Raw genomic sequence first — 57,476 nt, 5'->3', positions numbered from 1 at the left:
TTTTGAGATTTTTGGCCAGTTCGTTAGCCAGAGCCTGCAACTGTTTTTCGTCCATAAATTAACCTGCTTTTGATGTTGGATTGAACATATCAAAATCAGGCAATTACACAAATTTATGTACAGACTCGATCGAAATAAAGCACGATAACGTAATATGCTACGCAGATCAGCGCGATACTCACCCACCTGATCCAGAACTTCTTATTCATCATCGTAAGTGCTTCCCAATGAACCGCCTACTGTACCGCCTGAGTATGGGGATGTTGAGCCAGCAACGGCAGCGGAATCGGCAGCAGCTTGTTGAATTTTTGCACTCCCTCCCATTGGTTGAGGGCTTTTGTTCTCGGTGTTAGGGTACTGCTGTTTGAATGTATTAGTCATTTCGAAAACGAGCATTGAGGAGATGTCTGCACTCTTTGATTCAAGATAACTTTGCAGTGATACCGGAATAGTGAAATCTTCTTCTATGTCGATTGGTAGCTGTGTTGTCGTGGATGTGTAACCGTGATCGAATAACTTTGAACCAGCAAACTTGATCCCCTCAACTGAGTGAGTGGTACAGTTGCTACCAGTCACATCATACTTATCAATCGTGCGGCCTCTTCGCTTTGTACCGTCTTGCATGTTTGGCGTTTGAATTGGTGCTACACCGCCATTCCAAAGGTTTTCGAAGAATTTACGGGTGATTTTAGGATCTGCATCATCAATGCGGAAAGCGCGAGCACCCATTTCATAAAGTTCGTATCGGTAATACTTACGCGCATCTTCGTCTTGGAAAAAGTCTAAAATCCCATCCCCAGTGAAGGTGCTTTTATCAGTGCGTCCATAGCATCCATAGGTGTAGAGATAGATGTTGTTATTCTCATGCACCGAAACGAAAGCATGACCTGCACTTGTCGTTTCAGTCCAGAGGTAAACGCCGTTCAATAGCTGGTTATCTTCTGGTTTGCAGGTATTAGCAAAGGTGTTTTGCTTCTTCGCTGCCTGTGCATGTTGCACTGGCTCTTCAGGCGCTGTCGCCCAGGAAGGGGTATTCACCTCAACGGTGCCAGGCGCGATAAGAAAATTAGTACCCTGTGGACAACCGCAGAGGATTTCCGCACCATCCACGGCGACCGCGGCGCTATTTGAGCAGCGAGGATCACCGCTCACAATTACCCCCACTTTCCCGCATTTTGGGCAAGGAGTGGTCTTATCGCCGATATAGAGTTTCCACAAGCCCATAACAGACATACCGGGGCGGGCAGCAATACATTGTGCGCCTGTAGAGGTTTTATCTCCGTGTATACCAACGTTCTTACCGTGAACCGTGCAGCCCCTGTTAACCGATGCCATAGTGACCGCCTTATTTCAGAAAGTTTTCTGGCAACGATTCCCCTGCTCGGACTACTCTTCTTCCGGCATTTTGTGGGCAGCTAATAATTACATCGCCGTTATCAAGCGAGCTACCAACCAGGGCGAGAGATTCGCCTGGTATGTTTCCCGCACCATTGGCGATCTCCGCGGTCGTTCCATCTGGGTAACGCACTTCATCGCCAACACGAGACACGTTTAGCATTGTGCCGTCATCAAGTTTGATCTGTTGTCCGTTATATTTACTGAAAACTTTCCCACCATTACGTGTCAAGCTGCCCTCTGTCGCAATCAGATAAGCTGCTGTAACTGGATGAGCGAGATTGTAGGCATTCTGTTTTTCGATGAGAGAACGGGCGTCATCGTTCATTCCGGCGAGTTGTTTGGCTGTAAATGGTGATTTGTCAAAAGCTGCCAGCATTTCTGCGGTAAGTTCATTGGTGTATTGCTGCATAAGTCCCTCTACTTGTTATGGAAAAAATCATCGAGGTCATTTTACAAACAATAACCACATGCGCAACAAGCATTAGACTTAAGCGAAATTATGTTTCGTTACAACCAGTAAAGGGAGTTAGTCCTCCTCGAATGTCCTGGTGTATTTGCACTGCTCGGACGGTCTGATCGTCACTGTCTCTGTTCTGGTGGCATTTTCATATATGCACACCCTCGCGTTGTCTGTCTCCTGTTCGTCACTGAGAATCAGGGTTATCTGTCCGGCATTCGCCAGGGCTGGTAATAATGCCAACGCCAGCACAAGCAAGTGTTTCATGTGTCCCCCTTATAAGTCCATCTCATTGATCACACGGCTAACGGCTTGCTTGTCTAAATCCAGATAGCGCCTGGTGTCAGTGATGTTGCTGTGATTAAGCACGGTCATAGCTAAAGCGATGTTGTTTGCTGAACGCTTATAGATGGCATTCCCGCCAGCTTTGCGGAAGCTGTGAGCCGATACAGTGCCATGAATGCCGATAGCTTTTGCGGCTTCTGCGATTTGCTTGCTCACTTCTTCGCGTCGTACTGGTGCTTGCTTGTTCATCGAGCGGTTACGCTGGCTTCTGAACACATGCACATCATGCGGATACTCAGCACGGCGACGAGCTATCATCTGCACCACTGGAGCCGGAAGGGTGAGGGCTTTACGCTTCCCTGTCTTCTGTTCTTCTATGTCTATCTCACCGTTGATCACTTCGTCAAAGCGTAACGCGACGGCATCCCCCACACGCAGTACGGCGGCTTGCATCATTAACGTAACGTCAGCTATTAGGCTCTTGTTATGAGCGTTTAGCCACTCCCTAATCGCTTTGGCTTGCTGTTCGTCTAACACGACTGCTCTGTTCAATTTACCCTCCTGCAAGGTCACATATCTAAACTTATTAAATAAACAATATGATCAATTTCAGTAAGTTGCATTATAAATGATCAAAAATCGAACTTCGTTATGTGTGGTAAATGGCGCGATTGTGTCCAGTGCTGAATGCGAAGATCAGGCACACCCAGATCGAAATCTGCATGATTTTTAAATATTTCCAACAAAATCATAATGTTGGCATTTATAAACATGTGTTTGAACATTGCCAAATCCTCAACTCTGCACGAAGAACGGCGGCAACAGCGGAACATCACACTACAAGGCTAAAGTGTCTTTAACGGCGGGGACGTCATCTCAGGACAGTCATTACCACAGTACCGACACGCAGGGCACCACCATTAATGCCGGCGAGAATGTCTCTGTTCGTGCCGGAAATGACATTGCCGGTATGGGGGTACAGATCGCGGGTAAACACGTGGCGCTGGATGCGGGGCGGGATATTCTGCTGTCTGCCTCCCAGAACACAACCCGCTCTGAGAGTAAAAACAGCGGCAGCCAGTTCAGCGTCGGTGTCGGTGTGAGCCTGATTGGTGCGCAAAACGGCATCTCGGTGGAGCTGGGAGCGTCACAGCATAAGGGTAAGGAAAACAGCCAGTCGCAGCGCAATACGAACAGCGTTGTCCATGCTGATGAACAGCTTACGGTGAACAGCGGACGCGACACCATCCTGAAAGGTGCGGAGCTGGAAGGTAACCGTGTAGTGGTCAACACCGGACGCGATCTCACCATCAGCAGCGTGCAGGATACGGCCAGTTATGACAGCAAGCAGTCTTCGTCAGGCGCGTCCCTTAGTCTGTGCATACCGCCACTGTGTTATGGTGCCTCTTCCGGTAGCGTCAGTGCATCGGGTGAGAATATCACCCAAAATGGTAAGAGCGTTGCTGAACAGAGCGGGATATTCGCAGGCAAGGGCGGCTTTGCCGTCACCACCGGAAATCATACCCAGCTTGACGGCGCGGTGATTGCATCCACGGCGTCTGCAGATAAAAATAGCCTCGACACGGGTACGCTGGGTTTCAGTAATCTCCACAACGAGAGCCAGACCAGCGGCAACGGCTACACGGTGGCGCTTTCCGGCAGCGCGGGCGGCAGCGGAAACGGTGAAAACCGCAACCTGGCACCAGCCATCGGTACGGGCCAGGCAGAAGAGAGCCACACAGGCACGACCTCATCAGCGGTGAGTGGCGGTAGCATTGTCATTCGCAACCCGGCGGGACAGAAACAGGATATTGCTGACCTGAGCCGTGATACGGCTGACGCCCACCACGGCGTGGACGTGAGCGGTGATGTGCAAAAGGTCAGGGATAACCTGGCGGTCCAGAGCGAAGGCTCGGCGCTGGCCACCTCTGCGCTGGATGCTTACGGCAAGTATGCGGAGCAGAAAGCGCGGGAATCCAATGCGGCGCTGGGCGCGAAGCTGGCGTCAGAAGGAAAACTGCAGGGCGATACCCCGCAGGAGCAGGAAGCGTTCCTGAAGACGCAGCCCGGATATCAGAATACCGAGTACGGTCCGGGGAGTGCCTTCTGGACGAAGGGTAGCGCAGCGGCGGGATTACTGGCAGGTGCGCTTGGCGGTAACCTTAAGGCAGGCGCGGCAGCGGGTGCAGCCCCCCTTCTGGCGACCCTGGTCAAGGAGCAGAAAGACCCGACAGCCCGTGCCGCGCTGCACGGTATTGTGGCGGCGGCGCTGACGCAGCTGAGTGGCGGGAGCAGTGCTGATGGCCTGAAGGCCGGCGCCATAGGAGCCATTACGGCCTCGGCGATGACCGACCATCTGGTCAGTGCGCTGTATGGAGATAAAAAATCCAGTGACCTGACGCCAGAGGAAAAACGGCTGGTCAGTAGCCTCGTGAGTATCGCGGGTGGTCTGGCGGGCGCTGCGGTGACAGATGGCAGCGTCTCCATGGCGGCGACGGCGTCAGAAACGGCGAAGGTGGAGGTTGAGAATAACTCGCTGGGTGTCGTTATACAGGGCGGTAAACTGGCTGCACAGGGATGTCTGAAAATTTCTGCTTGCCGTGATCGCCTGGTTGCCAGTGGTCTGGGTGCTTTACTTGGGATTGGTGCATCCACATCAGCAATGGATACATTGTCACAAGATGAGCAGTTGCATCTGATCTATGTGGCCTCGCTCAATGATCCTTCCCAGCTCAGTCAGTTAAATGATGCTCAGAAAGCGGCCTATGAGTCCCTGACAGGTAAGACAATCACCAGTACTGGTGGTACGCAGGTCATCAACCCGGGACCATCAAATACTGGTGGAGACCAGACTGTAACCGGAAATACGCCCTCCAACACAGGGAATAATAGTGTAGCAACCGGAGGGATAAATCATACTGGTAATACCAACGGTGATGGAGCGTCAAACAATAATGGCTGGACGACAACTACGCCTGTTCCGGATTCTCCTTCACTGGATGATCTTTTCTATCAGAACGAGAAGATCCCCGGCCTTGAAAATGTTCGCCCTGAAAATCCCGGTTATCCAGCCAATCAGAGTGTTATTGAAAAAATGAACGAACCTAAGTTTATTGCCTGGATAGGCAATACAGATTGTACGGATTGCTCAGATATCGCACCTAAGCTTCTCGATGCAGCTGGCGGGCACGGAAAAATTATTGAAGCAAGGCCGACGACTCCGTACAACTTAAATGTGTATGAAAATGGAAAAATTGTACATGAACAAGCTTTCCATCAGGTTTATACCGATGGTCAGTATGTTTACGATCCAAGAGTGTCCTTAAAACCGATTCCTAAGGGAGATTGGGAAAAACATATCAAATCTATAAATCAGGGAAGTGTTACGATCTCTGATAAATTACAGGGGTTAAAATAATGTTTCCGATAGGTAAGAAAGAAACAATCTTGTTGGACTTCATTGGTTCTCTTGGAAAACTGGAGTGGTTACATTATCAGAGCCGTATTGAAGATGAATGGATAAATGACCATTTTGAAAAAATTGATCGCTCTAAGTACCCTCCTTATACCAGTTTTCGTTTTGAAAAAGAGGTTCCAGAAGTTATCACCTTACTGGAAGATGCGATTCAATCGTATAAAGGTAAAGTTGAGTGGTGTATGACCCATCATCCGAAAGAGTATGGTACTGGTGTTAATCATCGTATTTTGCCTACATTTGTTAAAAATCTCAGAGCGAGTGAAGGTATGGAAGATGTTAACGAGTATATTGAAAACCATTATCCTGATTTTGGCCCAATCGCCTATGAAGATCTTGTTGGACTGACGGAGCATGTTCAATTAGTTTTCAAAAATGCTGGATATGGCGCATAAATTTTCTTTATATGCTCTGTAATAACATTTTGATATGGAGTCTTAAACCGTTATAAGTACGGACGGAAAAAAGTGTCAGGTGGCTATTTTAGTCCGAATGCCTTAACAATAATGGCTAGCGCCATCTATCCTGGCATCTGCGCATTTCTTTGTTTTGTAGACCCGGTAAGCGAATCGCTACCGGGCCATGGCAGATTAATTATTGACTCATCACCCTTTCGGGAACACCCAAACATGCTTCTCCGGCAGCGAAAGATGGCAGTGCTGCGGATCCCGAACCTCATGCCCATACGCACGAATGACAAAATCATCCCCCACCGTGCGGAACAGGTATTCCCAGCGGTCGCCGAGATACATGCTGGTAAGCAGCGGCAGCTCAAGCTGATTTTCCCCTGGCCCCTCGACTACCGCCACGCGCTCGACGCGGATCACCGCCGTGGCTTCATCACCGCTCTGCACCCCTTCACCGGCCTGACCCCACAGCACCCAGCCTTTTCCTTCGATACGCGCTCTGCCGTCGCGCACTTCGGTGACTTTGCCGTGCAGGCGGTTGTTGCTGCCCATAAACTCGGCGGTAAACAGCGTTTTCGGCGAGCCGTACATCTCCTGCGGCGTGCCCTGTTGCTCAATTTTGCCGTTGTTGAGCAGCAGGATGCGGTCGGATATGGACATCGCTTCGTTCTGGTCGTGCGTCACCATCAGCGCGGATAGCCCGAGCTTGATAATCAGCTCGCGCAGGAACACGCGGGCCTCTTCGCGCAGCTTGGCGTCGAGGTTGGAAAGCGGTTCGTCCAGCAAAATCACCGGCGGGTTGTACACCAGCGCACGGCCGATCGCCACGCGCTGCTGCTGCCCACCGGAGAGCTGGTGCGGGTGCCGTTTGCCAAGATGGCCCAGACCAAGCTGGTCCAGCACGTCCTGCACGCGCTGCTGGATCTCTTTGGCCGGGACTTTGCGCAGCTTGAGCGGATAGGCCACGTTCTCAAACACGGTTTTGTGCGGCCACAGGGCATAGGACTGGAATACCAGCCCCAGGTTACGCTCTTCCGCCGGGACCTCGCTGCGCGGCGTGCCGTCGTAAACTTTATTGTTGCCAATCACAATCGACCCCTGGGTCGGTTTTTCCAGACCCGCGACGGCGCGGAGCAGGGTGGTTTTGCCGCTGCCGGAGGGGCCTAACAGGGAGACCACTTCGCCGCGCTTCAGGTTCATGGAGACACCTTTTAAAACAGGATTGTCGCCGTAGGTTAAGTGCAGATCGTCAACCGCTAATTCAATCATGTATTTTTACTCCGAAACGAAGGGCAATGCCCAGACCTACCACGACCAGCAGGATGTTAATGAAAGAGAGCGCCGCCACGATATCAATGGCACCCGCGGCCCAGAGGGAAACCAGCATCGAGCCAATGGTCTCCGTGCCGGGTGAAAGCAGGTACACACCCGTTGAGTATTCGCGCTCAAAGATCAGGAACATCAGCAGCCACGAACCGATAAGACCGTAGCGGGAGAGCGGGATGGTGACGTGGCGGGTGATCTGCCCGCGCGTCGCCCCGGTACTGCGCGCCGCCTCTTCAAGCTCCGGCCCTACCTGCAGCAGCGTGGAAGAGATAAGCCTCAGCCCGTAAGCCATCCACACCACGGTATAGGCCAGCCAGACGCTGAAAATGGTGCTGCGCAGCGAACGCAGCCAGACGATGACGTTTTCACGCATCCAGTCGGTCCAGGCAAACCCGGAAAGCCAGCCGGATTTCAGCGAGTTATCCAGCCACATCGGCAGGAACAGGAACACCCACAGGAACGCCAGACCCGCCAGCAGGCCAGGCACGGCGCGCGGCACCAGCACGCTGTAGTCCAGGAAACGCGTGGTGTTGTCCGGCTTACGGTGCATGGCAATGCCGACAAACAGGTAGCACACCACGGCCAGCGCGCCGCCAATGACGCCAATCGCCATGGAGTTAACGATGGCGCGCAGCAGGTTGGGCTGCGCCCAGATGGTGCGGAAGGTGTTCAGAGAAAGCTCGTCCCACAGCGAAACGCCCACGCCCCAGTTGGAGATAAACGCGCGCAATACCACGCCGAGCAGCGGAACGCCGATGGTGACGGTGAGCCAGAAGGCAATCACTCCGCCAGCCACCCAGCGCCATTTACCCAGCGGCAGCGCGCGGGCCTGCGAAGCCTTACCCTTCATGGTGACGAAGCGGTTGGCGGTGCGCATCAGGCGACGCTGGAGCATCACCAGCGGGATGGTGATGCAGATCAGCACCACGGCAACCGCCGCCATCAGGTTATAGGATGGGGTGCCCATCTTGTTCGTCAGCTTATAGAGATAGGTCGCCAGAACCATGTTGCCTTCCGGGTCGCCGAGGACCAGCATCAGGCCAAACACTTCCAGCCCCAGGAAGAACAGCAGCACGGTGGCGTACAGAATGGACGGGCGCACCATCGGCAGGCTGACGGAGGTCATCACCTGCCAGGGCGACGCGCCCGCGGTGCGCGCGGCTTCTTCCACGTCGGAGCCCACGCTGCGCAGCGCTGACGAGATATACAGATAGGCGTGCGGGACGTGCGTCAGGCCGGCGATGACCACAATGCTCGACATGTCGTAGATGTTCCACGGCACAAAGCCAATCAGCGCCTGAGCCCACTGGGAGAGAAAGCCCACCGGACCGGCGGCCACCACGTAGCCGAAGCCCAGCACCATCGGTGAAACGAAGATCGGGACCAGGATCAGCGGCTCAATCAACCGGCGACCGGGCAGGTCGGTACGCACCATCAGAAACGCCAGCACGCCGCCCAGCGGAATGGAGATAAAGACCAGCCCGAAAGCAAGAATAAAGCCGCTTTTCAGGGCCTTATAAAAATCAGGGTCGGTGAAAATAAATTCAAATGATTCAAAGCTCCACTCTTTTGACGGCGAAAAGAACGGGGCGGACAGGAAGCTCTGTATCACGATAAACGACAGCGGGGTGTAGATAACCAGGGCGGTTATCAGCACGACGATGCCTCGCGGCAGGCTTTGCCACTTTCTGCGTAATGTATTCATGGGGTATCCCTGGTGTTGCGGCCCAGAAAAACGAACTCAGTCGATAAGGGAGCGCGGCGGTCAGCGCCGCGCTCAGACGCTTATTTACCGGCGGCGGTACGCCACTCTTTGATGTACTCCAGGCGTTTTTTCGGCTGCAGGTATTCCAGCAGCGTTTCATCAACCGGAATTGGCTTCAGCGCGTTGCCGAGGATTTTGGTCAGGCCGTCGATATCATTTTTCCCTTCGATATCGTTACGAATGGAGGGGATGTCCGCCTGATTGGCCAGAATGTTTTGCCCTTGTTCAGACAGCACGTAGTCCAGCCACAGCTTCGCGGCATTGCTGTTTTGCGATTGCTGGCTGATGAACGATACGCGCGACAGCACCAGGGTGTAATCTTTTGGATAGGAAATGCCGAGCGAAGGATCGTTCTTCGCGCGCGCTTCCGCGTAGGAACCGAGGATGTTGAAGCCGATCAGGTTTTCACCGGAGGAGACGCGCTCCATCATGGTGCCGGTAGACGACTGCACCGACAGGCCTCCTTTGGCGACGTCGGCCAGGGTCTTGAAGTAGTTAGGATCGGCGTTGTGATCCTGCACCGAAAGCATAAAGCCCAGACCCGATTTTTCGATGTCGTAGGTGGTGACTTTGTTCTTGAATTTGTCCGTCTGGCTGGCAATCAGCTTCGCCAGTGCGGCGTGAGAGTCCGGCACGTCGCCGGCCGGGATCAGACGCTTGTTGTAGATAAAGACCACCGGCTCATAGGTAGTGCCGTATGCCTTATCCTTCCAGACCGCCCATTTCGGCAGCTGGCTTTGCTCCGGCGATTTATACTCCATGGCGTAGTCGGTGGCGAGCTTCAGGCCGGTGTCCATCGAGGAGCTCCAGACCACGTCGCCGCTCACGCCGCCGGAGGCCTGTTCGCTGATGAAACGGTTGTACAGCTCGGTGCTGTTCATGTCGTTGTATTCGACTTTAATGCCTGGATAGGTTTTTTCGAAGCCCTGGATCAGCGGTCCGGCAGCTTTGATGTCGGTGGTGGAGTAAATAACAACCTTGCCCTCTTTCGTGGCGGCATCAACCACTTTTTGATACTCAGCAGGATAACCCTGCGGCAGGGCAGACAGTGCAGAAGCAGAGAACAGTACGGTAGCGGTAAGCAGAGAAATTCGGAACGTGTTCGACATTATAGTTAACCTTTTAGTTACATTTGAGGAACTAATTGTCAACATAGCGTAAAGCGCGCCTCCGACAATAGGGAGGCGAGGGCAATGATTCCGAAGTGTGATTGTCGCCGTCGTTTCAGCAATTAACACCATAAAATCCGCGAACGTTAGTTTACGAACGGTTCTGGATTACGGTTTATCGGGGGCTTTGCGGTATAACCGGCGAGGATGACCAATATTGCCATACAGCATTTCGATGCTGATTAACCCACTCTCCACGCAGTATTCGAGGTAGCGACGCCCCGTGGTTTTGCTGATCCCCACGTTTTCCACCACCTCTTCAACCGACATCGCGCTGTCGGGATGCTCGGCGAATAGGCGTTTTATCCGCTCCAGCGTCTGGGGTTCAATGCCCTTTGTGGACGGCGTAACGGAGGCTTCCGCGGCGGGCAGATGAAACAGGCGATCCAGCGCATGCTGGTCGACCACCTTCACCTGTTGTACGGTGTGGATGAAGCGCATAAACCGCTCCAGCGAGGCGTGCAGGCGCTGGAAAAAGACGGGCTTGATGAGGTAGTCAAACGCGCCGCTGCGCATGGCGTGGCTGCAGGTCTGCATATCGCTGGCCGCGGTGATGAAGATTACCGAACACTCATAGCTTTTCAGTAGCGGATTATCAATTAACTCCACGCCTTTACCGTCCGGGAGATAGTTGTCCAGCAGGATAAGCCGCGGCTGATGCTGACGAATCAGGCGGCATGCCTGCTCAATCGACGCGGCGATGCCCACCACGCGCAAATGAAAATTCTGCTCGATATACTCGCGATGCAGCTCCGCCAGGTGCGGCTCATCTTCAACGATCACAACGTCAATTGCTCGGGTCATGCTTTTGCCCATTCGGAATAAACACAGAAAAAATAGTCCCTTGTGGCGTGTTGTCGGCAATCTCAATAGTGCCGCCAGCCTTGTCGATATATCCTGCCACCAGATACAGGCCAATACCGTGCTCGGTGCCCACAATGTCGTTTTCGCTGTCCGGCTTGCTGCTGAATCCATGGCGGAAAATGTGCGGCTTCAACGCATCGTCCACCCCGCAGCCCCGGTCAGCCACCTCGATCAGAAGCTCCTGGTTGCGGTCTGAAATGTAAAGCTCTACCGGCGCGGGGACCGGTGCCTTAAGGGTCGCGTCCACCGCGTTGTCCAGCAGATTTCCAATAACCGACATCAGCTCCGTTTCGTTGAGCGTGGCGGGCATGCGGGTGAGCTGGCAGGCGGGATCAAACAGCAGCTCGATGCCTTTTTCGCGCGCGCTAACGTATTTGCCTAACAGCAGCCCACACAGCGCGGGAGAGGAAAAACGGGCGGAGACAAAGTCCAGCACCCGCTGCGCGCCTTCGGACTGCACCTGAATGTAACGAATCGCCTCGTCATAGTGTTTCATCTGCAGCAAGCCCACCAGCGTGGCGGTCCAGTTCAGCTGCTCGTGGCGCATAATGCGCAGGTTATCCGCATAGCGCTTGATCTGACTGAGCTGGCTGCTGAGGGTGTTGATGTCATTTTTGTCGCGAAAGCTATAGACCCAGCCGCTTTCAACGCCCGGTTCGACCTCAATGGCTACCCGGTTGACGATCAACTCGCGCTGGTTCAGCACCGCAATCTGGTCGTGGCTGCCAGCGCTCACCGAGGCGTAGCGCTGGGATAAAAAGCCCGGCGACGTCTGAAGAACGTCTGCCAGCGGTTTACCGATAAGTTCTTTCTCACTTTGCCGAATATCCAGCATTTCTCGTGCGGCGCGGTTAATTAAAATCAGCTGCTTCTCTTCATTGACGGCAAATACCCCTTCGTACATGGCTTCTAGTAGCGCGCGCTGCTGCAAAACCAGCTGAGCGATATCTTTTGGCTCCAGTCGGAACATCTGTTTTTTGAGATTGCGGGTAAACAGCCAGGAGAACATAAACAGCAGCAGCAGAAGAGCCGCACCGTACAGCCCGGACTGCCAGAGAATACGGGCGTTAATGTTGGCAATATAGGAGGTCAGATAGCCGACCGAGACAATACCAATCACCTGATGCTGCGCGTTGAAGATGGGCGCTTTGCTGCGTAGCGACACGCCAATCCCGCCCTGACGCACGGAAATAATGGTTTTGCCCTTTAACACCTCGGCATTATCCCCGCCGATCATCGGTAAATTAATACGCTCCGGGGATTCCGAATGATAAAGGTGCTGTTCCTCGGTATCGCCAATCACAATGTAGCTGGCATCGCTTTCGGCGCGCAGCGGCTGAATTAACCGGGCGATGCCGGGGATATCCCGGGCCGCAACCATTGCCGCCAGACCCGGCATCAGCGCGATCTGGCTGGCCTGAACCCGGGCGCGCTGGCCGAGATCGTGATGGAGCTGCCGGTCAATAAAATGAAACAGGATCGTTCCCAGCAGAACTAACAGCAGGCAGGAGAAGCACACCAGCGCTAAAAACAGCTTTACCTGAAAAGAGAGTCTGCGTTTCATTCAACCTGCGCAAGTTATGCAAAAGTGACATTTTCCGAGCCTGACATGCGCCACTAGCGGACGCAATCTAACAAGAAAAGAGTTGTGACCTGGCTTTTCGTTTTCAACGATATAGCCAGCAGGATCCCGTCAGGCTATTCTTCATTCAGCACGATAATAATTACAGAGGCAATGTCATGGATAAAGAGCTACTGGATGCGGGTTACCGGGCCTATACCGGCGAGAAAATTGACGTTTACTTCAATACCGGGATCTGCAAACACTCCGGTAACTGCGTGCGTGGCAGCGCAAAGCTGTTTAATCTCAAACGTAAACCGTGGATCATTCCCGATGAAGTGGACGTTGAAACGGTTGTCCGCGTGATTGATACCTGCCCGAGCGGTGCGCTGAAGTATCGCCAAAAATAAGCGAGGAACCATGGATATTCTGGAAGGCCATAACAAGTTTTACGTGAATGATGCGAACGGCAATCAGGTCGCGGAGATTGTCTTCGTACCGACCGGCGAGCACCTGAGCATTATCGAGCACACCGACGTGGATGAGAGCCTGAAAGGGCAGGGCGTCGGTAAACAGCTGGTAGCGAAAGTGGTGGAGAAGATGCGCGGTGAGAACCGTAAAATTATCCCGCTGTGCCCGTTCGCGAAACATGAGTTTGATAAAACGCGGGAATATGACGATATTCGGGCGTAAATAACACCGGCGATGGCCGGTGTTTTTTTCATCTCGCCTGCTCAAATAGCAATATCAACGCGATCAGCACCATTATCCCTCCCGATGCCATGCTTACCAGACGCGCCGCCTGTGGCCGGGTCGCCAGCACCGCTTTCGAACCATACCCCACCAGCAGATAGACCAGCGTACAGGTGATAAGGTGCATCATCCCAAGCGCGGACATCTGCATCGCTATCGACCAGCTTCCGGTCGGGTCCGTAAACTGCGGAAGCAGCGCCAGGAACAGTAAAAACACTTTTGGGTTTAGGCCGCTAGTGCAGAGCCCTTTCACCGCCCACTGCCTCCAGTTTCCCGCATGGTGGGTGGCCTTTTCCGGTGCGGCAGGGTGACGCAACAGTCCGATGCCAAGCCACAGGAGATACGCGGCTCCCGCGACGGTCAGCCCGGTTAACGCCAGCGGATGTTGAGCAATCACTACGCCCACGCCAGCCACCACAACCAGCGTGGCTAACAGATGCCCGGACATTAACCCCATCACTGCCGGTACCACGCGTCGCCCGTTAATCCCGGCGCTAATGGCGTAGGCCCAGTCGGCACCCGGCGTCATGATAAGCAGAAAAGAAACCACCCAAAAGCCGGCCACAATACTCATTTCCATCTTCCTGAAGACTCCCGCAGTGCGTCAAACGTTGAGAAAAAGAATATCGCTAACTCTGCGAAATAGGCTTTCAATGTTATGCTCGCAACACGGTGAAATTGAGAAAATCTTCCACATGGATAGCATCGATCGAAAAATTCTTGCTGAGCTACAGTCTGATGGCCGCTTATCCCTGACCGAGCTGGCGGAAAGAGTGAATCTGAGCCTATCGCCGTGTCATCGGCGCGTGCGGGCGCTGGAGCAAAGCGGGGCGATAACGGGATACCGTGCCAGCCTCGACCCCGCCAAAATGGGGTTTAACTTCCTGGCAATAGTGTTTGCGACGCTAAAGGAGGGGGACCGAAAGGCGGTTAGCGCGTTTGAAGCGGCGGTGGAGGAGATCCCGCAGATCGTGCTGGCCCAGCGCCTGTTTGGCGATCCCGATTATCTGATGCACGTCGTGACCCGCGACCTGTCCGCTTTCCAGAAACTCTACGACGAGAAGCTCTCCGCCATGCCCGGCGTGCAGCACCTTCGATCTACGCTTGTCATGAAAACGGTGGTGCAGGACAGGCCTTTTCCGCTGGGATCAGCTGGGCGAGACTGAGAGACATGCCCGGCAGAACGCCGGGCATGCAGGGCGTTAGCCGACAAACATCACCGACACGCACAGCACCCCGACGATCAGCGTCAGCAGGTTGCCAATGGAGCGGTACTGTTTCAGGGAGGGGATCAGATACGTCGACAGCGTCGGCATGATAAACAGGATCATGGCGATAAGCGGGCCGCTGATGGCGTAAATCATCGAAATGGCGTTCGGGTTAATGCAGCAGACGGCAAAGGTGATTAACGACACCCCCATAATGGAAATCGCGCGGTTAAAGGCGCGGCTCTTTTTCACCCCCACCTGACTGAGCGACGACTTCACGATCTCCGTCGCCCCTTCAATCACCCCAAAATAGGTGCCGAGGAACGATTTCGACATCGCAATTATCGCCACGACAATCCCGGAAATGCCCAGCCACGCCGGTGAAGAAGGCATCATCGACAGCGCGGACAGGATAGTCACCCCTTGCTCTTTGGCGGCCACAATGTACGACGGCGGAATTGAGAGCAGGCAGCTGAAGACAAAGAACAGCACGCTCAGGCAAATGATCAGGTACGCCACCTTCATGATCTTTTTACATTTATCCATGGCGCCATCGGCAAACTTCTCGCGACGGTCAACGGCAAACGTGGAGATAATCGGGGTATGGCTGAACGCAAACACCATCACCGGGATCGAAATCCAGACCTGGTGCAGCGTGTGGCGATCGACGGCCATCTGGCTGGTCAACAGCGAGGGCTGCCAGCTGCCTATCAGATAGAGCGAGACAAACAGGAAATAGGCAATCAGCGGAAACACCAGAAAGCCCATCACTTTTATCGTGATATGCCGTCCCATCAGGAAGATCAGATTCAGGACCAGCACCACGCCCAGGCTGACCAGCACGCGAACGGCGGTATCAACCGTCAGGTGTTTCGCCAGCTGCTCCGTGAGCGAGTTGGTGATGGCCACTGCATAAATCTGCACCACCACAAAGAAGGCGATGAAATAGAGCGTGGTAATCAGGTTGCCAATCTTCCTGCCGTAATAGTGCGAGACGGCGCCGGTGATCCCCTCGTTGCCTTTCGTTTTCGACGACAGAATAAATTGCGCCAGCGCTCTGTGCGGCCAGTAGGTTAAGGGGTAGGCCACGAGGGCGGTAATAAACAGGACAATTGCGCCTGCGGAGCCCAGCTGAATGGGCAGGAACAGCGTTCCTGCGCCCACGGCCGTGCCGTAGAGAGCGAAACTCCAGAGAGTCTCATCTTTTGACCAAATTTTCGACATTAGAGCAACGTTTCAACTATCAAACCATCGGAATGGAGTGCAATTTACCATAGTTATGCACCGAGAGCGCAGTTGCTTCGAAGGTGAATGGCCGGAGCGGGCGTCCGGCCAGAAGGTGTTTAGCCTGCCAGGGCGCGCCGTTGCTGGCGACGCTTAAGAAATTTCTCGCGAAGGCAATCGTACGCCCAGTTATAGAACATGGTGTACGGCAGGAAGAACAGGAAGAAACCTATTTCCAGTGTGAATGCCTGCAGCAGGGTAACGCCCAGCACGGCGGCGACAATCGACACGCCAATCACAATAAACCCGCATTCAAACCCAAGCGCATGCAGCGCACGCACTTTTGCCGTACGTTTGACCCGCTGAACGGGCCAGAAGCGGTCGAAGCCGAAGTTATAAATAATGTTCCACAGCATGGCGGTGGTCGCCAGAACAATGGTCAACCCGCCCATTTCCACCACGGAACGCTGCATAAGCCACGCCGCGGTAGGGGCGAGGATCGCCGTCGCAATCCCTTCAAAACAGACAGCATGAAAGATCCGCTCCGGCAGTTTACGTTGGAGTGCATCCTGATGTTGCATAGCGATAGACCTCGTTAAATCGCCGGTATGGGCGTTGATGTGGCCTATTTTCATCGCTAAAGCTGATATATTAAAGATAGTATCCATCGCTAAAGTAGATAGGTTATGCGCTATTCACCCGAAGCTCTTAACGCGTTTGTCGAGACCGTTGCGGCAGGCTCTTTCTCTGCGGCCGCACGCCGGCTGCGCAAAAGCCAGTCGACGATCAGCACGTCCATTGCCAATCTTGAAGCCGATCTGGGCTTCGAGCTGTTTGACCGCTCTGCGCGCCAGCCGGTATTGACGGCCCAGGGGGAACAGGTGCTGGGCTATGTGCAGGCTATTCTCGCCGCCAGTACGCGGCTGGATGAGCTGGCGGTGTCGCTATCGGCGCAAACGGAGGCGCGTCTGACGTTTGTCCTTTCCGATACCCTTAACCCGGACGTGCTGGAAGAGATGATGAAACAGTTTGACGCGCGCTTTCCCCATACGGAATTCGAATGTCTGATTGGCGAGGAGGAGGACGTGATCGATCTGCTGCAAAAGGAGCGCGCGCAGGTTGGCCTCACCGAAGCGCGAGACGGTTACCCTACGGATATCGGCGCCATCCGGCTGCCGATGCAGACCCGCATGGCGATCTATGTCGCGACCACGCATCCGCTCGCCGGACAACATGACGTTCAGCGTGACGAGCTGCACGGCTGGAGGGAGCTGCGGCTGAGCACCTATCTTGAGCGCGAGGCGGAGATCGCGCGCGGGCCCGTCTGGTCAGCCCCGAATTACCTGTTACTCTTGAGTATGGCGGTACAGGGATTTGGCTGGTGCGTGTTGCCGTGCGCGCTGGTGGATGAATTTGCCGCCGCGAAATCCCTGGTACAGCTCAATGTTCCCGGCTGGCCGCGGGCGATCGGCATCGATCTACTGTGGAATAAACGATCTCCTCCCGGCATTGCCGGAAGCTGGCTGCGGCAGTATCTGCAGGATGCGCGCTGATCCTTGTGATTAATCTCACTATTTTTAAACAATTAAGATAATTGCCAGTAACAATCCTCTACTATCGTCATGTCATTTAACACAGAGGTCGTGATGAAAGATGTCGTTATAGTGGGTGCGTTGCGTACAGCTATCGGCTGTTTTCAGGGATCGCTCGCGCGTCACTCCGCGGTTGACCTGGGCAGCGTGGTGGTGAAAGCGCTGGTGGAACGTAGCGGGATCGCAGCACATGAAGTTGATGAGGTGATCCTGGGACAGGTTCTCACGGCCGGTGCCGGGCAAAACCCTGCGCGTCAGGCGGCGCTGAAGGGCGGGCTGCCCAATACCGTCTCCGCCATCACCATCAACGACGTCTGTGGTTCAGGATTGAAAGCGCTGCATCTCGCGACGCAGGCCATTCAGTGTGGTGAGGCGGACGTGATCATTGCGGGCGGACAAGAGAATATGAGCCGCGCGCCGCACGTGTTGACCGACAGCCGGACCGGCGCACAGCTGGGCAACAGTCAGCTGCTCGACAGCCTGGTGCATGACGGGCTGTGGGACGCATTCAACGATTATCACATGGGCGTGACGGCTGAAAACCTGGCGCGCGAGTATGGCATCAGCCGTGAGGTGCAGGATGCCTATGCGCTAAGCTCGCAGCAAAAAGCGCGTGCGGCGATCGATTCCGGTCGTTTTCGCGACGAAATTGTCCCGGTCAGCACGCAGCGTCAGAGCGGCGAGCATGTCGTCGTAGATACCGATGAACAGCCGCGCACTGACGCCAGTGCTGAAGGCCTGGCCAGGCTGAACCCCGCGTTTGAAATGCAGGGCTCAGTGACTGCGGGAAATGCCTCTTCCATTAACGACGGCGCTGCCGCCGTTATGATGATGAGCGAAAGCAAAGCTCTTGAGCTCGATCTCCCCGTCCTGGCCCGCATTAAGGCGTTCGCGAGCGTGGGGGTTGATCCTGCGTTAATGGGGATCGCACCGGTCTACGCGACCCGCCGCTGCCTGGAGCGTGCGGGGTGGCAGCTTTCGGATGTGGATCTGATTGAAGTGAACGAAGCCTATGCCGCTCAGGCGATCTCCGTCGGAAAAATGCTTGAGTGGGATCCGCTGCGAGTCAATGTTAACGGTGGGGCGATCGCGCTGGGTCATCCTATCGGGGCGTCCGGCTGCCGGATCCTTGTTTCTCTGGTCCACGAAATGAAAAAGCGCAATGCCCGCAAAGGAATTGCCACGCTTTGTATAGGCGGCGGGCAAGGGGTGGCGCTGGCCATCGAACGCTAAACTCTTCTTATTAAAAAACCTCCTCCGGGAGGTTTTTTTTCGCGCCCTTTTTCTCCTGGCGGCTTAATTGTGATCCGAACACCATTTCCGTTATAAACAAAAATAAAAATGAAACGTTGTTTTAAATTTCATTGAAAAGCCCGCTTTATGCCGATAGTATGTGCTCATTATGAAAAACGGAACGCTGTTTCGTTTATTTCCGCCTTCGGGCATGACCACATCTGGAGGTTACCGTGGACGTCAGAGAAAGCATCCACAGTGCGCACGCCAAAACGCTGGATACTCAGGGGCTGCGCAATGCGTTTTTAGTCGAGCAGGTATTCGAGGCCGACAGGTACACTATGGTTTACAGCCATATCGACCGCATTATTGTGGGCGGAATTATGCCCGTCACGAAAACCGTCTCCGTTGGCGGCGAGGTCGGTAAACAGCTGGGCGTAAATTATTTCCTCGAACGTCGCGAGCTGGGTGTGATTAACATCGGCGGGCCGGGCACCATCACCGTAGACGGACAGTGCTATGAGATTGGCCATCGCGAGGCGCTGTACGTGGGTAAAGGGGCGAAAGACGTGGTCTTTGCCAGCATCGACGGCAGCAGGCCTGCGAAGTTTTACTACAACTGTGCGCCGGCTCACGCCACCTGTCCAACCAAAAAAGTGACCCCGGCAGACGTCGCGCCCGTGACGCTGGGCGACAACCTCACCAGCAACCGCCGCACCATCAATAAGTACTTCGTGCCGGACGTGCTGGAGACGTGCCAGCTGAGTATGGGATTGACCGAGCTTGCGCCAGGCAACCTGTGGAACACCATGCCATACCCACGAGCGCCGCATGGAAGTCTACTTCTACTTCAATATGGATGAGGACGCCTGCGTGTTCCACATGATGGGGCAGCCGCAGGAAACGCGCCATATCGTGATGCACAACGAGCAGGCGGTGATTTCACCGAGCTGGTCTATTCACTCCGGCGTTGGGACAAAAGCCTACACCTTTATCTGGGGAATGGTGGGCGAAAACCAGGTCTTTGATGATATGGACCATGTTGCGGTCAGCGATCTGCGGTAGTCGCAGGCAGTGAAGCATAAACCTGCCTGTGAGTGACAGGCTCTGAAAGAGTAAGGAATAAACATGATTCTGGATGCATTCTCCCTGCAGGGGAAAGTGGCGGTGGTTTCCGGATGTGATACCGGGCTGGGTCAGGGGATGGCGTTAGGCCTGGCGGAAGCGGGCTGCGATATCGTCGGGATTAATATCGTTGAGCCTACAGAAACCATCGAGCGCGTGACGGCTCTGGGACGCCGTTTCCTGAGCCTGACCGCCGACCTGCGTAAAATCGATACCATTCCTGAACTGCTGGATCGCGCGGTAGCGGAATTTGGTCATATCGACATTCTGGTCAACAACGCCGGGCTGATTCGCCGTGAAGATGCGATCAACTTCAGCGAACGCGACTGGGACGACGTGATGGACCTTAACATCAAGAGCGTATTTTTCATGTCCCAGGCGGCGGCGAAGCATTTTATTGCGCAGGGGAACGGCGGCAAGATCGTGAATATTGCCTCTATGCTCTCGTTCCAGGGGGGAATCCGCGTGCCGTCTTACACCGCGTCCAAAAGCGCCGTGATGGGCGTGACCCGCCTGCTGGCAAACGAGTGGGCGAAACATAATATCAATGTGAATGCCATTGCGCCGGGTTACATGGCGACCAACAACACGCAGCAGCTGCGCGCAGACGAGCAGCGCAGCGCGGAAATACTTGACCGTATTCCGGCGGGGCGCTGGGGTCTGCCGGGCGATCTGATGGGGCCGGTAGTGTTTCTGGCCTCGTCGGCATCGGACTATATCAACGGCTACACCGTGGCGGTTGATGGCGGCTGGCTGGCGCGATAACCCGCATCGGGTCTGGACCTCTGCTTTCGGGCGGAGGTTTTTTTGCTCAAAAATTGTCAAAGTCCATATGGGTAAACACGAAAAATCCATACTAAAAAATCATGAACGACATCCGTCACACTTTTAATTCTGAAAAATTAATGCATTAGTAAAATAACGTGATTATTAAGCGTTAGTTGAAATTGTAATGTCCATCACAGATCGCTATGTCGCAGCGAAATAATCCATATCTTCACCTTTTCCCACCTGACACTTTTCCTCGCTTTCTCGTAATTTCATTTAACGAATTTTGCTGTTGAGGCAGGAAAAATATGACATCGATAAATGACTCTACCCTAATGCCCGCTGCGCTGCGTGATACTCGCCGCATGAACCAGTTTGTCTCCATTGCCGCCGCCGTGGCGGGCCTGTTATTTGGACTGGATATCGGCGTTATTGCCGGCGCATTACCGTTTATTACCGATCACTTTACCCTCAGCAGTCGCCTGCAGGAGTGGGTGGTGAGCAGCATGATGCTCGGTGCGGCCATCGGCGCGCTGTTCAACGGCTGGTTGTCGTTTCGTCTGGGGCGCAAATACAGCCTGATGGTCGGGGCAATTCTGTTCGTTGCCGGCTCCATTGGCTCGGCGTTTGCCGCTAACGTTGAAATCCTGCTGCTTTCCCGCGTGCTGCTGGGCGTGGCGGTGGGGATTGCGTCCTACACCGCGCCGCTTTATCTCTCCGAAATGGCGAGCGAAAACGTGCGCGGCAAGATGATCAGCATGTATCAGCTGATGGTCACGCTGGGTATTGTGCTGGCGTTTCTGTCTGACACCTACTTCAGCTACAGCGGCAACTGGCGCGCGATGCTCGGCGTGCTGGCCTTACCGGCGCTGGTGCTGATCGTCCTGGTGATTTTCCTGCCAAATAGCCCGCGCTGGCTGGCGCAAAAAGGGCGCCACGTGGAGGCGGAAGAGGTGCTGCGCATGCTGCGCGATACCTCAGAAAAAGCTCGCGAAGAGCTGAACGAGATCCGCGAAAGCCTGAAGCTGAAGCAGGGAGGCTGGGCGCTGTTTAAAATCAACCGCAACGTGCGCCGGGCGGTCTTCCTCGGCATGCTGCTGCAGGCGATGCAGCAGTTCACCGGCATGAACATCATCATGTACTACGCGCCGCGGATTTTCAAAATGGCCGGGTTTACCACCACGGAACAGCAGATGATCGCGACCCTAGTGGTCGGGCTGACCTTCATGTTCGCCACCTTTATTGCCGTGTTCACCGTGGACAAGGCGGGCCGTAAACCTGCGCTGAAAATTGGCTTCAGCGTGATGGCGCTCGGCACGCTGATCCTGGGCTACTGCCTGATGCAGTTTGATAACGGTACGGCCTCAAGCGGGCTTTCCTGGCTTTCTGTCGGGATGACCATGATGTGTATCGCAGGCTACGCGATGAGCGCCGCGCCGGTGGTCTGGATCCTGTGCTCCGAAATTCAGCCGCTCAAATGCCGTGACTTTGGCATCACCTGTTCCACGACCACCAACTGGGTATCAAACATGATCATCGGCGCGACGTTCCTGACGCTGCTGGACGCGATTGGCGCAGCGGGAACGTTCTGGCTCTATACCGTGCTGAACGTGGCGTTTATTGGCGTCACGTTCTGGCTGATCCCGGAAACCAAAGGCGTGACGCTGGAACACATCGAGCGCAAGCTGATGGCCGGAGAGAAACTGCGAAACATCGGCGTGTGATCGTATTGCCCGTTTACCTGGCCCAACGTATGCAGGGGATAACCAATGTTTGTTTAAAAGGCGCTGAATGCAGCGCCTTTTTTTATTGGCACCGGATGTGTTAAAAGAAGAAATCAACGAAAAGGAGGGATGATGAAAACGATCGGCCTGTTAGGTGGAATGAGCTGGGAATCGACAATCCCTTATTATCGCCTGATTAACGAAGGGGTGAAGCAGCGTCTGGGTGGTCTGCATTCCGCAAGCCTGCTCCTGCACAGCGTTGACTTTCATGAAATCGAAGCCTGCCAGTCGAGCGGCGAGTGGGATAAAGCCGGGGAGATCCTGGCCCAGGCGGCGCTTGGGCTGGAGCGTGCTGGCGCCGAGGGTATAGTGCTTTGTACCAATACCATGCACAAAGTGGCATCGCATATTGAGGATCGCTGCTCGCTGCCGTTTTTGCATATTGCGGACGCGACCGGGCGTGTGATTGCGGCATCCGGGATGCGCCGCGTAGCGCTTTTGGGTACACGCTACACCATGGAGCAGGATTTTTATCGCGGACGTTTGCACAGTGAATTTGGGATCGAGAGCCTGATCCCGGATGAAGACGATCGGGCGCGCATCAATCAGATTATCTTTGACGAGCTCTGCCTCGGTACCTTCAGCGAATCTTCCCGCGCGTATTACGTCAGCGTTATCGATAAACTCGCGCAGCAGGGGGCCGAAGGGGTGATCTTCGGCTGCACGGAGATCGGTTTGCTGGTACCGGTTGAGCGAAGCCCTCTTCCGGTATTTGATACCACCGCTATCCATGCTGCGGATGCCGTGGCGTTTATGTTGTCCTGAGCACCCGTTCTGGTTTACGTGTTGGCGGCGTCATAGGCGGATTGCGCCGCCACAATGGCATCAATATTATTTTCCACCCAGTGCGCAAGCACCGTCACCGTTTCAGTTAATGTCTGGCCAAGCGGTGTAAGGCTGTACTCGACTGTTACAGGTACCGTGGCGAATATCTTTCGCGACACCAGCCCATCACGTTCCAGCTTGCGTAAAGACTGGGTCAGCACCTTTTTGGTGATTCGCTGAATATCACGTTGAAGATGACTAAAGCGCATCGGTCCCTTCTCCAGACGCGCAAGGATTAACAGTGCCCACTTATCGGCGATACGCGTCAGCACGCCGCGGGTCGGGCAGCGCTCATCGAACACGTTGTAAGGAGGCATCTCCTTTTTCAGAACTGCTGTATGGGTCATGGTGGTTCCCTCGAGGTAACCAGGTGAGGTAAAGGTGCCTTCTTACGCCCGTGAATGTTTGCGTGTATAAAACGACGTAAGGTTTCTATTTGATACCAGGGAACCGAAAATGGCAACGGGCTCGCAGAGCAATTTTAAAGTCGTCTTAATCGTTTGACTCACAAGGCAATATTGCATAAGGAGATCTATCATGAGCGTTGTAGTTATCTATTATTCTGGCTACGGCCATACCAAACGCGTTGCTGAAACTGTCGCCGAGGGCGCGCAGGCTGAGCTTATCGCCATTGACAGTAATGGCGATATTCAGGAAAGCGACTGGCAAAAACTCAACGATGCCAAAGCGATTATTTTTGGCGCGCCAACCTACATGGGAAGCGTACCGTGGCAGTTTAAGAAATTCGCTGACGCGACCTCTAAAGCCTGGTTCGTGCGTAGCTGGCAGGACAAAGTGTTCGCGGGCTTCAGCAACAGCGCCAGCCTGAACGGTGATAAGCAAGTATCGTTGCAATATCTGCAAACGCTAGCCTCTCAGCACGGTGGGATCTGGGTGAGCCTGGGGCTGCCGCCGTCAAATACTCTCGCGGCAACCCGTCAGGACATTAATAATCTGGGCGGTTCAGTAGGTTTGCTGGTGCAGTCTCCATCAGATGCTGATGCTGGCGCCATTGCCAGTGGCGATCTGCAAACCGCGGTTAAATTCGGCGAGCGTGTTGCGGCCATTGCGAAACGTTTTAACTGAGTTTTCAGACGCCCGCAGTTCAGCGGGGCGTCTGATTCAACATCTTATTTAGCTGGCCCGCCAACATACTTAGCCCTCCCTGCAGATGTTCGCTAAACGCCTCCACGAGCGCCGATGCGGGACGATGCAATGGGCGGATTAGGCTAACGGTAAAAGGAACTGAGACGCTAAACCGACGCACAACAATTCCACTTTCCGCATAATCCAGCGCCGTAAGCGGATTCACCACCGCGACGCCGATGCCCGCTCGCACCATCGCGCAAATTGAAGCCGCGCTGTGCGTTTCCACCACCATTCGCCGTTTGACCTGATGCTCGGCAAACAGGGTATCCAGCAGCTGTCTGTAACTGTCGGTCTGCGACAGGCTAATGTAGTTTTCCCCGTGGAAGTCCTCTGGCGTGAGCACCGCCTTACCGGCAAGCCGATGCCCGGCGGGCAGAACGCACACTTCATCTAACGAAAGTAACTCCGTGCGCGCCGTGCCTGCTGGCGTTGAGAGGTTTTCGGTTAGGCCTAAATCATGGCGCTGAGCCGAAAGCCACTCTTCAAGCAGGGGAGATTCCTGAGGCACGATGGTGAGGCTGACCTCCGGGTATCGCGCCAGAAAGGGCTGCAGCAGCATCGGTAAAAAAGATTGCGAGAAGACGGGCAGGCAGACGATCGATAGCTCGCCCTGGCGAAACTCGCGCAGGCTTTCGGCTGCACTCACTATTCTGTCCAGCCCGTACCAGGAGCGCTGAACTTCCTCGAACAGGCGTAGTCCCTGCACCGTAGGGTGAAGCCTGCCCCGGGTGCGTTCGAACAGCTTCAGCCCCAGCACTTTCTCGAAGCGGGCCAGCTCGCGGCTCACCGTCGGCTGCGAGGTATGCAGCATCTGTGCGGCTTCGGTGAGATTGCCGGTGGTCATCACGGCGTGAAAAATCTCGATGTGGCGTAAATTGACGGCGGGCATAGGGCACCTGAAAGCAGAGAACTGTCCATATCATTTTTGCATAGACTCGCGATAAAACGATATTTTTTATTCTCTTTGCGCTGTGGCGTAATCATCAAAACGCATTTATCCGGAGAAGACCATGCCACGCCCGCTGAACCAGACTGATACCGATTTGAACGCCGACAACCTGCTGCGCCTGCCTGCCGAATTTGGCTGTCCGGTGTGGGTCTACGACGCGCAGATTGTCCGCGAGAAGATCGCCGCCCTGCATCAGTTTGACGTGGTGCGTTTTGCCCAGAAGGCCTGCTCCAATATCCATATTCTGCGCCTGATGCGTGAGCAGGGCGTGAAGGTCGACTCCGTCTCGCTTGGCGAAATCGAACGCGCGCTGGCGGCCGGATACGATCCGAGAGCTGACGGCGACGCGATCGTCTTTACCGCCGATGTGATCGACGACGCGACGCTGGCGCGCGTCCACGAGCTGCAGATCCCGGTGAATGCCGGTTCTGTGGATATGCTGGAGCAGCTCGGTCAGGTTTCTCCCGGCCATCGCGTCTGGCTGCGGGTGAATCCGGGCTTTGGTCACGGCCACAGCCAAAAAACCAATACCGGCGGCGAAAACAGCAAGCACGGGATCTGGTATGCCGACATGCCTGCCGCGCTGGAGGTATTACAGCGCTACAACCTGAAGCTGGTGGGCATTCATATGCACATTGGCTCTGGGGTGGATTACGGCCACCTGGAACAGGTGTGCGGCGCGATGGTGCGCCAGGTTGTCGACTTCGGTCAGGATCTGGAGGCGATCTCTGCGGGCGGCGGTCTCTCTATTCCTTATCGCGAAGGTGAAGAGGCGATCGATACCGATCACTATTACGGTCTGTGGAGCGCCGCGCGTGACCAAATCGCCGCGCATCTGGGCCATGCGGTGAAGCTGGAAATTGAGCCGGGTCGTTTCCTGGTGGCGGAAGCCGGCGTGCTGGTTTCGCAGGTACGCAGCGTGAAAGAGATGGGCTCTCGCCACTTCGTCTTGATTGACGCAGGCTTTAACGATTTGATGCGTCCGTCCATGTACGGCAGCTATCACCACATTACCGCCCTGGCTGCTGACGGCCGTGATTTAACGCAGGGGCCGCGCGTTGAGACGGTCGTTGCGGGGCCGCTGTGCGAATCGGGCGACGTGTTCACCCAGCAGGAGGGCGGCAAAGTGGAGACCCGAGCGCTGCCAGAGGTCAAACCGGGCGATTATCTTGTGCTGCACGACACCGGTGCCTACGGGGCGTCTATGTCATCTAACTACAACAGCCGCCCGCTGCTGCCGGAAGTGCTATTTGATAACGGTAAAGCGCGGCTGATCCGCCGTCGCCAGACCATTCAGGAACTGCTGGCTTTAGAACTCATCTGATTAAAGTACGGCCCCGTTGTGACCGAATCGCGTAAGACCAGCGTGCCGGTAAACGGCGGGATGGCATCGACCGGCTGGTTTTTTGCCAGCCGGATCGCCTGATCGATGGCCGTGACAATCATATTGTCGATGGGCAGATAAACCGATGAGAGCGCAGGCTCCAGCCATTTCGCGCTTGGGGCATCGTCAAAGCCGAACAGTGAAATATCCTGCGGGATTTTAAGCCCCGCCTGGTGCAACGCTTTGGACGCACCCAGCGCCATATCGTCGTTACAGGCAAACAGGGCGCTAAACGGTACTCCGTCGGCAATCAATTCCTTGCAAAGCTCGTATCCCCGCGTCATTCCTGCATCGCCGTACTTTATCCGACGCTCGTCCAGACGAATACCATGCTTTTCCAGCGCCTTGCGATAGCCCATCAGCCGCGCTTTACCCGTGGGAGTGTGGATCGGGACGGTGATACAGGCGATCTCCCGATGACCCTGGCCAATCAGGTAATCCACGGCCTTGAATGCGGCATCCTGCTGTTCGAAGAACACGCAGCGATCCGGCGCCTGGCTCACTTCACGGTTAATGACCACCAGCGGCGTTTTCACGGTGTTCATTAGTTTGACGATCGCTTTTTCGCTCATGTAGCGCGTGTAAAGCACGATGGCATCGCACTGGCGATCGGCCAGCATCTGCACCGCCTGTTCTTCCTGTTCCGGCGCGTCGTGACCGTCGGTGACGATCAGCTGTTTTCCGTGAGTTTCAGTTTGCCGCGACGCCTGCTGGAGAAGGCGACCAAAGTAAAAGCCGTCAAAGGTCGAGACGACCAGACCAATGCTGTTGCTGGTCTGGTTAGCCAGCGAGCGCGCGAGAAAGTTCGGGCGATAGCCCAGCTCTTCCATCGCAGCAAAGACCTGCTGACGCGTACTCTCTTTGACCTGACCTGTGCCGTTCAGCACGCGCGAGACGGTAGCCTTCGACACGCCCGCACGCAGTGATACATCCAGCATTGTTGCCATTCTACATTCCTGCTTCCACGTAACGATCTGCAGTTTACCACAGAGCTTATGCCGTATAAGCGATGCGGGAAGCGCAAAAACTCTGCCACGATCACGCTTTTTGGTAACGATTCGTCCGGCCAGCCTGAAGTCAAACTCAATAGCCTGACTCTGGTAAGATAATCACCGAACCGGGCTGGAGCATCAGGCCAGTAAATACATGAGAAAATGCAGGTGAAACATGAATAAGGCTGTCATCCTCCCGCTTTACAAGGCGCCACACTTCGCAGAGCAGGTTACCGACTTGATCTGGCAGGCCTTTGGCGAAGGGCTTCCTCGGGAATTTTTCCACAGCATCGTTGAGCACAGCCAGACCCCGGGGGCACTACCGTTAACGTTTATTGCCCTTGAAGGCGAACAGCTTCTTGGCACGGTAGGGCTCTGGCGCTGCGATTTGATCACCCGACAGGATCTCTGTCCGTGGCTGGCGGCGCTGTACGTTGACGACGCGGCGCGAGGTAAGGGGCTGGCGGGACAACTTCAGCAGCATGTTATCGCTTACGCAGCGCAGTCCGGGTATGAGGAGCTCCATCTCTGGTCTGCCTGCCGCGACTTCTACGAACGTTACGGCTGGCAGTACATCGGTGATGGTCTGGAATACCCGAACACTCGGGTTCACCTCTACCGTTATTCGCTCTGCGCTTCCGCAGGCGATGCAACGGAGTGACGACGAACCAGCGTCGGGCTAAACAGATGCGTAATTTCCGGCGGCTGGTGCTGTTCAGCCAGCGCGAGTGCCAGCTCCGCGGCCTGCGTTGCCATGGTGATGATAGGGTAGCGCACGGTGGTCAGCCGCGGGCGAACGTAGCGGGAGACCAGCACGTCGTCGAAGCCAATCAGCGAAATTTCTGCCGGTACCTCAATTCCGTTGTCATTCAACACCCCCATCGCACCTGCGGTCATTGAGTCGTTATAGCTGGCAACCGCCGTGAAATTCCGTCCGCGACCCAGCAGCTCGGTCATGGCCTGTTCACCGCCGCTCTCATCCGGTTCACCGTAGGCCACCAGGCGGTCATTACACGGCAGCCCGTTTTCACGCAGGGCATCGTAGTAGCCCTGCAGGCGGTCCTCTGCATCAGAAATCGGATGATTTGAACAGAGATAGCCAATCCGGGTATGGCCCTGCTGAATAAGGTGCCGCGTTGCAAGCCAGGCACCGTAGCGGTCATCGAGGGCCACGCAGCGTTTTTCAAATCCGGGAATAATGCGGTTGATGATCACCATTCCGGGCATCTGCTTCATCAGGTGAATCAACTCGGCGTCCGGGATCATTTTGGCGTGAACCACCAGCGCCGCGCAGCGGTGGCGGATCAGCTGTTCAATGGCCTGGCGTTCTTTTTGTTCATTATGATAGCCATTGCCGATCAGCAAAAAATTACCTGTCTGATAAGAAACCTGTTCAACCGCTTTAACCATGGCGCCGAAAAAGGGATCGGAAACATCACCCACCACCAGCCCAATGGTTTCGGTGGACTGCTGGGCGAGCGCGCGGGCATTGGCATTGGGATGATAGTTCAGGGATTCCATGGCGTTTTGTACCGCCTGGCGCGATGCGTCACTGGCTTTTGGGGAGTCGTTAATCACGCGGGAGACGGTTGCCACAGACACGCCTGCCAGACGGGCCACATCCTTTATTGTCGCCATTCATTACCTTCTTATTGGGGGTAAGCGTTTACACACCAAATAGTGTTGCGGAAAAGCGGCGCGCATTCAAGGGGAGCGGATTTCCGCTCTCCACAAACGTGACGCAGGACAACCCTGGTGGTGTAATCGTTACACGCGCAGTCATGTCTGAAGAATGTCAATCTGAACCTTTGGTTACACTTTGCCTCAGGCTGTTGCGATTGTCCGATGGCGAGGATGTTAATGAGATTGATACAGTTGAGATCCCAGAGGTATTGATTGGTGAGAATTCTTAGTACGGTTTCGTACTCATCTCTTGCACCAACCTGCGCGGATGCGCAGGTTTTTTTTCGCCTCCACTTTTGCTGTCGCTCCCGTATCACTTCTCGTGTAATCTGCCACCATTTACTATCAACCCTCCACACTGGCTGGCAAAGGGAGTTGAGATGCTATTTGGGTTCTTCCGTACACTGTTCCGTATTCTTTTTCGCATCCACGTCACTGGCGATGCCCAGGCGCTTCGCGGCGAACGCGTTCTTATCACACCAAATCATGTTTCCTTTATAGACGGTATCCTGCTGGCGCTGTTTTTACCCGTGCGCCCGGTGTTTGCAGTCTATACCTCTATCAGCCAGCAGTGGTACATGCGCTGGCTCACGCCGCTGATTGATTTTGTGCCGCTCGACCCGACCAAGCCGATGATGATTAAGCATCTGGTGCGTCTGGTTGAGCAGGGGCGTCCGGTGGTTATTTTCCCTGAAGGGCGTATTTCAGTGACCGGTTCGCTGATGAAAATCTACGACGGCGCGGGGTTTGTTGCAGCGAAATCAAAAGCGACCGTGGTGCCGCTGCGCATTGAAGGCGCGGAGCTAACCCATTTCAGCCGCCTGAAGGGGCTGGTGAAGCAGCGTCTGTTCCCTAAAATAACCCTGCATATTCTGCCGCCAACGTCGTTACCGATGCCAGAAGCGCCGCGTGCCCGCGATCGCCGTAAAATCGCCGGGGAAATGCTGCACCAGATTATGATGGAAGCGCGCATGGCCGTGCGCCCGCGCGAAACGCTGTACGAATCTCTGCTATCCGCGCAGTACCGCTATGGCGCGAAGAAAAACTGTATCGAAGACATCAACTTTACCCCGGACACCTATCGCAAACTGCTGACCAAAACCCTGTTTGTGGGCCGCATTCTGGAGAAGTACAGCAAAAAAGGCGAAAAAATTGGCCTGATGCTGCCTAACGCGGGCATCAGCGCGGCGGTGATTTTCGGTGCGGTTTCCCGGGGCCGTATCCCGGCAATGATGAACTACACGGCGGGCGTGAAGGGGTTGACCAGCGCCATCACCGCAGCCCAGATTAATACCGTCTTTACCTCCCGACAGTTCCTGGACAAAGGCAAGCTCTGGCACCTTCCCGAGCAGCTCACCCAGGTGCGCTGGGTCTTCCTGGAGGATCTGAAAGCGGACGTGACCAGCGGCGACAAGCTGTGGATTTTTGCGCATCTTCTGATACCACGTCTGGCCCAGGTCAAACAGCAGCCGGAAGATGACGCGATTATCCTCTTCACGTCGGGATCGGAGGGCAACCCGAAAGGCGTCGTCCACAGCCACAAGAGCATTCTGGCGAACGTTGAGCAGATCAAAAGCATTGCCGACTTTACCGCGAATGACCGCTTTATGTCGGCGCTGCCGCTTTTCCACTCCTTTGGCCTGACGGTGGGGCTGTTCACGCCGCTCCTGACCGGCGCAGAAGTGTTCCTCTACCCGAGCCCGCTGCATTACCGCATTGTGCCGGAGCTGGTCTATGACCGTAACTGCACCGTCCTGTTCGGAACCTCAACCTTCCTGGGCAACTATGCGCGTTTCGCCAATCCGTATGACTTCTATCGCGTGCGGTATGTGGTGGCCGGTGCGGAAAAACTGCAGGAGAGCACGCGCCAGATCTGGCAGGACAAGTTTGGCCTGCGCATTCTTGAAGGCTATGGCGTTACCGAGTGTGCGCCCGTGGTCTCGATTAACGTGCCGATGGCGGCGAAACCGGGTACGGTTGGCCGAATCCTGCCGGGAATGGATGCGCGTCTGCTGGCGGTGCCGGGCATTGAGGACGGTGGCCGTCTGCAGCTGAAAGGGCCAAACGTGATGAACGGTTATCTGCGCGTGGAAAACCCGGGCGTGCTGGAAGCGCCGACGGCGGAAAACGTCAACGGCGAGGTTGAAACCGGCTGGTACGACACCGGGGATATCGTCCGTTTCGATGAGCAGGGCTTTGTACAGATTCAGGGACGCGCGAAACGCTTCGCTAAAATCGCTGGTGAAATGGTCTCTCTGGAAATGGTCGAACAGCTGGCAACGGCCGTGTCTGTGGATAAGATGCATGCTACGGTGGTGAAGAGTGATGCCAGCAAAGGCGAGGCGCTGGTGCTGTTTACGACCGACGCTGAACTTAAGCGCGACAGGTTACTGAGCTATGCGCGTGAACACGGTATCCCTGAACTGGCCGTGCCGCGCGACATTCGCTACCTGAAGCAGCTCCCGGTGCTGGGTAGCGGGAAGCCCGATTTCGTGACCCTGAAAGGCATGGTTGAAGAGGCGGAACAGCAAAATGCGTGAGTCAGTACACACTAACACCTCACTGCGTTCAAAAGGCATGATGGCGGTCATTGCCGCGCAGTTCCTCTCTGCGTTCGGTGATAATGCGCTGTTGTTCGCCACGCTGGCGCTGCTGAAAGCCGAGTTTTACCCCGACTGGAGTCAGCCGATCCTGCAGATGGTGTTTGTGGGCGCTTACATTATTTTTGCTCCGTTCGTAGGGCAGGTAGCGGACAGTTTCCCGAAAGGCCGGGTGATGATGTTTGCCAACGGTCTCAAGCTGCTGGGTGCCGCCAGCATTTGCTTTGGCTTCAATCCGTTTATTGGCTACACGCTGGTGGGCATTGGCGCTGCCGCCTACTCCCCGGCAAAGTATGGCATCCTCGGAGAGCTGACCACGGGCGATAAGCTGGTGAAAGCCAACGGCCTGATGGAGTCGTCAACCATTGCTGCTATTCTGCTCGGATCCGTCGCGGGCGGCGTACTGGCCGACTGGCATGTCCTGGCGGCACTGGGCATCTGCGCGGTGGTGTATGGCGGGGCGGTCGTGGCGAACCTCTTTATTCCGAAGCTGCCAGTGGCTCGCCCGGGGCAATCCTGGCGCTTCAAACCGATGACCGGCAGTTTCTTCAACGCGTGCCGCGTGCTGTGGCGTAACGGGGAAACGCGTTTCTCCCTGATGGGGACCAGTATGTTCTGGGGGGCGGGCGTCACGCTGCGCTTCCTGCTGGTCCTGTGGGTGCCGGTGGCGCTGGGCATTACGGACAATGCGACGCCGACCTATCTTAATGCGATGGTGGCCATCGGCATTGTGGTTGGGGCGGGTGCGGCGGCGAAGCTGGTGACGCTCGAGACGGTCGCACGCTGCATGCCCGCAGGGATCCTGATTGGCGTCGTGGTGCTTATCTTCTCGCTGCAGCATGCGTTATTGCCCGCGTATGTCCTCCTCATCCTGATTGGTATTCTGGGGGGCTTCTTCGTGGTGCCGCTGAACGCGTTGCTGCAGGAACGGGGTAAGCAGACCGTCGGGGCGGGAAATGCTATCGCGGTACAAAACCTGGGTGAAAACCTGGCAATGCTGTTAATGCTGGGGCTCTACTCGCTGGCGGTAAAAGTGGGTGTGCCGGTGGTGGGGATCGGCGTCGGGTTTGGCGGGCTGTTTGCGATTGCGATCGCGGGCTTGTGGATTTGGCAGCGTCGCCGTTGATAAGTGAGGCCTGATGTCCTCACCCCGACCTCTCCCGCAGGGAGAGGGGGCAACCCCTAAAACGGCAACCTGCGTTGCCGTTTTGCTTTTATTACGGTGCCGGGTAAGTGTATACCTGATGCACCGCTTCAATCTCTGCTAACACGTCTTCACTCAGGTTCAGGTGGAAACTCTCAATATTGGTTTTCAGCTGTTCCATCGTGGTCGCGCCCAGCAGGGTGCTGGCAACAAACGGCTGACGACGCACGAAGGCCAGCGCCATCTGTGCAGGGTCAAGACCGTGACGCTTTGCGATATCCACATAGGCAGCAACGGCTTTCTGCGTCTGCTCTCCGCTGTAGCGGGTGAAGCGGCTAAAGAGGGTATTTCGCGCCCCCGCCGGCTTCGCGCCGTTCAGGTATTTCCCCGTCAGCGTGCCGAAGCCGAGACAGGAATAGGCGAGCAGCTCTACCTCTTCATACTGTGTCACTTCGGCCAGACCCACCTCATAGCTGCGGTTAAGCAAGCTGTACGGGTTCTGGATAGTCACAATACGCGGCAGATCGTGCTTATCCGCCAGGTGCAGATAGCGCATGACCCCAAAGGCCGTTTCGTTAGATACGCCAATGTAGCGGATTTTTCCCGCGCGCTGGCACTCGGTCAGCGCTTCCAGCGTTTCCAGCAGCGTCACGGCGGGGGCGCTCTCATTCCAGCTGTATCCGAGCTTGCCAAAGCAGTTGGTTGGTCGCTGCGGCCAGTGCACCTGGTAGAGGTCGAGATAGTCGGTTTGCAGGCGCTTCAGGCTGGCATCCAGAGCGGCGCGGATATTCTTGCGATCGAGGATCTGGTTCGGACGGATCCCGGTATCGTTATTGCGCGCGGGGCCACTGACTTTTGAGGCAATCACCAGCTTTTCACGGTTGCCGCGCTTTGCCAGCCAGTTACCGACGTAAGTTTCGGTAAGTCCCTGCGTTTCAGGGCGTGGCGGAACTGGGTACATTTCTGCAACATCAATCAGGTTAATGCCCTGGCTGACGGCGTAATCGAGTTGTGCATGGGCATCGGCTTCGCTGTTTTGTTCACCAAATGTCATCGTGCCCAACCCCAGTTGGCTTATTTCCAGAGCGCTGTGGGGGATACGGTGATAATGCATAGCCGGCTTCCTCAGTAGACTTATAGACCGCGTCAGGGCGTGCCCGACAAAGGAATATAAACATGGCAGAGGGGAAGCAAAAGGGGAAGAAAAAAATCAAAAAGGCCAGCAAGCGACTGACCTCTCTCTGATTATCGCTCGATGATTTGCGATACTTCGTCGCGATTGATCTGCATTTTATTGCCTTCCTGGTCGCGGTAGCTGACCAGACCTGTATCATCGTCGACTTCGGGTTTGCCATCGGTAAGGATCATTCGACCATCTTTTGTCGCCATGACGTAATCGCTGCTACAGCCCGATACGGCAAACGCTAAACCGACTGCTGACACTAATACTGCCTATTTTTTCATCGTTATCGTCCTCATCTGGCTTGTATCAAATCATAATCTAGTATTAACCCGATATGGCGACTTGAGGAAGCGGTAAAATCTTAAAAAGCAGTCGATTATGTTTGAGAGCTCGCAAAATAAGTAAAAAACTATGTTTTTAACAGGAAATGACGTGCCAGGAGCGCGCCGGTGAAATTTTTTTTGAGATAAAAACCGCGCGGCAACGTCAGTATCGGTTCACCCTGCGCGCCGATTGCCTCGGTAAGTGCTTTACTGTTGGCCGCTTTCGGACGCAGCTGTAACACTTCTCCGTGTCGGGCGGTGATGCGCTCTACCTGCCCAAGCACAATCATGTCCATCAGCTCTTCCCAGTCCAGGCGCAGCTGATGCTCTTCATCCTCGTCCGGGCTCCAGAGCAGCGGTGCGCCAACGCGACGGTCAGCCAGGGGGATCTGACGCTCACCTTCAACCGGTACCCACAACACGCGCTTCAGCTTGTGGTGAACGTGACTGGTTTCCCACGTCACGCCGGTATTGCCGGTTAATGGCGCAACGCAGACAAAAGTGGTCTCAAGCGGCTTGCCCTGGCTGTCTACAGGGATAGTTTTTAACTCCACGCCAAGTGCAGCAAAATCCTGCTCAGGTTTGCTCCCTGCGCTGGCACCCAGCCATAGTTCAAGCAGCATGCCGATCCAGCCTTTATCCCGCTTAAGATCCTTCGGGATCTGAAGCCCTGCCATTGCCGCCAGCTCGCCAAGCGAAAAGCCTGCAAGACGCTGTGCCTGCTGTAGCAACTGGCCCTCGCTGGACGGCGGTGAGAGCAAGGGTGTAAGCGGATGCATGATGGTAACCTTTTGATTAAAAAATAAACGAAGAAATTGTCCCCTGTGGATAGAGTTTAACTATTTCTGTACGAATATTCCATGTACATGATTTATATGTTTTTTTACTGGTTTGAAATCGTTTCACCAGAGTCGTAAAACGGGTTGTTCAAATCTGGTCACTGACAATGAACAGGATCTTACACCATGTTATCCACAGAAAAATGGGATAACTGGGCATAACCCTGACTACTGTTTCAATTTACAGCCTTGACGTGCGAGGAAAATCGAAATTTCAAACAAATTGTGACTAACTTATTGGCACAATCTGTGGATAAAACCGACGCTGTTCGATCTTTCATCAGCACGACGATCCCTGATGAGACGATCGTCACGCTATTCTGTTTTGTGTTCATGAAAATACATTTAACTATATGAAAATAATTGCATTATTGAATTAAGCTAAAAAAGGGGGGACGGCATTGTCTGAGGTTGTTCATCGGTAATTAGACACTTCTTCACAACTATATCCACAGAAAAGGTGAATAAAATTCCTTTTAAGGGCTCTTATCTGTTTATAACTCAGCACTTATTTGTGAGTTATTCAAATGTTATTAGGTTGCAGCCCTGTAAGAGAGTGGTTTACCGCCTCCCTGTAGTGTGAAACAATCATTCATATATAAGGTTTAGTTTGGGGTAGTCCGGTGATTGATGACGATGGCTACCGCCCGAACGTAGGAATAGTAATTTGTAATCGTCAGGGCCAGGTAATGTGGGCCCGGCGATATGGTCAGCACTCCTGGCAGTTCCCGCAAGGCGGGATCAATCCGGGAGAGTCCCCAGAACAAGCGATGTACCGGGAGCTTTTTGAAGAGGTCGGTTTGAGCCGGAAAGATGTTCGCATCCTGGCTTCGACCCGCAACTGGTTGCGTTACAAGTTACCGAAACGTTTGGTGCGTTGGGACACAAAGCCGGTTTGTATCGGCCAGAAACAGAAGTGGTTTCTGTTGCAGTTGGTGGGCAACGATTCAGACATCAATATGCAAACCAGCAGTACGCCGGAGTTCGATGGCTGGCGCTGGGTGAGCTATTGGTATCCTGTTCGTCAGGTCGTGTCATTTAAACGCGATGTTTACCGTAGGGTGATGAAAGAGTTTGCAAGTGTGGTAATGCAGCTTCAGGAGATCCCGCCTAAGCCGCAGAGCGCACCTGCCTGGCGACGTAAAAGAGGTTAAGCTACGCAAATCATGCTCACCCGCTTGCGAGAAATAGTCGAGAAGGTGGCCAGCGCTCCGCGTCTGAACGAGGCGCTGAATATTCTGGTCACCGACATCTGTCTTGCGATGGAGACCGAGGTCTGTTCGGTGTATCTGGCCGACCACGATCGGCGCTGCTATTACCTGATGGCGACCCGTGGTTTGAAGAAGCCACGTGGACGCACCGTAACGCTCGCATTTGATGAGGGTATCGTCGGTCTTGTTGGGCGGCTGGCTGAACCCATCAACCTTGCTGACGCGCAAAAACACCCCAGCTTTAAATACATCCCTTCCGTAAAAGAAGAGCGCTTCCGCGCTTTCCTTGGCGTACCGATTATCCAGCGTCGCCAGCTGCTCGGCGTACTGGTCGTCCAGCAGCGTGAGCTACGTCAGTATGACGAAAGCGAGGAGTCTTTCCTCGTCACGCTGGCCACGCAGATGGCGGCGATCCTCTCCCAGTCTCAGCTTGCCGCGCTCTTTGGCCAGTATCGCCATACGCGCATTCGTGCCCTTCCGGCATCGCCAGGCGTAGCGATTGCTGAAGGCTGGATGGACGCCACGCTGCCGTTAATGGAGCAGGTTTACGAAGCCTCAACGCTTGATGAAGCGCTTGAGCGCGAGCGTCTTACCGCCGCGCTGGAAGAGGCGGCGAATGAATTTCGTCGTTACAGCAAACGTTTTGCCGCAGGTGCGCAAAAAGAGACGGCGGCCATTTTTGACCTCTATTCGCACCTGCTTTCCGATGCGCGTCTGCGTCGTGAGCTTTTTGCTGAAGTGGATAAAGGCTCGGTCGCGGAGTGGGCCGTTAAGAAGGTTATCGAGAAATTTGCCGACCAATTTGCGGCATTGACCGACGGTTACCTGAAAGAGCGGGCTGGAGATCTCCGGGCCCTGGGACAACGTCTGCTGTTCCATCTTGATGACACCATTCAGGGGCCGAATGCCTGGCCTCAACGGTTTGTTCTGGTCGCCGATGAACTGTCGGCAACCACGCTGGCTGAACTGCCGCAGGACAGGCTGGCCGGTGTCGTGGTGCGCGATGGTGCCGCCAATTCACACGCCGCCATTATGGTGCGCGCGCTGGGTATCCCTACCGTTATGGGGGCGGACATTCAGCCGTCGGTACTGCACCGACGTACGCTGGTGGTCGACGGCTATCGCGGTGAGCTGCTGGTCGATCCTGAGCCGGTTCTTCTCCAGGAATACCAGCGACTTATCAGCGAAGAGAATGAATTAAGCAAGCTGGCGGAAGATGACGTTAACCTGCCCGCACAGCTTAAGAGCGGTGAGCGGATCAAAGTCATGCTCAACGCCGGTTTAAGCCCTGAGCATGAAGAAAAGCTTGGCAGCCGCATCGACGGCATTGGCCTATACCGTACTGAAATCCCGTTCATGCTGCAGAGCGGTTTTCCTTCCGAAGAGGAACAGGTGGCGCAGTATCAGGGGATGCTGCAGATGTTTAACGACAAACCTGTCACCCTGCGAACCCTGGATGTCGGGGCGGATAAACAGCTCCCCTACATGCCGATCAGCGAAGAAAACCCGTGCCTGGGCTGGCGTGGGATCCGCATTACGCTCGATCAGCCGGAGATCTTCCTGATCCAGGTGCGTGCGATGCTGCGCGCCAACGCGGCGACGGGCAATCTCAGTATCCTGCTGCCGATGGTCACAAGCATTGATGAGATCGACGAGTCGCGGCGGCTGATCGAACGTGCCGGGCGTGAAGTGGAAGAGATGATCGGCTATGCGATCCCGAAACCGCGGATCGGCGTGATGCTGGAAGTGCCGTCTATGGTCTTTATGCTGCCGCAGCTGGCAAACCGCGTTGATTTTATCTCTGTCGGCACGAACGACCTGACGCAATATATTCTGGCCGTCGACCGCAACAATACCCGCGTTGCCAGTATCTACGACAGCCTGCATCCGGCAATCATTCGCGCGTTAGCGATGATTGCCCGTGAAGCGGAACAGTACGGCATTGATTTACGCCTGTGCGGTGAAATGGCCGGGGACTCCATGTGCGTTGCGATCCTGATTGGTCTGGGATACCGCCATCTGTCGATGAACGGTCGCGCCGTCGCTCGCGTGAAATACCTGCTGCGACATATCGACATCAATGATGCTCGCGAACTGGCAGAACGCAGCCTTGAGGCGCAGCTGGCTGCTGAGGTCCGTCACCAGGTCGCGGCGTTTATGGAACGACGCGGTATGGGCGGCCTGATCCGCGGCGGCCGCTAATCGTCTTTCTCCCTCTCCCGGTGGGAGAGGGCACCAGCGGTGCATAACACCCTATACACATCTTTTACATCTCTGGCGCATCCTCCGCGCCCGCCTTATGCTATGATTCGCAACTTTGGAGCCTCTGCTTACGGCAGAATCGCATTTCTACCGCTGTCCACTTTCAGCGGAATAACAACATCTTGTGGTGACAGATGAACAGTGGTTATCTGCATTTTCCGGAATTTGATCCGGTCATTTTCTCAGTAGGACCTGTTTCGCTTCACTGGTACGGTCTGATGTACCTGGTGGGCTTCATTTTTGCCATGTGGCTCGCTGGCCGTCGCGCCAGTCGTCCGGGCAGCGGCTGGACGAAAAACGAAGTCGAAAACCTGCTCTATGCGGGCTTCCTCGGCGTGTTCCTCGGTGGCCGTATTGGGTACGTGCTGTTCTATAACTTCCCTGTATTCCTGAACGATCCCCTCTACCTGTTCCGCGTCTGGGACGGCGGCATGTCCTTCCACGGCGGCCTGATAGGGGTGATCCTGGTGATGGTGATTTTTGCCAAACGCACCAAACGCAACTTCTTCCAGGTTTCGGATTTTATCGCGCCGCTGATCCCGTTTGGTCTGGGCGCCGGTCGTCTGGGTAACTTTATCAACGGTGAGCTGTGGGGCCGCGTCGACCCGAGCGTGCCTTACACGATGCTCTTCCCGGGCTCCCGCGCGGAAGATATCGCGCTGCTGCCATCACATCCGGAGTGGCAGTCCATTTTCGATACCTACGGCGTTCTGCCGCGCCATATGTCTCAGCTGTACGAGCTGGCGCTGGAAGGCGTGGTGCTGTTTATCATTCTCAACCTGTTTATCCGCAAACCGCGTCCGATGGGCGCTGTCTCCGGCCTGTTCCTTATTGGCTACGGCGCATTCCGTATTATCGTCGAGTTCTTCCGTCAGCCTGACGCACAGTTTACCGGCGAATGGGTACAGTACATCAGCATGGGGCAGATCCTCTCCATACCGATGATTGTCGCGGGTGCCATTATGATGATTTGGGCGTATCGTCGTCGTCCACAGCAACAAATTTCCTGAGGAACCATGAAACAGTATCTTGAATTGATGAAAAAAGTGCTCGATGAGGGCACGCCGAAAAACGACCGCACCGGCACCGGTACGCTATCCATTTTTGGCCACCAGATGCGCTTCAACCTGCAAGAAGGCTTCCCTCTGGTGACGACAAAGCGCTGCCACCTGCGCTCGATCATTCATGAACTGCTCTGGTTCCTGCAAGGCGATACCAACATAGCGTATCTGCACGAAAATAACGTCTCAATCTGGGACGAATGGGCAGATGAAAATGGCAACCTGGGCCCGGTTTACGGCAAGCAGTGGCGCGCATGGCCAACGCCTGATGGCCGCCATATTGACCAGATCACCACCGTGATGAACCAGCTGAAAAACGATCCGGACTCGCGCCGCATCATCGTTTCCGCCTGGAACGTCGGCGAGCTGGATAAAATGGCGCTGGCACCGTGCCATGCGTTCTTCCAGTTCTATGTGGCGGATGGGAAGCTCTCCTGCCAGCTCTACCAGCGCTCCTGTGACGTGTTCCTCGGCCTGCCGTTTAACATTGCCAGCTATGCGCTGTTGGTCCACATGATGGCGCAGCAGTGCGATCTGGAAGTGGGTGATTTTGTCTGGACCGGAGGGGATACCCATCTTTACAGCAACCATATGGAACAGACGCATCTCCAGCTGACGCGCGAACCGCGTGCGCTGCCGAAGCTGGTTATCAAGCGCAAACCGGCATCAATCTTCGATTACCGCTTTGATGATTTCGAAATTGAGGGCTACGACCCACATCCGGGCATCAAAGCGCCCGTCGCTATCTGATGCGATAAAGCGTGACACAACCGGTGCCGTTTAGCGCCGGTTTTTTTTCGCCTATATCCCGTTTCCCGAAGCGCTATCCAGAAAGCGTGCAACGCGCTGCAACTCTTCCAATTCTCCGGATAACGCCTCGTAAGACGATATTTCGATGCTCGTCATGTTCACGGCGCTTCGCCACACTCCCGGTATGAAAAAAGAGAACGGTTTTACGCTTATCGAAACGCTGGTCGCCATATCGCTTGTCGTTATTCTTAGCGCCTCAGGGCTGTACGGATGGGACAGCTGGCAGCGGCAGCAGCGGCTGTGGCAAACCGCCAGTCAGGTGCGAGATTACCTGCTTTTTCTACGCAATCATGCCAACCGCTACAACCGCGACCATCAAATTACCCATCAGCGGGTGGGAGGCCGGGACTGTCTGGTGAGCTCTGCCGCCCAAGGCTGTGAGAAGGGCAGCCCCTTTGTGCTGATACCACTCTGGCCTGAAGTCGCGATCGGCGAGGTAACGCCGTCGCTCGCGTTCTATGGATTAAGGGATACGGCGTGGGCAGGGCGGATACGCGTTCAAAGCCGTGCAGGAGAGTGGTTGATTATTGTCTCAAATGGAGGACGCATCAGGATGTGTAAGGTCATTGGGGGAGGTTCATGTCGATGAGGCAGCGTGGTTTCTCGCTGACTGAAGTTCTGATTGCTACGGCGATTAGCAGCCTTTTGCTGATAAGCGCATCGCGATTTTTACCCGGCTTGCAGCGAGCGGTCTTAGTGCAATCTGGCCAGAGAGAACTAGAGGAAGAGGTCTGGCATCATCTGTTTTCCGTGGGCAAACAGCTTCAGCGTGCGGGGTACTGCGCGGGAAACTGTCAGGGACAGGCGCTGGTGACCGCGAGGCTTGGAAGTTGCGTCATTGTGCGGTCGGACGCCAACAGTAACGGCAACTGGGATAACAGCGCATCAGAAAATGACATCACCGGTTTTCGTCTGGAGTCGGGGGCGCTGGAAACCCTGCGTGGAGCAGCCTCATGTGAAGGAAAAGGATGGGAAAAGCTTACTGACCCGAGCAGGCTTACGATCGCGCATTTTGTGGTAAGAACAGTGGAGCATGCCGGTTTTGCGCCAGAGGTGAATATCGAAATGGCGGCGATTCGCAAAGGCGAGAAGGGGGAGCCCTGGCAGGTGTTGTATACGGTCACGGGATACAACCTGTGAATCGTCAACGCGGCATATCTTCGCTGGCGCTGGTTCTGCTTTTACTGGTGCTCGGGACACTGATCCTCACGGGTCTCAATCAGCAGCTCATAACGTTTAGCGCGCTCGTTGGCGGCGAGAGCCGCTCGCTTCAGCAGCAGGCGACGGTACAGTCAGCGCTTGAGTGGGGACGGGTTCAGAGCTGGTCGTCAGAGCCCCAGATTCAGTGCAAAAAGACACCTGCGTGGCGAGTGTGTTTGCGCCAGCTGAGTGAGGGGCGCGCGTTACTGATTGCCGGAGATAGTGGCCTGTTGCTCTGGCGCGCAGCAGAGATTGCCGACGGGGAAGTTCGCTTTTTGCCTCACGGCTGGAGTGATTTTTGTCCCCTTAAGGAGAGCGCGTTATGCCAGCTGCCGTGAGCAAAGAAAAAGGGTTTAGCATGGTGGAAGTCCTGCTGGCGATGATGCTGCTGGTGATCGTCGTGACGGCTTTGTCGGGTTATCACCGGGCGCTGGCGGCGCGGTTTACCCTGTTTAACCAGTATCGCCAGCTCTGGCACCATGCCTGGAATCAGTCTCAGCTCTCAACAAATGTTCTCCCTGCAGGCTGGCAGGCCAGTCGGGGGCAGACAACGCACGCAGGATGTGTCAGCATCACGGTTACACTTATTTCTCCTCTGGGGCGGCGCGGTGAGTTAACGCGTCTGCATTGCCCGGTTAGCCAGTAGTCGGGAGCGTCTATGTTAAGGGTCTACCACTCAAATCGTCTGGATGTGCTGGAAGCGCTGATGGAGTTTATCGTTGAGCGCGAGCGGCTTGACGATCCTTTTGAGCCTGAAATGGTGCTGGTGCAGAGCACCGGTATGGCACAGTGGCTGCAAATGTCGCTTTCCCGTAAATTTGGCATAGCCGCAAATATTGATTTCCCGCTGCCCGCGAGCTTTATCTGGGAGATGTTTGTGCGCGTGTTGCCGGACATCCCGGAGCAGAGCGCCTTCAACAAGCAGGCCATGAGCTGGAAGCTCATGGCGCTGCTGCCGGAAATGCTGCAGCATGATGAATTCGCCATGCTGCGCCACTACCTCAATGACGATACCGACAAACGCAAGCTGTTCCAGCTGGCGTCGCGTACCGCCGATCTCTACGACCAATACCTTGTTTACCGTTCTGACTGGTTAATTCGTTGGGAAGCGGGCGAGCTGGTTGAAGGTCTGCCGGAGGCGCAAATATGGCAGGCCCCGCTGTGGAAAGCGCTGGTAGAACATACGGAGAAACTTGGGCAGCCTAAGTGGCACCGTGCCAACCTGTACGATCGGTTTATCTCGATACTTGAAAATACGTCGGAGCGACCACCCCGACTGCCGTCACGCGTTTTTATCTGCGGAATATCCGCATTACCCCCTGTCTATCTAAAGGCGTTGAATGCGCTGGGTAAACATATTGATATTCATATTTTGTTCACCAACCCTTGCCGACAGTATTGGGGGGATATCCTCGATGAACGCTGGCTTGCGCGTCTGGTAACTCGCCAACGAAAGTGTCTTTTTGAAGAACGGTCCGTCCCGCTGTTTAAGGACGGCTCGACTGCCGGGCAGCTTTTTGACGAAGATGGTATCCAGAACTTGCCCAATCCGCTGCTTGCCTCATGGGGGAAGCTGGGGCGTGACTACATTCACATGCTTTCAGACATCACTTCCTCAGGCGAAGGTGACGTGGATGCCTTTGTCGAGATCGCTCCGGACAGCCTGCTGCATAATATTCAGTTAGATATTCTGGATCTGGAAAACCGTGCCGTCATGGGCGTGACGGCGAACGAGTTCGAACGCAGCGACAGCAAGCGTAAGCTGGACGCTGACGATCGCAGCATCACGATCCATGTTTGCCATAGCCCTCAGCGTGAGGTCGAAGTGCTTCACGACCAGCTGCTGGCGATGCTGCAGGACGATCCCGAACTGACGCCACGTGATATCGTGGTAATGGTGGCGGATATCGACAGCTACAGTCCCTTTATTCAGGCCGTCTTTGGCAGCGCGACGGGCGAGCGATATCTTCCTTATGCTATTTCTGACCGTCGTGCCCGTCAGTCGCATCCGGCATTGCAGGCGTTTATCACTTTACTCTCACTGCCGGATAGCCGCTTTATCTCCGAAGATGTCCTGGCGTTACTGGATGTTCCCGTTCTGTCTGCACGCTTCAACATCAATGAAGAGGGGCTTCGCTACCTTCGCCAGTGGGTGAATGAGTCTGGCGTTCGCTGGGGGATCGATGACGATAACGTTCAGGAGTTCGAACTTCCTCCAACCGGGCAGCACACCTGGCGATTTGGCCTGACGCGTATGCTGCTGGGCTATGCCATGGAGAGCAGTCAGGGCGAGTGGAATGAGGTGCTGCCTTACGATGAGTCCAGCGGGTTAATTGCTGAACTGGTGGGGCATTTAGCGTCACTTTTAATGCAGCTTAACCGCTGGCGACACGAGCTGCTGCAGCCGCGTCCACTTGAAGAATGGCTCCCGGTTTGCAGAGCGTTGCTTAATGATTTCTTCCTGCCGGACAATGACACCGAAGCGGCGATGGCGCTCATTGAAACGCAGTGGCAGGCTATCATCGACGAAGGCGTCAATTCCCACTATCAGGAGTCCATTCCGCTGTCGCTGTTGAGGGATGAGTTGACGCAGCGGCTTGACCAGGAGCGAATCAGCCAGCGTTTCCTGGCAGGCCCCATCAATATTTGCACCCTGATGCCAATGCGTTCTATCCCGTTTAAAGTGGTCTGTTTACTTGGCATGAACGACGGCGTTTATCCTCGCGCGCTCGCGCCGTTGGGGTTCGATTTGATGAGCGCAAATCCAAAACGGGGCGACCGTAGCCGCCGTGATGATGACCGCTATCTCTTCCTTGAGGCGCTTATTTCCGCCCAGAGTAAGCTCTATATCAGCTATATCGGCCGTTCGATTCAGGACAACAGCGAGCGTTTCCCCTCCGTTCTGGTGCAGGAACTGGTGGATTATATCGGTCAGAGCCACTACCTGCCGGGAGATGAAGAGCGCAACTGCGATGAAAGCGAGAAGAGGGTGAAAGACCATATCACCTGTTTCCACAGCCGCATGCCGTTTGACCCGGTGAACTACACGGCCAGCGAGCGCCAGAGCTATGCGCAGGAGTGGCTGCCGGCGGCGAAAAAAGAGGGGAATGCGCATACCGATTTTATTCAGGAACTTGACCCGCGCCCTGTCGACACCCTGACCTTCGAGCAGCTTCAGCGGTTTTGGGCGCATCCGGTGCGCGCTTTCTTCCAGCAGCGACTACAGGTTAACTTCCGTTCTGAAGAGAGTGAAATTCCTGATGCAGAGCCGTTTACGCTGGAAGGTCTGGAGCGCTACCAGTTAAACCTGCAGCTGTTGAATGCGCTGGTTGAAGAGGAAGATGCTGAAAAACTTTACCGCCGCTACCGCGCTGCGGGACAGTTGCCTTATGGGGCGTTCGGGGAGATCGTCTGGGAGGCGCAGTGTCAGGAGATGACCGCCCTGGCAGAGCGCGTAAGAGCGTGCCGACAGCCAGGGAATAGTATTGAAATCGATCTCAACTGCAACGGGGTACAGCTCACGGGCTGGTTAACCCAGGTTCAGCAGGATGGGCTGCTTCGCTGGCGGCCTTCAATGCTTAGCGTTTCACAGGGTTTGCAACTCTGGCTGGAACATCTTGTCTACAGTGCGGGTGGGCATAAAGGCGAAAGCCGCATTTTCGTGCGCAAAGAGGGCGAATGGCGCTTCCCGCCGATGGAAGCCGAGCAGGCGTTAGGGTATCTCTCTTTGTACATTGATGGCTACCGCCAGGGAATGAACAAACCCCTCCTGCTACTGCCGGAAAGTGGCGGCGCCTGGATAAAAGCCTGTTATGACGCGCAGAATGATGCGATGTTAACGGATGAGGCTTCGCTGCAGAAAGCCCGCAGTAAGTTTATGCAGGCCTACGAAGGTAACATGATGGTGCGTGGCGAAGGTGAAGATGTCTGGTATCAGCGCTTATGGCGAACGCTTGAGCCAGAGTACCTGGAGGCTATCACGGAAGAGGCGCAGCGCTACCTGCTGCCGTTGTTTAAATTTAATCAGTCCTGAGAGCTGTATAAAAATTGCGCAGCTAAGGGTGTTCATTTATGATGCACTTCTTATCACGGACTGATGTACCCAAAGAAAGAGATGTTGGCGTGTCCAGCACGCAGTTTGTTAATGATGTAGCCGTGATAAAGAGGTCGTAATGCCAGGCAGCACCTTGATTAAAGCGTTTGTTTTGTTTATTGCCCTTTGGGCGCCCGTCACTCACGCAGACTCCGGTTGGCAACCCGTTCAGGAAACTATCCGTAAGAGCGAAAAAGATACCCGTCAATATCAGGCTATTCGTCTTGATAACGGCATGACCGTGCTGCTGGTTTCCGACCCGCAGGCGGTGAAATCCCTGTCGGCATTAGTGGTGCCGGTTGGGTCGCTGGAAGATCCTGACGCTCATCCTGGACTTGCACACTATCTGGAACATATGACGCTGATGGGGTCAAAAAAATATCCACAGCCAGATAGCCTGTCCGAATTTCTCAAGATGCATGGCGGTAGCCACAATGCCAGTACGGCACCGTACCGCACGGCCTTTTATCTCGAAGTCGAAAATGATGCGCAGGAAGGGGCAGTCGATCGTCTTGCTGATTCCATCGCCGCGCCGTTGCTGGATAAAAAATACGCCGATCGTGAACGCAATGCGGTGAATGCCGAGCTGACCATGGCCCGCACGCGAGACGGTATGCGCATGGCGCAGGTCAGCGCCGAAACCATCAACCCTGCACACCCGGGTTCGCGCTTCTCCGGCGGTAACCTCGAAACCTTGAGCGACAAACCGAATAGCCCGGTGCTGGATGCCCTGCACGCGTTTCGCGATAAATACTACTCCGCCAACCTGATGAAAGCGGTCATCTACAGCAATAAACCGTTGCCTGAGCTGGCAGACATGGCGGCCAAAACGTTTGGCCGGGTGCCGAATAAAAATATCGACCTGCCGCAAATAACCGTTCCGGTGGTCACGGACGCGCAAAAAGGTATCGTGATCCACTACGTTCCTGCCATGCCGCGCAAAGTGCTGCGCGTCGAATTCCGCATTGATAACAACACGGCGCAGTTTCGCAGTAAAACCGATGAGCTGGTGACCTACCTGATAGGTAACCGTAGCCCGGGTACGCTGTCTGACTGGCTGCAAAAGCAGGGGCTGGCGGAAGGTATTCGCGCCGATTCCGATCCGGTAGTGAACGGTAATAGCGGCGTACTGGCGATCTCCGCCACCCTGACCGACAAAGGGCTGGCCAACCGCGATGAAGTCGTGGCGGCTATCTTTAGCTACCTCGCTTTGCTGCGCGAGAAAGGCGTCGATAAGCGCTATTTTGATGAACTCGCGCACGTGCTGGATCTCGATTTCCGCTACCCATCCATAACCCGAGACATGGATTACGTGGAGTGGCTGGCGGATACCATGATCCGCGTGCCGGTGGAACATACCCTCGACGCGGTAAATATTGCCGACCGGTATGATGCCGGGGCGGTAAAAGCTCGCCTGGCGATGATGACGCCGGAAAATGCCCGCATCTGGTACATCAGCCCGAACGAACCGCATAACAAGACGGCGTACTTTGTCGATGCCCCTTATCAGGTGGATAAAATCAGCGCCCAGACCTTCGCCGACTGGCAGAAGAAGGCCGGGGAGATTGCGTTGAAGCTGCCGGAGCTGAACCCCTATATTCCGGATGATTTCTCGCTGATCAAAACGACGAAAGATTATCCGCATCCAGAACTCATCATTGATGAGCCAACGCTGCGCGTTGTGTATACCCCAAGCCGCTATTTTGCCAGTGAGCCAAAAGCCGATGTCAGCGTGGTGCTGCGTAACCCGAAAGCAATGAACAGCGCCAAAAATCAGGTGATGTTCGCACTCAATGACTATCTCGCCGGTATCGCTCTCGATCAGCTCAGCAACCAGGCCGCCGTGGGCGGGATCAGCTTCTCCACCAACGCCAATAACGGTTTGATGCTTAATGCAAACGGCTATACCCAGCGCTTGCCTCAGCTGTTCCAGGCCTTGCTGGAGGGCTACTTCAGCTACACGCCGACGGAAGAGCAGCTTGAGCAGGCTAAATCCTGGTATGCCCAGATGATGGATTCTGCCGAGAAGGGCAAGGCCTACGATCTTGCGCTTATGCCGGCGCAAATGCTGTCGCAGGTTCCTTATTTCCAGCGAGAGGAGCGCCGCGCGCTGCTGCCTTCAATCTCCTTAAAAGACGTGCTGGCGTACCGCGACGCGCTGAAAACCAATACGCGTCCGGAGTTCCTGATTGTCGGCAACATGAGTGAGGAGCAGGCCAAAACTCTGGCGCAGAATGTTCGCACTCAGCTCGGCTCTAAAGGCGACGAGTGGTGCCGCAACCAGGACGTGCTGGTTGAGAAAAAGCAAAATGTGATTTTTGAAAAGGCGGGTAACAGCACGGATTCCGCGCTGGCCGCGGTATTTGTGCCAACGGGCTATGATGAATTCGCCAGCTCGGCGCAGAGTGCCGTGCTGGGACAGATTATTCAGCCGTGGTTCTATAACCAGTTACGCACCGAGGAGCAGCTTGGCTACGCGGTATTTGCCTTCTCCATGAATGTCGGGCGTCAGTGGGGGCTGGGCTTCCTGCTGCAAAGCAGCGACAAACAACCGGCGTATCTCTGGAAGCGTTATCAGGCCTTCTTCCCGCAGGTGGAAGCAAAACTGCGTGCCATGAAGCCGGAGGAATTTGCTCAGATCCAGCAGGCCGTCATCGCGCAGGTGATGCAGCCGCCGCAGACGCTGGGTGAAGAAGCCTCTCAGCTGAGCAAAGATTTCGATCGCGGTAATCTGAAATTTGATTCGCGTGATAAAGTAGTGGCCGAGATAAAACAGCTGACGCCGCAGAAGGTTGCCGACTTCTTCCATCAGGCGGTCATTAAGCCGCAGGGAATCACTATCCTGTCTCAGGTTTCCGGTAGCCAGAACGGGAAAACGGAGTACGTAAACCCGAAAGGCTGGAAAGTCTGGAAGAGCGTCAGCGCGCTGCAGCAATCTATGCCCTGGAGTAAGAAAGAATGACCGATACCGCTGAGTCCCTTGATCCCTTACGTTTACCTCTGCAGGGTGAACGATTGATTGAAGCCTCAGCGGGAACGGGAAAAACCTTCACCATTGCCGCCCTCTATCTGCGCCTGCTGTTAGGGCTTGGCGGCAACGCTGCTTTTCCACGCCCTTTGAGCGTGGAAGAGCTGCTGGTGGTCACCTTCACCGAGGCCGCTACCGCGGAGCTGCGGGGCCGTATTCGTACCAATATCCACGAGCTGCGCATCGCCTGTCTGCGTCAGAGCACGGATAACCCTCTCTACGCCAGCCTTCTGGAAGAGATTGCCGATAAGCAGCAGGCAGCCCAGTGGCTGCTGCTCGCTGAACGGCAGATGGACGAAGCGTCCGTCTTTACCATTCACGGTTTTTGCCAGCGTATGCTGAGCCTGAATGCGTTCGAGTCCGGAATGCTGTTCGAACAGCAGCTCATTGAAGATGAATCCGTGCTTCGCTATCAGGCCTGCGCGGATTTCTGGCGTCGCCACTGCTACCCCTTACAGCGTGATATTGCCGAAGCGGTACACGCGCTCTGGAAAGGCCCGGAAGCGCTGCTGCGCGCGATCGATCGTTATCTCCAGGGGGAAGCGCCGATAATCAAATCCCCGCCGCCGGCAGATGAAACCCTGGCCTCGCGGCATGAAAAAATCATCGCGAAAATTGCGGACATCAAGCAAAAATGGATGGAGTCAGTCGGCGAGATTGACGCCATCATCGAAAATTCCGGCATCGATCGTCGCAAGTTCAACCGCGGCAATCAGGGGAAATGGATCGACAAGATCAGCGCCTGGGCGCAGGAAGAGACGCGGGGCTATCAGCTCCCGGACGCGCTGGAGAAATTCTCCCAGCGTTTCCTGGCTGAGCGGACCAAAGCCGACGGCATTGTGCCTGAGCATCCCCTGTTTGTGGCAATAGAAACCCTGCTGGCGGATAACCTTACGCTGAACGATCTGATGATCGCTCGCGCCATGACCGAAATTCGCGAAGCCGTGGCGCGCGAGAAACGCCGCCGGGGTGAACTGGGTTTCGACGATATGCTGAGCCGCCTTGATGCGGCGCTGTGCAGTGAAAACGGCGAAGCGCTTGCCGCCGCGATTCGCACCCGCTTCCCGGTTGCGATGATAGACGAATTTCAGGACACCGACCCTCAGCAGTACCGCATTTTCCGCCGTATCTGGCGCCAGCAGCCCGGTACCGCGCTGTTGTTAATCGGCGATCCGAAACAGGCCATCTACGCCTTCCGCGGGGCGGATATTTTCACCTATATGAAAGCCCGCAGCGAGGTTGACGCGCACTACACGCTCGATACCAACTGGCGCTCCTCTCCCGGCATGGTGGAAAGCGTCAACGCGCTCTTTAGCCGCATGGATACGGCGTTTATGTTTCGGGAGATCCCGTTTCAGCCGGTAAAATTTGCCCCGAAAAATGCCTCGCTGCGCTTCGAGTTTAACGGCGTGACGCAGCCTGCCATGAACTTCTGGCTGCTGGATGGGGAAGGCTGCGGCGTTGCCGACTATCAAAATGCCATGGCCCAACACTGTGCTGCGCAAATCCGTGACTGGCTCAGTGCCGGGGCGCGGGGCGAGGCGCTGCTGTGGAAGGGGGATAACCCCACCCCGGTAAAGGCATCGGATATTACGGTGCTGGTGCGCAGCCGTCAGGAGGCCGCATTAATCCGAGACGCCCTGACGTTACTGAATATCCCCTCCGTCTATCTATCGAACCGTGACAGCGTCTTTGAAACGCTGGAAGCGCAGGAGATGTTATGGCTGCTCCAGGCCGTGCTGGCCCCGGAGCGGGAAAGTACATTGCGTAGCGCATTAGCCAGCGCGATGCTCGGACTGAACGCGCGGGATATAGATGCGCTCAACAATGACGAAGCCGCGTGGGATGCTGTGGTAGAGGAGTTTGTGCGCTACCGCGAAAAATGGCAGAAGCGTGGAGTTATGGCGATGGTGCGCGAGCTCATGGCACAGCGCCACATTGCGGAGAATATGCTGGCTACCGCAGGCGGCGAGCGCCGTTTGACCGATATTTTGCACATCAGCGAACTCTTGCAGGAAGCGGGTACGCAGCTGGAGAGCGAGCACGCCCTGGTGCGCTGGCTGGCGCAGCAGATTGCCGATCCGAACAGCAATTCATCCAGTCAGCAGATGCGCCTCGAGAGTGATAAACATCTGGTGCAGATCGTCACCATTCACAAGTCGAAAGGCCTGGAATATCCGCTGGTCTGGCTGCCGTTTATCGCCAATTACCGCGTACAGGATCAGGCTTTTTACCACGATCGCGAGTCTTTTGAGGCGGTGCTCGATCTCAGCAACGCGGAGTCCAGCGTTGAGCTGGCCGAAGCCGAACGTCTGGCGGAAGACCTGCGCCTGCTTTACGTGGCGCTGACCCGTTCGGTATGGCACTGCAGCCTGGGCGTTGCGCCGCTGTTCCGTCGCCGTGGCGAAAAGATCGGGGAGAGCGATTTCCATCTGAGCGCGCTGGGGCGGCTTATTCAACAGGGTGAGCCCAAAGACGCGGCGGGCCTGCGCCAGTGCATCGAATCGCTTTGCACTGAGCATGTTGCCCTGCATATTCCATCGCTGCCCGATAACAGCCGCTGGCACATGCCGGATCTGCACGAGTCAGATCTCCATGCCCGTCAGGTGGTACGTACCATTGCCGACGACTGGCGCGTTACCAGCTACTCCGGCTTACAGCAGCACGGGCAGAGTATTGCGCAGGATCTGATGCCAAAACTGGACGTGGATGCCGCAGGAGCCGGTAGCGTACCCGTTGAGCCTGTGCTGACGCCACACCAGTTCCCGCGCGGCGCTTCGCCGGGCACGTTTTTGCACAGCCTGTTTGAAGAGCTGGATTTCACCCAGCCGGTTTCCGAAGAGTGGGTGCTGAAGATGTTACAGAGCGGTGGTTACGACGCACAGTGGCAGCCGGTTCTCACCGACTGGATCCGCGCGGTTCTGCACGCGCCGCTCACTACGCAGGGGATTTCGCTGAATCAGTTGACCGCCAAAGATAAGCAGGTGGAGATGGAGTTTTATCTCCCCATCGCCAGCCCGCTCAGGGCTGAGGCGCTTGATGCGCTGATCCGCGAGTACGATCCGCTATCTGCCGGATGCCCGCCGCTGAATTTCCGCCAGGTGCAGGGGATGCTCAAAGGCTTTATCGATCTGGTTTTCCGCCACGAAGGACGCTACTACCTGCTGGATTACAAATCGAACTGGCTCGGTGACAGCAGCGAAGCCTATACCCAACAGGCGATGGCGTCGGCAATGCAACTGCATCGCTACGATCTGCAGTACCAGCTTTACACTCTGGCGCTACACCGTTACCTGCGCCATCGCATGGCCAATTACCGTTACGAAGCGCATTTTGGCGGCGTGATTTACCTGTTCCTGCGCGGCGTGGATGCTAACGACCCGCGTTCCGGCATCTTTAGCACGCGTCCGGCTGAGGAACTGATTGAAAAAATGGATAACCTGTTTGCAGCGAACACGGAGGAGGTGGTATGACGATGCAGGCGCTACTGCTGGACGCGGTTGAACAACGATTACTGCGCCACCTGGACGTGCAGTTTGCCATGATGGTGGCAGGTGAGGAGCCTGCCGTCATGCTTGCCGCAGCCATTCTTAGCAAAGACGCGGGAGAGGGGCACGTGTGCCTGCCGCTGTCGCGTCTGGCGGTGGATGAGAAAATGCCGCCGGCTTTACAGGCGTGTTTCGCGCAGCTCGGTGACGCTGTGGACTGGCAGGAGATATTACTCGGCTCGCCTGCCGTAAGCGGAGCCGATACCGGGACGCCGATGATCCTTGTCGGCGAACGTTTGTATCTTAACCGGCTGTGGCGTAACGAGCTGACGGTGGCGCGCTTCTTCAGCGAGAGCAACGCGCCGCTTCCCTGCGATGAAACGCAGCTCCGGCAAACGCTGGATGCGCTGTTTACCGCTGACGATGCGACAGACTGGCAGAAAGTGGCAGCTGCCGTGGCGTTAACGCGTCGGATCTCGGTCATTTCTGGCGGTCCGGGCACCGGGAAAACGACCACCGTGGCAAAACTGCTCGCCGCGCTGATTCAGTTATCGGGGGAGCAAAAGTGCCGTATTCGCCTGGCGGCCCCCACCGGTAAAGCCGCTGCGCGTCTGACGGAGTCGTTAGGCGGCGCGCTGCAAAAGCTGCCGCTTACCGGGGAGCAGCTTGCGCTTTTTCCCAATGAAGCCAGCACGCTGCACCGTTTGCTTGGCGCACAGCCTGGCAGCCAGCGTCTGCGCTACCATGCCGGTAACCCGCTGCACCTGGATGTGCTGGTGGTGGATGAAGCCTCAATGATTGATCTGACGATGATGTCGCGTTTGATTGATGCGCTACCGCCGCACGCGCGCGTCATTTTCCTCGGCGATCGTGACCAGCTTGCCTCCGTAGAGGCGGGGGCAGTGCTGGGCGATATTTGCACCTATGCCAGCCTGGGATATACCGCTGAACGCGCTCAGGAGTTAGCCCGTCTTACCGGATGTACGCTCACCTCTGAAAGCCACTCTCTTGCAGGGGCGCTGCGCGACAGCCTGTGTCTGCTGCAGAAAAGCTACCGTTTCGGCAGCGATTCCGGAATCGGCCAGCTTGCGGCGGCCGTAAACCGGGGAGACAGACACGCTACCTCAGCGGTGTTTGCCGGAACCTTTACGGATATTGAGAAAAAATCGCTGCAAAACGGGGAAGAGTATCAGGCGATGCTGGACGACGCCCTGCAGGGGTACCAGCACTTTCTGACAAGCGTACAACAGCAAAGTGCGCCGGAGCAGGTCATTGCCGCGTTTGGCGAATACCAGCTGCTCTGTGCGCTGAGGGAAGGCCCCTTTGGCGTCAGGGGTCTCAACGACAGGCTGGAACAGCTGCTGGCGCAAAAACGCAAAATTAACCGTACCCCGCATTCGCGCTGGTATGAAGGGCGACCGGTGATGATTTCCCGCAACGACAGCGCGCTGGGGTTGTTTAACGGTGATATCGGGATTGCGCTAGACTGCGGTCAGGGCCTGCGCGTCTGGTTCCAGATGCCGGACGGGAGCGTGAAGTCCTTCCAGCCGAGCCGTTTGCCCGAGCATGAAACCGCCTGGGCGATGACGGTGCATAAATCCCAGGGCTCCGAATTTAACCATGCTGCGCTGATCCTGCCTACGCAGCTTTCACCCGTTATTACCCGCGAGCTGATCTATACCGCCATTACGCGCGCGCGTCAGCGCCTGTCGCTTTATGCCGATGAACGGGTGCTGGTGCAGGCGATCGCCACCCGTACGGAACGCCGAAGCGGGCTGAGCGCGATATTTGAGTCCCTCTGAACGAAAGCCCTCGCTGGACGGTGAGGGCGTCGTATTATCCCAGATCGGCCATCAGCACCTTTGAACGACGCTGATAGTTGTACATCTCTTTCTTTGTTTCCGGCAGAGAATCGATATCCACCGGCGTGAACCCGCGCTCCTGGAACCAGTGAATGCTGCGCGTCGTCAGGACGAACAGCTTGCTCAGCCCCATCTGGCGCGCCTGCGCCGCCACGCGCTCAAGCAGCATTTCACCGCGTGAAGAGCTACGGTAATCAGGATGCACCGCCACGCAGGCCATTTCACCGATCTTCTCTTCCGGGAACGGATAGAGCGCGGCGCAGGCGATGGTCAGGTTATCGCGCTGAATAATGGTGAATTTGTCGATCTCCATCTCCAGCTGCTCGCGTGAACGACGCACCAGGATACCCTGCTGTTCCAGCGGGCGGATCAGTTCCAGAATACCGCCGATATCGTTGATGGTGGCGCGGCGGATCTGCTCCGCGCTCTCCATGACAATCTGCGTACCAATACCGTCGCGGGAGAACAACTCCTGCAGCAGGGCGCCATCTTCCTGATAGCTGATCAGGTGGCTGCGGCGCACGCCGCTGCGGCAGGCCTTCACGGCGCCACGCAGGAAGCGGACGGTGCCGGAGTGGTAATCGCCTTCGGCTTCCAGCGCTTCCACGCGGGCCTGGGCTTCGTTCGGGAAGAGTTCCGGTACGATTGTTCCTTCATCGTTCACGACGCCCTGGGAGGAGCAGAACCCAATCATTTTTTCAGCCTTCAGCTTGATTGCCAGCTGCGTGGCAATCTCCTCGGACGTCAGGTTAAAGCTTTCGCCAGTCACGGAAACGGCGACCGGGCCCATCAGCACGATGGCACCGCTGTCCAGCTGGCGGTGAATAGCTTCTTCATCAATACGACGAATGCGACCGCTGTGGCAGTAATCCACGCCATCGTCCACGCCGAGCGGCTGGGCAATGATAAAGTTGCCGCTCACGACGTTGATATGCGCGCCCTGCAGCGGCGTGTTGTTCAGGCTCATGGACAGGCGAGCGGTAATATCCAGCTGCAGCAGACCTGCCGCCTGTTTCACTAGCTCAAGGGTTTTAGCATCCGTGACGCGGGTATGTTTGTGGTAAATCGGCTCGTGGTGATGAGCGGCCAGGTTGGCGTCGATCTGCGGACGGGCGCCATAAACCACCACCAGGCGGATCCCGAGGCTGTGCAGCAGGCCAATGTCATTGACGATGCTGGAAAAATTTTCATGCTCAATGGCTTCGCCGCCAAGCATGATGACAAACGTTTTTCCCCGATGGGCGTTGATATAGGGAACAGAATGGCGGAATCCCTGGACCAGTTCGGTTCTACGTTCCTTCACCATGGCACAACCCTTAATGAATGTTTATTCGTAATTTATGTATTTTTATTCGATTGTGACCGCGTGTGCAAGCGCAAATTTTCCACGACCCACAGAATTTGGTAAGTAATCCGTGCGTTAGCGTATGATTGTTTACCCTTTTATAGATGACAGTTTATGCGTCGTTCGTTAAAGTTTTCGGTCAATCTGGACATTTTGTATATCAGTCAGTGTTCTTGCTCGGGAGAAGCATGTCGGGATCCAATTCAGCAATAAGCCGCCGCCGTTTGTTAAAAGGGGCCGGGGCAATGTGGTTGCTTAGCGTCAGTCAGGTCGGTCTTGCCGCAACCAGTCAGGTGGTAGCGGTGCGCGTCTGGCCATCGTCGACCTATACGCGCGTGACGGTCGAATCCAATCGCGTGCTGAAATATAAGCAATTTGCCCTCAGCAACCCGGAACGCGTGGTGGTGGATCTCGAAGGCGTTAACCTCAACTCCGTGCTGAAAGGGATGGCGGCGCAGATCCGCGGCGACGATCCGTTTATTAAATCGGCGCGCGTCGGGCAGTTCGACCCGCAAACCGTGCGCATGGTGTTTGAGCTTAAGCAGAACGTGAAGCCTCAGCTGTTCGCCCTGGCGCCCGTCGCGACGTTTAAAGAGCGTTTGGTGATGGATCTTTACCCGGCGAATGCGACGGATATTCAGGATCCGCTTCTCGCCCTGCTGGAGGATTACAACAAAGGCGATCTTCAGCGTCAGGTGCCGCCCGCGCAAAGTGGTCCGCAGCCGGGGAAAGCAGGGCGCGATCGTCCGATTGTGATCATGCTCGATCCTGGCCATGGCGGCGAAGACTCCGGCGCGGTGGGAAAATACCGTACGCGTGAAAAAGACGTGGTGCTGCAAATTGCCCGTCGCCTGAAGGCGTTGATTGATAAAGAAGGCAATATGCGCGCCTATATGACGCGCAATGAAGATATCTTTATTCCGCTTAAGGTCCGGGTGGCGAAAGCGCAGAAGCAGCGCGCAGATTTGTTCGTCTCAATTCATGCGGATGCGTTTACCAGCCGTCAGCCAAGCGGCTCGTCGGTGTTTGCGCTCTCAACCAAAGGCGCGACCAGTACCGCCGCGAGATACCTTGCGGACACCCAGAACGCCTCGGACCTGATTGGTGGCGTAAGCAAAAGCGGCGATCGCTACGTCGACCACACCATGTTCGATATGGTGCAGTCGCTGACCATTAACGACAGCCTGAAGTTTGGTAAAGCGGTGCTGGGCAAGCTGGGGAACATCAATAAGCTGCATAAGAACAGCGTTGAACAGGCCGGATTTGCGGTACTCAAGGCGCCGGATATTCCGTCCATCCTGGTTGAAACCGCGTTTATCAGTAACGTGGAAGAGGAGCGTAAGCTCAAGACCGCAAAATTCCAGCAGGAGGTTGCGGAGTCGATTCTGGCAGGGATTCGTGCGTATTTCTCTGACGGGGCGACGCTGGCGCGGCGCGGATAACGCTCTCAGCCGGGTAGACGCCCGGCAAATTCACAAACGACAGATACAAAAAAACACCCTTCAGGGTGTTTATTGTTTTAGAAGTGTTGGTTGCGGGGGCCGGATTTGAACCGACGACCTTCGGGTTATGAGCCCGACGAGCTACCAGGCTGCTCCACCCCGCGTCCGTCTTTCTACTCTTGTAGAAACTTACTTCTTCAAATTTGATT

The 57,476-nt window shown here is 55.5% G+C and carries 48 protein-coding genes, 1 tRNA gene and 1 pseudogene; 29 read left to right on the top strand and 21 right to left on the bottom strand.

Annotation, left to right across the window (positions count from 1 at the left end):
* Positions 1–201: 201 nt before the first annotated feature.
* The 4 genes from ACWYRJ_RS09370 to ACWYRJ_RS09355 all read right to left on the bottom strand — a co-directional run bounded on the left by ACWYRJ_RS09370 (position 202) and on the right by ACWYRJ_RS09355 (position 2,692).
* Positions 202–1,335 (bottom strand): PAAR domain-containing protein, encoded by a 1,134-nt coding sequence (locus ACWYRJ_RS09370; protein ID WP_455507776.1) that lies wholly within the window; start codon positions 1,333–1,335, stop codon positions 202–204.
* Positions 1,336–1,345: 10 nt separating this feature from the next.
* Positions 1,346–1,807 (bottom strand): hypothetical protein, encoded by a 462-nt coding sequence (locus ACWYRJ_RS09365; RefSeq protein WP_455507775.1) that lies wholly within the window; start codon positions 1,805–1,807, stop codon positions 1,346–1,348.
* 117 nt (positions 1,808–1,924) lie between these two features.
* Positions 1,925–2,122, bottom strand: coding sequence for a hypothetical protein (locus tag ACWYRJ_RS09360; protein WP_455507774.1), 198 nt, complete (start codon positions 2,120–2,122; stop codon positions 1,925–1,927).
* Positions 2,123–2,131: 9 nt separating this feature from the next.
* The gene (locus tag ACWYRJ_RS09355; protein WP_032937054.1) at positions 2,132–2,692 is read right to left on the bottom strand and encodes a tyrosine-type recombinase/integrase; all 561 of its coding nucleotides are present in this window, start codon (positions 2,690–2,692) and stop codon (positions 2,132–2,134) included.
* A 232-nt stretch (positions 2,693–2,924) separates the two neighbouring features.
* On the opposite strand from ACWYRJ_RS09355, the gene ACWYRJ_RS09350 reads away from it, so the two are divergent.
* Positions 2,925–5,558 carry a hemagglutinin repeat-containing protein gene (locus ACWYRJ_RS09350; RefSeq protein WP_455507773.1) on the top strand — a complete coding sequence of 878 codons (2,634 nt, stop codon included), beginning with the start codon at positions 2,925–2,927 and terminating at the stop codon, positions 5,556–5,558.
* Positions 5,558–6,010 (top strand): hypothetical protein, encoded by a 453-nt coding sequence (locus ACWYRJ_RS09345; RefSeq protein ID WP_136195108.1) that lies wholly within the window; start codon positions 5,558–5,560, stop codon positions 6,008–6,010. The genes ACWYRJ_RS09350 and ACWYRJ_RS09345 overlap by 1 nt, the downstream gene beginning before the upstream one ends.
* A gap of 210 nt (positions 6,011–6,220) precedes the next feature.
* On the opposite strand, the gene ACWYRJ_RS09340 is transcribed toward ACWYRJ_RS09345, so the two are convergent.
* From ACWYRJ_RS09340 to ACWYRJ_RS09320, 5 genes are all read right to left on the bottom strand, one after another.
* The gene (locus ACWYRJ_RS09340) at positions 6,221–7,291 is read right to left on the bottom strand and encodes an ABC transporter ATP-binding protein (protein WP_023326018.1); all 1,071 of its coding nucleotides are present in this window, start codon (positions 7,289–7,291) and stop codon (positions 6,221–6,223) included.
* Positions 7,284–9,053 carry an ABC transporter permease gene (locus tag ACWYRJ_RS09335; RefSeq protein WP_023309073.1) on the bottom strand — a complete coding sequence of 590 codons (1,770 nt, stop codon included), beginning with the start codon at positions 9,051–9,053 and terminating at the stop codon, positions 7,284–7,286. Before ACWYRJ_RS09335 ends, ACWYRJ_RS09340 begins: the two co-directional genes overlap by 8 nt.
* Before the next feature lie 80 nt (positions 9,054–9,133).
* The gene (locus tag ACWYRJ_RS09330) at positions 9,134–10,222 is read right to left on the bottom strand and encodes an ABC transporter substrate-binding protein (protein WP_048224731.1); all 1,089 of its coding nucleotides are present in this window, start codon (positions 10,220–10,222) and stop codon (positions 9,134–9,136) included.
* 168 nt (positions 10,223–10,390) lie between these two features.
* Entirely contained in the window at positions 10,391–11,086 is a 696-nt protein-coding gene (locus ACWYRJ_RS09325; RefSeq protein ID WP_063616470.1) for a response regulator, read from the bottom strand.
* Complete coding sequence (locus ACWYRJ_RS09320; RefSeq protein WP_455507772.1) at positions 11,070–12,710, bottom strand: ATP-binding protein; 1,641 nt, start codon at positions 12,708–12,710, stop codon at positions 11,070–11,072. Before ACWYRJ_RS09320 ends, ACWYRJ_RS09325 begins: the two co-directional genes overlap by 17 nt.
* 176 nt (positions 12,711–12,886) lie before the next feature.
* On the opposite strand from ACWYRJ_RS09320, the gene yjdI reads away from it, so the two are divergent.
* Together yjdI and ACWYRJ_RS09310 are read left to right on the top strand one after the other, a co-directional pair.
* On the top strand, positions 12,887–13,117 hold the full coding sequence (yjdI, locus tag ACWYRJ_RS09315) for a 4Fe-4S mono-cluster protein YjdI (protein ID WP_008499689.1): 231 nt from the start codon (positions 12,887–12,889) through the stop codon (positions 13,115–13,117).
* Between the two features lie 10 nt (positions 13,118–13,127).
* Positions 13,128–13,400 (top strand): GNAT family N-acetyltransferase, encoded by a 273-nt coding sequence (locus ACWYRJ_RS09310; protein WP_008499687.1) that lies wholly within the window; start codon positions 13,128–13,130, stop codon positions 13,398–13,400.
* 28 nt (positions 13,401–13,428) lie between these two features.
* Here the strand turns inward: ACWYRJ_RS09310 and ACWYRJ_RS09305 are convergent, their stop codons facing one another.
* The gene (locus ACWYRJ_RS09305) at positions 13,429–14,040 is read right to left on the bottom strand and encodes a LysE family translocator (RefSeq protein WP_455507771.1); all 612 of its coding nucleotides are present in this window, start codon (positions 14,038–14,040) and stop codon (positions 13,429–13,431) included.
* Positions 14,041–14,155: 115 nt separating this feature from the next.
* Here ACWYRJ_RS09305 and ACWYRJ_RS09300 point away from each other — a divergent pair, with 115 nt between their 5' ends.
* Complete coding sequence (locus ACWYRJ_RS09300; protein WP_455507770.1) at positions 14,156–14,626, top strand: Lrp/AsnC family transcriptional regulator; 471 nt, start codon at positions 14,156–14,158, stop codon at positions 14,624–14,626.
* Between the two features lie 36 nt (positions 14,627–14,662).
* On the opposite strand, the gene ACWYRJ_RS09295 is transcribed toward ACWYRJ_RS09300, so the two are convergent.
* Both ACWYRJ_RS09295 and ACWYRJ_RS09290 read right to left on the bottom strand, forming a co-directional pair.
* Complete coding sequence (locus ACWYRJ_RS09295) at positions 14,663–15,892, bottom strand: amino acid permease (RefSeq protein ID WP_111966099.1); 1,230 nt, start codon at positions 15,890–15,892, stop codon at positions 14,663–14,665.
* A gap of 119 nt (positions 15,893–16,011) precedes the next feature.
* Entirely contained in the window at positions 16,012–16,473 is a 462-nt protein-coding gene (locus ACWYRJ_RS09290; RefSeq protein ID WP_115876214.1) for a multidrug/biocide efflux PACE transporter, read from the bottom strand.
* A gap of 105 nt (positions 16,474–16,578) precedes the next feature.
* On the opposite strand from ACWYRJ_RS09290, the gene ACWYRJ_RS09285 reads away from it, so the two are divergent.
* The 6 genes and pseudogenes from ACWYRJ_RS09285 (at position 16,579) to ACWYRJ_RS09260 (ending at position 23,159) form a co-directional block, all read left to right on the top strand.
* On the top strand, positions 16,579–17,445 hold the full coding sequence (locus ACWYRJ_RS09285; protein WP_111966097.1) for a LysR family transcriptional regulator: 867 nt from the start codon (positions 16,579–16,581) through the stop codon (positions 17,443–17,445).
* A 93-nt stretch (positions 17,446–17,538) separates the two neighbouring features.
* The gene (locus ACWYRJ_RS09280) at positions 17,539–18,717 is read left to right on the top strand and encodes an acetyl-CoA C-acetyltransferase (protein WP_111966096.1); all 1,179 of its coding nucleotides are present in this window, start codon (positions 17,539–17,541) and stop codon (positions 18,715–18,717) included.
* 233 nt (positions 18,718–18,950) lie between these two features.
* Positions 18,951–19,782, top strand: a pseudogene (kduI, locus tag ACWYRJ_RS09275) (5-dehydro-4-deoxy-D-glucuronate isomerase).
* Between the two features lie 63 nt (positions 19,783–19,845).
* The gene (gene kduD, locus ACWYRJ_RS09270; RefSeq protein ID WP_111966094.1) at positions 19,846–20,607 is read left to right on the top strand and encodes a 2-dehydro-3-deoxy-D-gluconate 5-dehydrogenase KduD; all 762 of its coding nucleotides are present in this window, start codon (positions 19,846–19,848) and stop codon (positions 20,605–20,607) included.
* Between the two features lie 311 nt (positions 20,608–20,918).
* Entirely contained in the window at positions 20,919–22,334 is a 1,416-nt protein-coding gene (araE, locus tag ACWYRJ_RS09265) for an arabinose-proton symporter AraE (RefSeq protein ID WP_032660200.1), read from the top strand.
* A 132-nt stretch (positions 22,335–22,466) separates the two neighbouring features.
* Positions 22,467–23,159 carry an aspartate/glutamate racemase gene (locus ACWYRJ_RS09260; RefSeq protein ID WP_455507777.1) on the top strand — a complete coding sequence of 231 codons (693 nt, stop codon included), beginning with the start codon at positions 22,467–22,469 and terminating at the stop codon, positions 23,157–23,159.
* Positions 23,160–23,173: 14 nt separating this feature from the next.
* Here the strand turns inward: ACWYRJ_RS09260 and ACWYRJ_RS09255 are convergent, their stop codons facing one another.
* Positions 23,174–23,566 carry a winged helix-turn-helix transcriptional regulator gene (locus ACWYRJ_RS09255; protein WP_111966092.1) on the bottom strand — a complete coding sequence of 131 codons (393 nt, stop codon included), beginning with the start codon at positions 23,564–23,566 and terminating at the stop codon, positions 23,174–23,176.
* Between the two features lie 190 nt (positions 23,567–23,756).
* Between ACWYRJ_RS09255 and ACWYRJ_RS09250 the strand changes: the two genes are divergently transcribed.
* A complete protein-coding gene (locus tag ACWYRJ_RS09250) occupies positions 23,757–24,305 on the top strand; it encodes a flavodoxin family protein (RefSeq protein WP_045909897.1) in 549 nt (182 codons plus the stop codon).
* Positions 24,306–24,324: 19 nt separating this feature from the next.
* Here the strand turns inward: ACWYRJ_RS09250 and ACWYRJ_RS09245 are convergent, their stop codons facing one another.
* Positions 24,325–25,257 carry a LysR family transcriptional regulator gene (locus ACWYRJ_RS09245; RefSeq protein ID WP_111966091.1) on the bottom strand — a complete coding sequence of 311 codons (933 nt, stop codon included), beginning with the start codon at positions 25,255–25,257 and terminating at the stop codon, positions 24,325–24,327.
* A gap of 121 nt (positions 25,258–25,378) precedes the next feature.
* Here ACWYRJ_RS09245 and lysA point away from each other — a divergent pair, with 121 nt between their 5' ends.
* Positions 25,379–26,641, top strand: coding sequence for a diaminopimelate decarboxylase (gene lysA, locus ACWYRJ_RS09240; protein ID WP_455507769.1), 1,263 nt, complete (start codon positions 25,379–25,381; stop codon positions 26,639–26,641).
* Here lysA and ACWYRJ_RS09235 read toward each other — a convergent pair.
* A complete protein-coding gene (locus tag ACWYRJ_RS09235) occupies positions 26,611–27,648 on the bottom strand; it encodes a LacI family DNA-binding transcriptional regulator (protein ID WP_111966089.1) in 1,038 nt (345 codons plus the stop codon). The genes lysA and ACWYRJ_RS09235 overlap by 31 nt on opposite strands.
* 220 nt (positions 27,649–27,868) lie before the next feature.
* On the opposite strand from ACWYRJ_RS09235, the gene ACWYRJ_RS09230 reads away from it, so the two are divergent.
* Entirely contained in the window at positions 27,869–28,354 is a 486-nt protein-coding gene (locus tag ACWYRJ_RS09230; RefSeq protein WP_455507768.1) for a GNAT family N-acetyltransferase, read from the top strand.
* Here ACWYRJ_RS09230 and galR read toward each other — a convergent pair.
* Complete coding sequence (gene galR / locus ACWYRJ_RS09225; protein ID WP_455507767.1) at positions 28,315–29,331, bottom strand: HTH-type transcriptional regulator GalR; 1,017 nt, start codon at positions 29,329–29,331, stop codon at positions 28,315–28,317. The genes ACWYRJ_RS09230 and galR overlap by 40 nt on opposite strands.
* Positions 29,332–29,756: 425 nt before the next feature.
* Here galR and aas point away from each other — a divergent pair, with 425 nt between their 5' ends.
* Both aas and lplT read left to right on the top strand, forming a co-directional pair.
* Positions 29,757–31,916: a bifunctional acyl-ACP--phospholipid O-acyltransferase/long-chain-fatty-acid--ACP ligase gene (aas, locus tag ACWYRJ_RS09220; protein ID WP_455507766.1), complete on the top strand. Its 2,160-nt coding sequence runs from the start codon at positions 29,757–29,759 to the stop codon at positions 31,914–31,916.
* Complete coding sequence (gene lplT, locus ACWYRJ_RS09215; RefSeq protein ID WP_111966085.1) at positions 31,909–33,102, top strand: lysophospholipid transporter LplT; 1,194 nt, start codon at positions 31,909–31,911, stop codon at positions 33,100–33,102. The genes aas and lplT overlap by 8 nt, the downstream gene beginning before the upstream one ends.
* A 91-nt stretch (positions 33,103–33,193) precedes the next feature.
* On the opposite strand, the gene ACWYRJ_RS09210 is transcribed toward lplT, so the two are convergent.
* The 3 genes from ACWYRJ_RS09210 to mutH all read right to left on the bottom strand — a co-directional run bounded on the left by ACWYRJ_RS09210 (position 33,194) and on the right by mutH (position 35,405).
* Positions 33,194–34,234 (bottom strand): NADP(H)-dependent aldo-keto reductase, encoded by a 1,041-nt coding sequence (locus ACWYRJ_RS09210; RefSeq protein WP_115876203.1) that lies wholly within the window; start codon positions 34,232–34,234, stop codon positions 33,194–33,196.
* Positions 34,235–34,365: 131 nt separating this feature from the next.
* Positions 34,366–34,563, bottom strand: coding sequence for a YgdI/YgdR family lipoprotein (locus ACWYRJ_RS09205; protein WP_455507765.1), 198 nt, complete (start codon positions 34,561–34,563; stop codon positions 34,366–34,368).
* A gap of 149 nt (positions 34,564–34,712) precedes the next feature.
* Positions 34,713–35,405: a DNA mismatch repair endonuclease MutH gene (gene mutH / locus ACWYRJ_RS09200; RefSeq protein WP_455507764.1), complete on the bottom strand. Its 693-nt coding sequence runs from the start codon at positions 35,403–35,405 to the stop codon at positions 34,713–34,715.
* 683 nt (positions 35,406–36,088) lie between these two features.
* Here mutH and rppH point away from each other — a divergent pair.
* The 12 genes from rppH to recD all read left to right on the top strand — a co-directional run bounded on the left by rppH (position 36,089) and on the right by recD (position 54,420).
* The gene (gene rppH / locus ACWYRJ_RS09195) at positions 36,089–36,619 is read left to right on the top strand and encodes an RNA pyrophosphohydrolase (RefSeq protein ID WP_013098553.1); all 531 of its coding nucleotides are present in this window, start codon (positions 36,089–36,091) and stop codon (positions 36,617–36,619) included.
* Positions 36,620–36,631: 12 nt separating this feature from the next.
* The gene (gene ptsP / locus ACWYRJ_RS09190) at positions 36,632–38,878 is read left to right on the top strand and encodes a phosphoenolpyruvate--protein phosphotransferase (protein ID WP_249576998.1); all 2,247 of its coding nucleotides are present in this window, start codon (positions 36,632–36,634) and stop codon (positions 38,876–38,878) included.
* A 194-nt stretch (positions 38,879–39,072) separates the two neighbouring features.
* Positions 39,073–39,948, top strand: coding sequence for a prolipoprotein diacylglyceryl transferase (gene lgt, locus ACWYRJ_RS09185; RefSeq protein WP_023309046.1), 876 nt, complete (start codon positions 39,073–39,075; stop codon positions 39,946–39,948).
* A gap of 6 nt (positions 39,949–39,954) precedes the next feature.
* A complete protein-coding gene (gene thyA, locus ACWYRJ_RS09180; RefSeq protein WP_111966081.1) occupies positions 39,955–40,749 on the top strand; it encodes a thymidylate synthase in 795 nt (264 codons plus the stop codon).
* A gap of 184 nt (positions 40,750–40,933) precedes the next feature.
* Entirely contained in the window at positions 40,934–41,398 is a 465-nt protein-coding gene (locus ACWYRJ_RS09175) for a prepilin peptidase-dependent protein (RefSeq protein ID WP_111966104.1), read from the top strand.
* Positions 41,389–41,949, top strand: a complete 561-nt coding sequence (locus ACWYRJ_RS09170; RefSeq protein WP_455507763.1) for a prepilin peptidase-dependent protein — start codon at positions 41,389–41,391, stop codon at positions 41,947–41,949. Before ACWYRJ_RS09175 ends, ACWYRJ_RS09170 begins: the two co-directional genes overlap by 10 nt.
* A complete protein-coding gene (locus tag ACWYRJ_RS09165; RefSeq protein WP_455507762.1) occupies positions 41,946–42,347 on the top strand; it encodes a DUF2509 family protein in 402 nt (133 codons plus the stop codon). Before ACWYRJ_RS09170 ends, ACWYRJ_RS09165 begins: the two co-directional genes overlap by 4 nt.
* Positions 42,332–42,655 carry a prepilin-type N-terminal cleavage/methylation domain-containing protein gene (locus tag ACWYRJ_RS09160; RefSeq protein ID WP_133295081.1) on the top strand — a complete coding sequence of 108 codons (324 nt, stop codon included), beginning with the start codon at positions 42,332–42,334 and terminating at the stop codon, positions 42,653–42,655. Before ACWYRJ_RS09165 ends, ACWYRJ_RS09160 begins: the two co-directional genes overlap by 16 nt.
* Positions 42,656–42,667: 12 nt before the next feature.
* Positions 42,668–46,042, top strand: a complete 3,375-nt coding sequence (gene recC, locus ACWYRJ_RS09155) for an exodeoxyribonuclease V subunit gamma (RefSeq protein WP_455507761.1) — start codon at positions 42,668–42,670, stop codon at positions 46,040–46,042.
* Positions 46,043–46,181: 139 nt separating this feature from the next.
* Entirely contained in the window at positions 46,182–49,064 is a 2,883-nt protein-coding gene (gene ptrA / locus ACWYRJ_RS09150; protein ID WP_455507760.1) for a pitrilysin, read from the top strand.
* A complete protein-coding gene (gene recB, locus ACWYRJ_RS09145; protein WP_455507759.1) occupies positions 49,061–52,603 on the top strand; it encodes an exodeoxyribonuclease V subunit beta in 3,543 nt (1,180 codons plus the stop codon). Before ptrA ends, recB begins: the two co-directional genes overlap by 4 nt.
* Positions 52,600–54,420: an exodeoxyribonuclease V subunit alpha gene (gene recD, locus ACWYRJ_RS09140; RefSeq protein WP_223580438.1), complete on the top strand. Its 1,821-nt coding sequence runs from the start codon at positions 52,600–52,602 to the stop codon at positions 54,418–54,420. The genes recB and recD overlap by 4 nt, the downstream gene beginning before the upstream one ends.
* Positions 54,421–54,454: 34 nt before the next feature.
* On the opposite strand, the gene argA is transcribed toward recD, so the two are convergent.
* Positions 54,455–55,786, bottom strand: a complete 1,332-nt coding sequence (argA, locus tag ACWYRJ_RS09135) for an amino-acid N-acetyltransferase (protein WP_008499655.1) — start codon at positions 55,784–55,786, stop codon at positions 54,455–54,457.
* A 227-nt stretch (positions 55,787–56,013) separates the two neighbouring features.
* Between argA and amiC the strand changes: the two genes are divergently transcribed.
* Positions 56,014–57,267, top strand: a complete 1,254-nt coding sequence (gene amiC, locus ACWYRJ_RS09130; RefSeq protein ID WP_023309036.1) for an N-acetylmuramoyl-L-alanine amidase AmiC — start codon at positions 56,014–56,016, stop codon at positions 57,265–57,267.
* A gap of 87 nt (positions 57,268–57,354) precedes the next feature.
* On the opposite strand, the gene ACWYRJ_RS09125 is transcribed toward amiC, so the two are convergent.
* A tRNA-Met gene (locus ACWYRJ_RS09125) sits at positions 57,355–57,431 on the bottom strand.
* Positions 57,432–57,476 lie beyond the last annotated feature (45 nt).

The organism is Enterobacter sp. (genome assembly GCF_977039595.1).
This window is presented reverse-complemented; position numbering and strand designations above follow the sequence as displayed.

Bases quoted from the DNA above. Each gene is read 5' to 3' on its own strand.
- ptrA (WP_455507760.1), top strand. From the start codon at position 46,182: ATGCCAGGCAGCACCTTGATTAAAGCGTTTGTTTTGTTTATTGCCCTT.
- ACWYRJ_RS09360 (WP_455507774.1), bottom strand. From the start codon at position 2,122: ATGAAACACTTGCTTGTGCTGGCGTTGGCATTATTACCAGCCCTGGCG.
- lysA (WP_455507769.1), top strand. From the start codon at position 25,379: ATGCCACGCCCGCTGAACCAGACTGATACCGATTTGAACGCCGACAAC.
- lplT (WP_111966085.1), top strand. From the start codon at position 31,909: ATGCGTGAGTCAGTACACACTAACACCTCACTGCGTTCAAAAGGCATG.
- argA (WP_008499655.1), bottom strand. From the start codon at position 55,786: ATGGTGAAGGAACGTAGAACCGAACTGGTCCAGGGATTCCGCCATTCT.
- galR (WP_455507767.1), bottom strand. From the start codon at position 29,331: ATGGCGACAATAAAGGATGTGGCCCGTCTGGCAGGCGTGTCTGTGGCA.
- kduD (WP_111966094.1), top strand. From the start codon at position 19,846: ATGATTCTGGATGCATTCTCCCTGCAGGGGAAAGTGGCGGTGGTTTCC.
- mutH (WP_455507764.1), bottom strand. From the start codon at position 35,405: ATGCATCCGCTTACACCCTTGCTCTCACCGCCGTCCAGCGAGGGCCAG.
- ACWYRJ_RS09160 (WP_133295081.1), top strand. From the start codon at position 42,332: ATGCCAGCTGCCGTGAGCAAAGAAAAAGGGTTTAGCATGGTGGAAGTC.
- ACWYRJ_RS09285 (WP_111966097.1), top strand. From the start codon at position 16,579: ATGCGCTATTCACCCGAAGCTCTTAACGCGTTTGTCGAGACCGTTGCG.
- ACWYRJ_RS09230 (WP_455507768.1), top strand. From the start codon at position 27,869: ATGAATAAGGCTGTCATCCTCCCGCTTTACAAGGCGCCACACTTCGCA.
- ACWYRJ_RS09255 (WP_111966092.1), bottom strand. From the start codon at position 23,566: ATGACCCATACAGCAGTTCTGAAAAAGGAGATGCCTCCTTACAACGTG.
- ACWYRJ_RS09250 (WP_045909897.1), top strand. From the start codon at position 23,757: ATGAGCGTTGTAGTTATCTATTATTCTGGCTACGGCCATACCAAACGC.
- ACWYRJ_RS09365 (WP_455507775.1), bottom strand. From the start codon at position 1,807: ATGCAGCAATACACCAATGAACTTACCGCAGAAATGCTGGCAGCTTTT.
- ACWYRJ_RS09325 (WP_063616470.1), bottom strand. From the start codon at position 11,086: ATGACCCGAGCAATTGACGTTGTGATCGTTGAAGATGAGCCGCACCTG.
- ACWYRJ_RS09340 (WP_023326018.1), bottom strand. From the start codon at position 7,291: ATGATTGAATTAGCGGTTGACGATCTGCACTTAACCTACGGCGACAAT.
- recC (WP_455507761.1), top strand. From the start codon at position 42,668: ATGTTAAGGGTCTACCACTCAAATCGTCTGGATGTGCTGGAAGCGCTG.
- thyA (WP_111966081.1), top strand. From the start codon at position 39,955: ATGAAACAGTATCTTGAATTGATGAAAAAAGTGCTCGATGAGGGCACG.
- ACWYRJ_RS09295 (WP_111966099.1), bottom strand. From the start codon at position 15,892: ATGTCGAAAATTTGGTCAAAAGATGAGACTCTCTGGAGTTTCGCTCTC.
- ACWYRJ_RS09370 (WP_455507776.1), bottom strand. From the start codon at position 1,335: ATGGCATCGGTTAACAGGGGCTGCACGGTTCACGGTAAGAACGTTGGT.
- ACWYRJ_RS09345 (WP_136195108.1), top strand. From the start codon at position 5,558: ATGTTTCCGATAGGTAAGAAAGAAACAATCTTGTTGGACTTCATTGGT.
- ACWYRJ_RS09280 (WP_111966096.1), top strand. From the start codon at position 17,539: ATGAAAGATGTCGTTATAGTGGGTGCGTTGCGTACAGCTATCGGCTGT.
- ACWYRJ_RS09210 (WP_115876203.1), bottom strand. From the start codon at position 34,234: ATGCATTATCACCGTATCCCCCACAGCGCTCTGGAAATAAGCCAACTG.
- ACWYRJ_RS09245 (WP_111966091.1), bottom strand. From the start codon at position 25,257: ATGCCCGCCGTCAATTTACGCCACATCGAGATTTTTCACGCCGTGATG.
- ACWYRJ_RS09175 (WP_111966104.1), top strand. From the start codon at position 40,934: ATGAAAAAAGAGAACGGTTTTACGCTTATCGAAACGCTGGTCGCCATA.
- ACWYRJ_RS09290 (WP_115876214.1), bottom strand. From the start codon at position 16,473: ATGCAACATCAGGATGCACTCCAACGTAAACTGCCGGAGCGGATCTTT.
- ACWYRJ_RS09310 (WP_008499687.1), top strand. From the start codon at position 13,128: ATGGATATTCTGGAAGGCCATAACAAGTTTTACGTGAATGATGCGAAC.
- ACWYRJ_RS09235 (WP_111966089.1), bottom strand. From the start codon at position 27,648: ATGGCAACAATGCTGGATGTATCACTGCGTGCGGGCGTGTCGAAGGCT.
- ACWYRJ_RS09330 (WP_048224731.1), bottom strand. From the start codon at position 10,222: ATGTCGAACACGTTCCGAATTTCTCTGCTTACCGCTACCGTACTGTTC.
- lgt (WP_023309046.1), top strand. From the start codon at position 39,073: ATGAACAGTGGTTATCTGCATTTTCCGGAATTTGATCCGGTCATTTTC.
- ACWYRJ_RS09260 (WP_455507777.1), top strand. From the start codon at position 22,467: ATGAAAACGATCGGCCTGTTAGGTGGAATGAGCTGGGAATCGACAATC.
- amiC (WP_023309036.1), top strand. From the start codon at position 56,014: ATGTCGGGATCCAATTCAGCAATAAGCCGCCGCCGTTTGTTAAAAGGG.
- ACWYRJ_RS09335 (WP_023309073.1), bottom strand. From the start codon at position 9,053: ATGAATACATTACGCAGAAAGTGGCAAAGCCTGCCGCGAGGCATCGTC.
- ACWYRJ_RS09300 (WP_455507770.1), top strand. From the start codon at position 14,156: ATGGATAGCATCGATCGAAAAATTCTTGCTGAGCTACAGTCTGATGGC.
- recB (WP_455507759.1), top strand. From the start codon at position 49,061: ATGACCGATACCGCTGAGTCCCTTGATCCCTTACGTTTACCTCTGCAG.
- araE (WP_032660200.1), top strand. From the start codon at position 20,919: ATGACATCGATAAATGACTCTACCCTAATGCCCGCTGCGCTGCGTGAT.
- ACWYRJ_RS09320 (WP_455507772.1), bottom strand. From the start codon at position 12,710: ATGAAACGCAGACTCTCTTTTCAGGTAAAGCTGTTTTTAGCGCTGGTG.
- ACWYRJ_RS09170 (WP_455507763.1), top strand. From the start codon at position 41,389: ATGTCGATGAGGCAGCGTGGTTTCTCGCTGACTGAAGTTCTGATTGCT.
- ptsP (WP_249576998.1), top strand. From the start codon at position 36,632: ATGCTCACCCGCTTGCGAGAAATAGTCGAGAAGGTGGCCAGCGCTCCG.
- ACWYRJ_RS09305 (WP_455507771.1), bottom strand. From the start codon at position 14,040: ATGGAAATGAGTATTGTGGCCGGCTTTTGGGTGGTTTCTTTTCTGCTT.
- yjdI (WP_008499689.1), top strand. From the start codon at position 12,887: ATGGATAAAGAGCTACTGGATGCGGGTTACCGGGCCTATACCGGCGAG.
- recD (WP_223580438.1), top strand. From the start codon at position 52,600: ATGACGATGCAGGCGCTACTGCTGGACGCGGTTGAACAACGATTACTG.
- aas (WP_455507766.1), top strand. From the start codon at position 29,757: ATGCTATTTGGGTTCTTCCGTACACTGTTCCGTATTCTTTTTCGCATC.